Here is a 51,786-nt window from a genome sequence, read left to right on the forward strand (position 1 = left end):
CCCTTCGGGGCGGAGGTCATCCAGGGCGACGATGCCGTCGCGGGCGGCCTTCAGGTCCGCCAGCGCGTGTTCCACCCCGGCCCGCGCGAGCATCAAGGCGCTGACCCCTTCGCCGACGTTCCGCGAGAGCTGCAGGCGCAGGCGGCAGAACAGGCCGACCTGCAGCGCCACGGCGCTCAGGACGGTCATCAGCCAGAGCACCGTCACCAGTGCCACGCCGCTGCGCGTCTTCTCTGCCGTTGCTCGCATGCGTCACCCTGCCGGAACGGCGACTGTGGTCTGGAAACGGCGCGGGACCTCCACTTCGTCCGGGTCCGCGACCACGATCACGATCCGAACCGCCCGCGGGAACCGCTCCGAATCGCTCCACCCGTCCACCCACTCCACCCCGTCGAAGAAGTCCAGGTTCATCTCCGACACAAGCGGCGTCACGAGCCGCAGGACTCCGCCGGCCAGCGGGTCGTCGCCGATCGTCCCATCCTCGCGCCGGACAAGCCCCTGGGACTCGGTTGCCGGGTCGTTGTCGATGAAGTAGCCGACCTCGCAACGCCCGCCGATGCCCATGAAAAAGTCGGCCGTGCAAGGCGCCATGAAGTCGATCGTGTCGGCGTCGCGGCCCTCGTACTGCACGTCCAGTGAGGTCAGCCGCACCTTGTCGCGGTGGGCCACGGCGGACCGCACGTCGGACGTCATCTGCTGCAGCGCCGCCTGCGCCGCAGCCACCATGCGGCCGACACGCCGCGCCTTCTGCGCCGACGCCGTGCCGGCGGCCAGGGCCAGGTAGCCTCCCAACGCCAGCATGGCGAGCATGGCGGTGGCCACCAGCATCTCGACCAGCGTGAATGCGCGCCTGCCTCTCATGGCCCTACCGCCCCGCCACCAGCGTCACGAGTTCGACCGTCCGCTCCGTTCCGTGCTCCGGCCAGCTCACCTCCACGCGCAGCCTGTACAGGTCCGGCGTGTCCGTGCTCTCGACCATGCGCGTCCACCAGGCATCGGGGAACTCGAGCCCGAACTCCCCGTGCCACTGGCCGACCTCCACCTGGTCGGCCGCCAGGACCTCCTCCACGAGGCCCTGGGCAAGGAAGACCCCCTGCGTGTGGTTCAGCGACACGGCCGTCGATCGCAGGCCGGCCGCGAACACGCCGAGGACGGCGGTCACCGCGAGGCTGAATATGAGCACGGCCACGACCATCTCCACGAGCGAGAATCCCCGGGCGTGCGCCATGTCGTTCACTCCTCCTCGACGAAGACGACCTTCCCGCCCAGGGGGTGCACCGGCAGCACCTGCGTCCGCCCGTGTGCATCCGAGAGTTCCACCTCGGCATCGTCGGCGGAACCGTCGGGGCGGAACACCACCGTGCCGCCTCGGCCGTTCCGCTGAGCCTCCGGACGGCCCTCCACGTCGTAGAACACGTTCACCTCGATGCCGTCCGGAAGGCGCCGGCTCGCCAGGACGACGGTCCCGGCCGCGTCGTCTTCGCCGCGCCAGGGCAACTGCGTCATGCAGGTCTGCGCCCGGCAGGCGCAGCGCTCCGGATCGAAGAGGACGGCGACCGGGCAACGCCGCGCCACTGCGGCGGCCGCCGCGTAGTCGAGCATATCGCCCACCTCGCAGGCCGCCCGGGCGATCCCTTCCCCTTCGACGGCCGTGATCAGGCTCGGCACGATGGCCCCGGCCAGCATGCCCATGAGGGCCACGACGACGAGCAGTTCGATGAGTGTCAGCGCGTTGCGTGGGCCGGGCCGGCGCGGGCTATTCCAGTTCCACCCAGCTATGGACGTCCGCCGCATCGTCTTCGCCGCCTTCCTGGCCGTCCTTGCCGTAAGAGAGTATCTCGTAGGGCTGCCCGCTGATGACGCCCGGAGAGCAGTAGACGTACTCGTTCCCCCAGGGGTCCTTGAACAGCGGCTTGCGCAGGTACGGGCCGCGCCACACGCCCTTGTCGACGTCGGGGTCGAAGAACAGCGCCCTCAGTCCTTCCTCCGTCGTCGGATAGCGCCCGACGTCGAGGTAGAAGCGCTCCAGCGTGTCTTCGAGCACGGCGACGTCGGACTCGGCGCGGGCGCGCTGCGCCGGGGCGAGACCGCCGACGACCGACGGCAGGATGGCGGCCGCCAGGACCGCCAGCACGACGGCAACGACCATCAGCTCGATCAGCGTGAAGCCGGCGGCCGCCGAACGTCCCGAGCGCTCAAGGGCCCGCCGGACGGCGGCCGCGCCTCGCAGCCGGCCCTCTGCATCGTCTCGCATCATCATGTCGCGTCCTCCACGGTTAACGGAGCGCTGCGCTCATCTTGAAGATCGGCAGCACCAGGGCCACGATGAGGAAGGCAACAATCGCCGCCACGACCAGGATGAGGGCCGGTGCCAGCAACGAGGTCATCACCCTGGTCAGCGCGGTGGCCTCGCGGTCGTGCGTCTCGGCCACCCGCATGAGCATCTGGTCCAGCCGGCCCGTCTCCTCGCCGACGGCCACCATCTGAACGGACAGCGGCGGGAAGACGCCCGTCGACTTCATCAGGCCGGCCAGGGAGTCGCCCTCCTGCACCTGCTGTGCCACCTTCCCCACGGCCTCGGCCATGACGGCGTTCCCCACCGCCTGCCGCACAACCCGCAGCGACTCGACCATGGGGACGTCCGCATGGACCAGCACGCCCAGGAACCGCGCGAACCGGCCGATCGCCACGTGGCGCGTCAGGCGTCCGAGCACTGGGAGCCGCAGCTTCATCCCGTCCCACGCACGCCGGAACCCGGGTCGTCTGCGGATCACGCGCACCGCGAAGGCGCCGGCCGCCAGCCCGGCCAGGATTGCCCACCAGAGGCGGGCCACGAAGTCGGACAGCCAGCAGAGGATCCGCGTCGGCACGGGAAGCCGCGTCCCGATGCCCTCGAACATAACCTCGAGTCGGGGGACGACGAAGACGATCAGGACGACGGCCGAAGCCACCCCCAGCAGCAGCACCAGCGCCGGGTACGCCATGGCGGCCGTCACCTCGCCTCGGATCTCGTCCTGCCGCTCAAAGAGGTCGGCCAGCCGCGCGAGCACCTCGTCCAGCGCGCCCCCCGCCTCGCCCACCCGCACCATGCTGACCATGACGTCGGGGAACAGCTCCGGGTAGTCCGACAGGGCATCGCTGAGGCTGCGCCCGGCCTTGACCGAGTCGAGGATGGCGCACAGCACCCGCCGTGAGCGGTCGTCGTCCGCCTGCTCGATCAGGACCTCCATGCTGCGGATCAGGGGCACGCCGGACGCGCAGAGCGTCGCCAACTGGCGGCAGAGCGGCGCCAGACGCAGCACGCCGCGCCGCAGGCGGACGCCGCCCGTGACGCGGGCCTCTTTGCGGCCCTCCTCGCGCAGTTCCACCACGTGCCAGCCGCCGGCCAGAAGCCGCTCGATCGCCTCCCGCCGGCCCGGCGAGGACACCGTGCCGGAACGGCGCTCCCCGGTGCGGTTCACGGCTGTATACACATACGCCGGCATCTGGATCACCCGTTGCAGTGCGCCAACCGGCAGCGCCGTCAGACGGCCGCCGGCCCGTTCGCCGACCGCCCATTGGAGTACTCATCCGCTTGCGTGACGCGAAGCACTTCCTCGGCGGTGGTCAAGCCGCGCACGACCCTGCGGCAGCCCGCCTGGCGCATCGTCAGCATGCCCGGGCCCGCCGCCCGCCGGATCTCGGCGGCCGAGGCGTGCCGCAGCATCGCGTCGCGGAGGTCGTCGTCAATCACCAGAAGTTCCGCAATCGCCGAGCGGCCGCGAAAGCCCGTCTCCTTGCACTCGCGACAGCCCACGGCCTGGTGGAGAACCGGCTGCTCCACCTCCTGGCCCAGCTCGCGGCGCAGCCGCTCCAGCTCCTCGGACCCGGCCGCCCTGCGTTCCTTGCACGCCGGGCACAGCGTTCGCACGAGACGCTGCGCCACGATGCCGCGCAGCGCGGAGGCCGCGAGGTAGGGCTCCACACCCATGTCGAGCAGGCGGGGAATGGCCTCGCAGGCGTCGTTCGTGTGCAGCGTGCTGAAGACGAGGTGCCCGGTGAGCGCGGCGCGCACGGCGATGTCGGCCGTCTCGCCGTCGCGAATCTCGCCCACCATGATAATGTCGGGGTCCTGACGCACGATCGATCGCAGCCCGTTGGCGAAGGTCAGCCCGCGCTTGGGGCGCACGGCGATCTGGTTCACGCCCGGCAGCTCGTATTCCACCGGATCCTCGATCGTGATGAACTTCCTCTCGGGCGTGTAAATGGACGCGAGCGAGGCGTACAGCGTCGTCGTCTTCCCGGAGCCGGTGGGCCCGCAGACCAGGATGATCCCGTGCGGGTGGTTGAGCAACCGGCGGTAGGGCGTCACAGTCTCCGGCTCGAACCCCAGGTCGTCAAGTCCGAGCAGGAACGACGACTTGTCGAGCAGCCGCAGGACGATGCACTCGCCATGGATGGTCGGGATCGTGGCCACCCGCACGTCCACCTCGTGCCCCGCCACGTTCAGCTCGATGTGCCCGTCCTGCGGGACGAAACGTTCGGCGATGTTCATGTCGGCCATGATCTTCACGCGCGAGACGATGGCCGGGTGCAGGTGCTTGGGCGGCGACGGCATCTCGTGCAGAACGCCGTCGATCCGGTAACGAACCTTCAGTTCGGCCTCGAAGGGCTCCACGTGGATGTCGCTGGCGCGGTCGCGGACGGCACGGACGATCAGCAGGTTGACCAGGTTGACCACGGTCGGCTCGCTGGCCATCTCTCGGAGCTGGCCCACCTCCAGGTGGTTCTGGTCCGGGCGCTCGGCGTCGACGGCGAAGTGCTCGAGCATGCGCTCGACGGCCTGCCCGTGGAACACCTGCATCGCCGCGTCCATGTCCGCCGCCGTGCAGACGGCCCGGTCCACCGTCTTCCCGGTCAGCGTCCGGATGCAGTCGACCGTGTCGAAGTCCAGGGGGTCCTCCATGGCCAGCAGCAAACGCCCGTCGGTGACGGCCAGGGGCATGGCGCGCGCACGCTGCAGCAGGTCGGCGGGCAGTCGCTTGCCGGCCTCGGGGTCGATCTGCGTCTCGCCCAGATCGACGAACCGCACCCCGAGAGCGGCGGCAAGCGCCCGAAGGCCCTCCGCCTCGTCGCGCCACCCGTGGGCCGCCATGCAGCGTCCGAGGCTCTCGCCCGTGGCACGCCGCCGCGCCAGGACGTCGGCCAGCACCTGCCTGTCGAGCGCCCTTGCAGGGGTCTCGTTGCCCTCCGAAATGCCCTCCGACCTCATGCGCCCGATCCCTCCGCCCCCCGAAACGCGGCACTGCCCATGAAGACGTTCAGGAACCCGCGTCGGTTCCCGGAAATCGGCGAGCTTCACGAAATCTGCCCGGCTACATCATAACCGCATTGACGCCCGTAGTCCGAGAACGTGCCGCCATAGTGTGATCCGCAGGAGACGCCCCGACCATAAGCGCCGATCACGCTCCCGCATCGGGCCCTCCGGTCCGGCCCGCAGGAGTATGCGGCGGCAATGTCACCGTTTTGTTACGGACCGGGCGTCTGGGAGCATATACCCCGGGATGGCAGAGGCTATTCGGAAGGGCGCCAGAAATGGGCCTCCGTCAGGTCCAGGCGGTCCAGTTCGGCCGCGATCCGGTGCAGGCGATCGTCGTAGCCCGGGTGATGGGAGTCCGAGGCCAGGGAGAAGGTGACGCCCAGCTCCTTCATGCAGGCAAGGTACTCCAGATACTGCTCCTTGAAGCGTTCGGGGTAGGCGGGGTTGGTGAAGATGGCGCCGGCATTGATCTCGATCGCCGTTCCGTTCTCCCTGGCGGCGGCGGCCAGTTCCTCGTGCATCGACGGCGGGATCACGGAGAAATCATCGAACCACGGGAGCGTGCGGTACATGCCGTCGGCGTCCCGCCATGCGCCCTGCCACCACCAGGGATGCGCCACGATGTCGACTTCGGGATGGCGGGCCAGGTGGACGCTCTGCCGGTGGTATTCGCGGATGACGGACTCGCGGTCCAGCGGCACGCCGAGCGTCCAGTGAGCGCCGCCGATGACGTACGCGGGCCGCACTTCGGCCAGAAGCGCCTCCGGCAGGTAGACTGTGAGTTCGCCCCCCGCCGGCCCGCCCTTCTGCTGCCCCCAGATGCCGGCCGCCGCACCGAGCCGCCGCGCCTCCTCGACGTCGTACCGGCGCAGGCAGGTCGCCTCGATGCCGAACAGGAAGCCGTCCTTCTCCGGCAGTGCGTCGTACTCGGCCCGTGCAGCGCGCACGGCGGCCTCCGTGGGCGGCCCGTTCAGATGGTCGGTCACGCCCAGGCAGGTGATACCGGCCGCCCTCGCCTCGCACAGGATCCTCGCCAGCGTGGCCTCCGGATTCCCGCAGGGCGAATGCCGCGAGTGAATGTGCCAGTCCATGTCGATCTGCATCGCGCCTCCCTCCGCCTCCGCGTCGACGCCCTCCTCGCCCGCGGCAGGCCATTCCGGCCCGCTCCGCAACGGCCCCGGCGAACATACCGAGGTGGCACCGCCGGGTCAAGCGTCTACCCCCAATGGGTAGGCACGGCCCCGCCGAAATCTTGCCAATCCCGCCTGCCCACGGTATCATCCGGTCGCGCGGGGCGTCCGGACGAACGACAGCAGCCGAGACGGCATGGTCTACACCGAACACAAGGATGCAGGCGGCTTCCTGGCCGTCGCGCATGAGGCGCTGGAGGAGCAGGAGAGCGCCAACGGGCTGATGCTCGGCGTCTGCAAACGGCTGGCGGAGGCGCCCGACGCGCACGACACTCCCCCCTACCTCGCGACGGTCGAGGCGGCCGGCCGGCTCTGCGTCGCCGCCGTCATGACGCCGCCGTACAATGTGCAGGTGTTCCAGCCTGACGGCGCCGATGCGGGCGGCCTCGGGCCGGTTGCCGACGCACTGCAGCGCGGCGGGTGGTCCGTGCCGGGCGTGATCGGCACGACGAACACGGCGGAGGCGTTCGCCGCCCTCTGGGCGGGGCGGACCGGCGCCGCGCTCCGCACCACGATGCGCCAGGGCATCTACGAACTGCGGCAGGTGAGGCCCCCGCCCTGTCCGCCCGGGCGCTTCGAGCGGGCCACGGAAGAGCACTCCTCACTCGTGCGGGAATGGGCGAGCCGCTTCCATGAGGACTGCTTCCACAACGACGAGTGCGGTCGATCGCTCCGGATTGCCGAGGCGAAGCTGCAAAGTGGGGACGTCTTCCTGTGGGTCGATGGCGGCGAGGCACGGGCGATGGCCGCACGAACGCGCCCCACGGCCAACGGCCAGGCCATCAGCTTCGTCTACACCCCGCCACAGCACCGGCGGAAGGGCTACGCGAGCGCCGTCGTCGCCCGCCTGTCGCAGCTCATCCTGGACAGCGGGAAGCAGTTCTGCACGCTCTACACGGACCTCGACAACCCCACGTCGAACAGCATCTACCGCAGGATCGGCTACCGCCGGGTGGCCGAGTCGATCGAGATCGGCTTCACATAGCGCCCGTGCCACACAAAAGGACTTCTTCAGCGAGTTCAGAGGCCGGCTGCCTTCACACGTCCAGGTCCCCGACCTCGCGAATCCAACCGCGAAGCCACTCGACGGACTCCAGGCCGATGTCCGTCAGCGTGCTGGCGCAGAAGACGATGCCGTCCAGGTCGCCGCTCCGGATCCCGTCCAGATAGCGCGCGCACTGGTACTCCATCTGCCCGGCCGTCATCGGCCGGCTTTCGCCGTAGTTCCACAGGTAGCAGCCGGCCAGGCGGCGTTTGCCCGGCGTGATGCGGCAGAGCTTCGCGACGTTCTCGTCGATCTTCGGCAGGTCGGAGCCGCGCCAGGTCCAGAGCGTGATCACGTCGCAGACGTCGAGGTAGGCGCGGTAGTCCTGCGCCAGTTGCCGCTGGTAGTAGACGACCCAGAGGTCGAGCGGCCGCACCTCGTTGTCGGCCAGGCGCCGCTTGGTCTCCTTCAGTTGGTCCAGGGAGACGCGGGGCTGCGCGTTGTCGACGAAGAAGTCGTCGAAGATGCCGCCGCAGACGTTCGGGAACAGGCGCGCCTGCCGGATCACCTCCTCCAGGTCGGTCGCCCCGGCATTGTTGCGCACGGAACTGCCGTCGCCGACGATCGACCACACCACCCGGTGCAGGTCCTTGAGCTTCTCCGACTCCGCGTCGAACGGCGGCAGCGGCCTGTTGCTCATCACGACGCGGCAGCAGTTGACAAGACCGAGATCACGCGCGCTCTCAGCCGGCCCCATGCGATTGACGCCGGGGAGCTTCCATTCGTTGCCGTGATAGGCGTGGTGCGTGCCGGCGTCCTGTCCCCAGAGCCAGAGCTTCTCCCGCAGTCTCATCGATCGCCTCCCGCCGGCGGCCGGTTCCGGCGCTGCCACTCGAAGATGGACGGCACGTCCGGCCGGGGCCGCGGGGGCATGCCGTCGGCGGCCTCCAGGATCACGCTCCCCTCGACCACGGCGGCGGACGGACTGCCGGCGAAGACCGCGCCGTTGCCCCCGTAGACGGTGTTCCCGACCATCGTCAGACCGCTCGTGCGCGCGGCGTCTTCGGCGACCACCGCGGCGAAGTCGTCGGCGACCGAGAACACGTTGCCCTTGATGACGTGATCGAACTGCGCACCGCGCATGAGGATGGCGGGGCCGCGCGAGAGGATGCGGTTGTGGAAGAAGAGCCAGTTCTCGTTCATCCCGCCCAGCACGATGCCGCAGGGGCCGTAGTGCATCATGCCCGGCTCGAAGACCACGTGCTCGGTGGTGTTCCGGAAGTCGCAGTTGTAGAAGCAGTTGCGCGGGCCGTTCGGGCCGTGGCTGCTGTCCGACGGCGGCGTCGCCCAGAAGGCGTGCCCATACGAGCCGCCGCCCGTGGGCCGGCCGCGCGGCTCGAGGATCACGCAGTTCTCCCACAGGTTCTCGTGACACCAGCCGGAATGCATCTGCCCGTCGCTGTAGTAAAACGTGGAGTTGCGGAACACGCAGCCGCTGCACGCCCAGTCGAGGTTGGGGGCGTGCCGCATGTTGCGCGTGGTGACGTTCTCCATCAGGCAGTCCGAGCTGTACTGCCATCCCACGTACGCGGTGCCGGCCCCGCCCATGTCGTGCGCGTGGTTGAACTCGCAGTCGCGGATCTCCATCCACTTCACGTGGGACCCGTAGAGGGGCATGCGGCCGGTCCAGTCCACGGTCACCCGGCGGCCCCAGCAGTTGACGGCCCGCAGGAAGAGCACGGTGCAGATCTTCGGCTCGCGGCGGGCCTGCGTGATGAAAAGGTCCTCGATGCCGCAGCGCTCGATGGGGGCGGCGCTCGTCACGTACGACGCGTCCGCCAGCGGGAAGTCGATGCGCAGCGGCTGGTTGATCGTGACGGTGCGGCCCTGTACGCGCTCGATGCGCACCATGGTTCGGCGCGGATTGTGCCGGCACAGGCTCTCGATCAGCAGCTGCCAGCGGTCCGTATTGTGGGCCTCGAGGGCCAGCCACTGGCCGGGCGCCAGACCGTCGGCGTCCTGCAGTTCCAGATGCGTGTCGCCGCGCCGCCCGTCGGCCGCCAGCAGGCGCTCATCCTCTTCGCCGCCGCCGGCGAAGGTGATGACGCCGTCCGTGATGCGCCCGCCGCTCTCGTTGTAGCGGATGACGATCCTGGTCTTGTCCCGACCGGCGCCGCGGATGACGACCCCGTTCTGCCGGATCAGCACCTTGCGGTCGAGGTGGTAGGTCCCCTCGCCCAGCAGCACGGCCCCGCCGCCCGCCCGGCCGGCCGCGCTGCAGGCCGTCTGGAGCGCATCCGAGTCGTCCCGGTCGTCGTCGGCGCGGCCGCCGAAGTCCTCGATCCGGCAGAAGGCCCGCACGTCCGGAATCCCCCCCTGCACGCCCGCACCCGTCCAGTCGGGAAACCAGGTCTCGCCGTCGGGGCCGAGCACGTCAGCAGCCGTGCCGCCCTGCCTGTACTGCGGAGGCCACGGCGTCGAGGCGGCCTCCGCGCCCTGCAGGCCCGATTCCACGGCCATCAGCACGCCGCACGCGGTCAGAACGACAACCAGCATCTCCACTGTACCCATTGCACTTCCCCCGGGAGGTCTCCCGGCTCCTCGGAACAGACGTGGTCGGCTGACGACGGCAGGGCTCGCTTACGGCATGAGTTCGCAGACGACGCGGAAGCCGTGGTCGGCCACCCGGTTGGACGCACGATCGCGCCCGCGCGCGGCGGACCGAAGCGGCACAGGGTAGTCGAACCAGGAGCCACCGCGCACGACGCGGTAGGCTCCCCGGGCAGGCCCCGTCGGATCCTCGGCGGAGACCACGGATCGATAGGCCCCCGAGTCATACCAGTCCAGACACCACTCCCAGACATTCCCGTGCATGTCGTACAGCCCCCAGGCGTTGGGCAACCGGCCGCCGACGTCCTGAGATCGCCCGCCGGAGTTGCGCGAGTACCAGCCTGCAGTGTCCAGCCGCTGCGGGTCGGCCCCGAAGCTGTACGACTCGGTCGAACCCGCACGGCAGGCGTATTCCCATTCGGCTTCAGTGGGCAGGCGGTACGTGCAGTCCTCCGCCTCCGAGAGCCGCCGGCAGAACTCCACGGCGTCATGCCACGACACGCTGTCCACGGGACGGCGAGCGCCCGGGAACTGCGACGGGTTCCCGCCCATCACCGCCTCATACTGCTCCTGCGTCACCTCGAAGGCGCCGATGAGGAACGGGCGCGTGATCCTCACCTCATGCTGAGGCCGCTCGCTGCCGTCCCGGGCCGGCTCGCCGCGCGGGCTGCCCATCGCGAAGGCGCCGGCAGGCACAGCGGCAAGCTCCATCCCGATGGAGTTGCGGTAGTAGACGACGTCCACCACCGTCTCCCCGTCCGGAGTCGCCGCCGTGACGCGGCGCGCCTCCGCAGTCCATCCCGCCGGCACGTCCGACGCCGCCATGGCCGGCGGCGTCGTCTCCGGTCCACCCGGTCCCGTCTTCGCCTGTAGCTCTGCCATTGTCCTGGCATCCCGGGCTGCCGTGCTGGTGTCCGCCGCCGGACGGTCCGCGTGCGCCGTCACCCCTGCAGCCCTCTGGCGGCTCCGGCTCTGTTCGGACAGCGTCGTCCCATGGGGGGGGTCCTGCATACGCATCGTCTGCGCGTCCGCGCAACGCCCGGTCGCAGACAGGGCGCACCCGCAGATCGCGCAGGCGATGGGAAGGAAGAGCAGAGGGCGCACGATCGTATCGGCCCATTCATGTTCGGGCATCGCAAGGCCGGCTCCGTGCCGGCACAGCCCGCCGGATCGGGCGGTTCACTGACCTATTGTACGTCCCGACCCGACAACATCAACGTCCGGCGCCCCGTCGCCGCGGAGCGGGACGGCCGCCGGGAGCCCGCCCCTACAGCCCGACCAGCCGAGCGATGTCGTTCCAGGTCACGTAGACGACGAGCATCAGAAGCAGCGCCAGGCCGACGGCGTTGGAGAGCAGGAGCGCGCGTTCGCCCAGACGGCGTCCGCGCAGCTTCTCCATGAGGATGAACAGCAGGTGCCCGCCGTCCAGCACGGGGATCGGCAGGATGTTCAGGAACGCCAGCGACCCGCTGATGACGGCCGTCAGGTAGAGCAACTTGCCCAGGCCCTGCTGAGCGGCGCGGTATGAGACGACGGCAATCGACACGATGCCGCCCATCTGCTCGGTGCTGACGCTGCGGGTCGCGAACCCCCGCACCATCAGGACGATCTCCGCCAGCGTCTGCCATGTGTTCACGACGCCCTTCTGCACGGCGGCCAGGACGCCATACCGCTGCAGGACGGTCTTCGGCCTCTCGCAGAGGAAACCCGGGTGACCCACGGCAAGGGTGGGGTCCTCGACCGGCAGCATCTCGGCCGCCACGATCTGGCCGTCGCGCAGCCATCGGACCACGCGCGGGTCATCTCCCCCGCCGGCGAGCGCGCGGCCGATGTCGCTCCAGGCGCTGACCTCCTTCTTTCCGATACCCACGATCACGTCGCCGGGCCGCAGGCCGGCCTCCCAGGCCGGGCTGCCCTCCCGGACCCAGGTCATCTCGGGTCCCGTCTCGAAGAGGACGCTGCGGCGGAACCGCGCCAGCGAGACCCTGTCGGGCAGCGTCAGCGCCACGGTCACCTCGCCGCCGTCGCGTTCGACCGTCAGCGCCATCTCGCCCAGTTGCTCGCGGGCCACCAGCTCCAGGTCGATGCCGCTGCCGACGGGCACGCCGTTCAGGGCCGTGATGCGGTCGCCCGCCCGCAGGCCCGCCTGCTCGGCCTCGCCGCCGGCGGCCACCGCCTCCACGACCGCGGTCAGGCCGGAGATGCCCAGGCCCTTCTGGGGCGATGCGACCATGCGCGGCCGCACGGTGAGCGGCTGCCCTTCCCGCTCGATCAGCAGCTCGACTTCGTCGCCCGGCTCGAAATCGGCCAGCTCGGTGTCCAGCTCGAACGCCGTGGCGACCGGCCGGCCCGCGATGGCCAGCACCACGTCGCCCGGCCGCATCCCGGCCTCGACCGCCGGCCCGGCGTCCTCCTGACCGTCGACGTCCGTCAGTTTCGTCACGACGGGCTCGACCGGCGGCTCCACGCCGATCATCCGCATCCCGGCCCCGGAATGGTAGCGCGGGGCGACCGCGAAGTCCATCAAGCTGCCGTCGCGCTCGACGTGCAGGTACAACTGGTCCTTGCCGCCCAGGGCGACCCTGCGGATCAGGTCCTCGAAGGTCGGGTTCTGCATCCCGTCGACGGCCACGATGCGGTCGCCCGCCTGCAGCCCGGCCTGCCAGGCCGGCTCGCCCGGCAGCACGCGGCCGACCTCGCCGACCGTGAACGGCACGCCGATGGCGAAGGCCACGATGAACAGGCCGACGGCCAGCACCAGGTTCATCGTCACCCCGCCAAGCACGAAGAGCGCGCGCTGGCCGGGCGTCTTGGACCAGAACTCATGCGGCTCGGCCTTGCCCGGGGCGGAGTCATCGCCGCTCACCTTCACGTAGCCGCCGAGGGGGATCAGGCAGATGCGGTACTCCGTCTCGCCCACCCGGACGCCGATCAGCTTCTTCCAGAAGCCGATGGCGAACACCTCGACCCGCATCCCGACCGCTTTGGCGGCGATCAGGTGCCCGAATTCATGGACGACGATCAGCAGGCTTACGGCGATCACAGCCATAACGCCGTTCAGGGCCGATGCAAACAACTCTGTGCCTCCTCTCGAGCCCACCGGTCGGCCGCCATCACGGCCGCCAGTCCGGCCGCCGGTTCCACGGAGTGCCGGTCCATCACGTCCTCCACAACGTCGACGACGCCGGGCAGGCTGACCTCGCCGTTGAGAAACGCAGCGACGGCCACCTCGTTGGCGGCGCTCAGGACCGCCCCGCTCGTCCCGCCCTCACGCGCCACCCTGTAGCCGAGCGCCAGCGCGGGGAAGGTCGCGAAGTCCGGCTCGCAGAACTCCAAACCGCCGAGCCGCGCCAGGTCCAGCCGTTCCACCGGGCCGGCCGTGCGCTCGGGGTAGCTCAACGCATACTGGATGGGCAGGCGCATGTCCGGCGCCCCCATGTGCGCCAGCACCGACCCGTCCACCAACTCCACCAGGCAGTGCACGACCGACTGTGGATGGATGACCACCCCGATGCGGTCGGCCGGCAGCCCGAACAGCCAGCGCGCCTCGATGATCTCCAGCGCCTTGTTCATCAGCGTGGCGCTGTCCACCGTGATCTTCCGCCCCATCTGCCAGGTGGGATGCCGCAGCGCGTCTTCGGCGGTCACCCGGGTCAGCTCGGACCGCGTCATGCCGCGGAACGGCCCGCCGCTGGCGGTCAGCACGATTCGGGCCACCTCCTCCGGCGGAACGGACCGCAGGAGCTGGAAGAGCGCGCTATGCTCGCTGTCGACGGGCAGGATCGCCCCGCCGCCCTCCCGCGCCAACGCCATCAGCGCGGGGCCGAACATGACCATGGCCTCCTTGTTCGCCAGCGCCAGCGTCTTGCCCGCCTCCAGGGCCGCCACGGCCGCCGGCAGGCCCACCCCACCGCTCACGGCGCTCAGCACCACGTCGGCCCCGCCCCAGCCGGCCAGCCGTCGCAGCCCCTCGGCGCCCCACAACACCTCGGTGCCGCAGCCGTCCAGCGCGTCCCTCAGGCGAAGGGCGTCCTCGCGGTCCGCCACCGAGACGGCCTCGACGCCGAACTCCCGCGCCTGCGCCGCCAGGTCGCGCCAGCGCGAACCGCCGGAGAGCCCGACGACGCGCACGCGGCCGCCCATGCTGCGCACCACCGAGAGCGCCTGGGAGCCCACCGAGCCGGTGCTGCCCAGAACGACCACGTTCCTGGCCGCAGCCGCCCCCGTCATGGCCGCCCCTCCGCGCGCGCCGCGCGCAGGCGCTCCAGCTCCTCCAGCAGGGCACGCGCCAGCTCGCCGGCCGGCGCCTTCCGCACCCGGCGCCCGTCCCGAAACACGTAGCCGAAGTCCCTGCCGCCGGCCACGCCCACGTCGGCCTCCGCCGCCTCGCCCGGTCCGTTGACCACGCAGCCCATCACCGCGATGCGCAGCCCGCCCGGCAGCCCGCGCACGGCGTCGCTGATCTCGTCCACCAGCGCCGGCAGGTCGATCTCGCAGCGCGCGCAGGTCGGGCAGGAGATAACCTCCGGCCCCTCCGGCCGGCGCAGCTCCAGGGCCTCCAGGATGGCGATGCCCGTCCGTACCTCCTCGTGCGGAGGGCCGGTCATCGACACGCGGATGGTGTCGCCGATGCCTTCGGCCAGGAGCGTCCCAATCCCGACAGCGCTTTTGACGGTGCTCGTGCGCGGCGGCCCGGCCGCCGTGACCCCCACGTGCAGGGGGTAATCGCAGCAGCCGGCCGCGCGCCGGTAGGCGGCGACCGTCGTGGGCACGTCGCTCGCCTTCAGGCTCAGCACGATGTTGGCGAGCCCCTCCGCCTCGGCCGCGCGGCAGTAATCGAGCACCGTCTCGACCATCAGCCCCGCCATGTCGTCGGCGGGTGCCCCGGGGTCGACCTCCAGGCCCCGGCGCGGCCGGATGGACCCCGAGTTGACGCCGATGCGCACCTTCGCCCCGGCCCGCGCGGCCGCCCGGTAGAACGCCCGTAGGCCCTCCTGATCGCGCATGTTGCCCGGGTTGATGCGCACGCCGTGCGCACCGGCCTCCAGCGCGGCCAGGGCCAGGTGGTGGTCGAAGTGGATGTCCGCAACCACCGGCAGCGGCGAGGCTTGCGTGATGCGCCGGAGGCCGTCGACGGCCCGCCGGTTGGGCACCGCGCACCGGATGATCTCGCAGCCGAGCGCGGCCAGTTCCTCGATCTGCCCCAGCGTGAGGTCGGCCCGCTCTGTCGGCGTCGTCGTCATCGACTGCACGCTGACCGGCGCCCCGGCGCCGATCAGCACACCACCGCACTTCGCAGGGCGTGTCGGACGGCGTCCGGCACTCGTGACTCGCAGCTCGATCACTCGGCGATACCCTCGGGGATGGGAAGACGGACCGACCACCGACCTGCGGCCGCGCACACGCCACCTGCGTCGATTATACGCCGTCTCACCGCCGAAATCAAAACCGCCCGCCGTGCCGCCCCGGCCTCCGGCGCCGCACGTTCGCATGAGCCGGCGGGCTCGAAGGGCTCCACCAAACCCCTGCAGCGGCTCTCAGTCGCTATCATACACAATCACCCCTGCCGCGTCAACCTCCCCCCCCCCTGCACGCGCACGGCGCGCGGGCGAGACGCCCGGCGCTACGCACTGAGGGCGCCCGGGGGCCATCCCTTCAAGTGCCGGCCTTCGCTTGACATTGCCATCCATGCGCACATCTTGAATGCACACCCTGCACACATTAGAATCGAACACATGAGCCCGGCCCGCAACAGCACGGCGCACCCCGGCGAGGTGCCGGCCGTCAAGCAGCAGGTGGTGGCGCTCGGCAACATGGCCGAGTCGCTGCTGGCTGCCACGCTGGTGGCGCTCCTGGACGGGGACGCCTCCGCCGTGGACAGACTGCGGGAGGAGGACTACCGGACGCACGAGCAGTGGATCGAGGTCGACAAGCTCTGCACGAAACTCCTCATGGCCGGGCCGCAGGACGGCGGGCAGGTGCGCTTCCTGTCGGCGGCCGTGAAGATCGCCGGGACCTTCAAGCGCATCGGCGACCAGGCCCTGCGGATCGCCGACGCCGTGCGCTCCGGCGACCCCGCCCGCATGAGCGCCGCCCGGGCGGCCTCCTCGGTGCCGCGCCTGGCGGAACTCGCCCAGGGCCTGCTGGGCGGCTGCATCGCGGCGCTGGTGGAGGGCGACCCCGACCGCGCAACGGAACTGCACGGGACGTTCCGATCGCTGTCCGCCCTGCATTCCCGGGCCGTGCACTCGCTCATGGACGGCGTGGGCAGCGGGCAGGTCGAGGCGGCGGCCGGCGCCGGACTGGCCGCCATCGCGCTGCGCCTCGAACACATCGGCCGGGAGTCCCTGGAGGGCGCCACACAGGTGCGGCACTTCTACCTGCGCAACCACGTCGCCGAGGGTTGTTGACGGCGCCGCTGGAGGCGCACGCCCCGTCGTGCCCGTCCAACGCGCCCCGGGGATGCCCACTCGGGCACAGGCGCTATCCGCCCAGCTCGCGCCTCGCAAACTCCACGGCCCGGCGGAAGACGCGCAGGCCCTCCCCTACCTCCTTGAGCCCCTCGCGCGGCCAGCGCGGGTCCTGCAACGGCAGGCAGTGGCGTTCCGGGTGCGGCATCATCCCGACGATGCGCCCCGTCGGATCGCAGATGCCGGCGATGTCGTCCATCGACCCGTTGGGGTTCCAGGGATAGCCGCCGGCCGCGCCCTGCGCATCGGTGTAGCGGCAGACGATCTGCCCGTTGCGCCGCAGTTCGTCCAGCACCTCGGGGCGTTCGACGACGAACTTCCCCTCGGCGTGGGCCACCGGCAGGTAGAGGCGCTCGCCCGCCTCGAAGAGCGCACACCGGCTCTCGGGCGCCGTCAGGTAGGTCCACCGGTCTTCGAACGTGTGGGAATCGTTGGACGTCAGCGTCGCCTGCCGCCGCCACCGCTCCAGCCCGGGCAGCAGGCCGGTCTTGACGAGCACCTGGAAGCCGTTGCAGACCCCGAGTACGAGCTTGCCGGCCTTCAGGAACCGCTCCAGCGGCTCGCGCAGACCGGCCAGCAGCTCGTTCGCCAGCACCTGCCCGGCGCCCAGGTCGTCGCCGTAGCTGAACCCGCCGGGGATGGTCAGGACGTGATGCCGATCCAGCTCGGACGGATCGGCCCGCAGGGCGTTGACGTGCAGGGAGGTCGTGCGGGCGCCGGCCAGTTGAAACGCGAACTCCGTCTCCCGGTCGCAGTTGGTCCCGGCCGTTCGCAGAATGAGCACGTTGACGGGCATCGGATGGGCCTCGGTTGGGGTCTGGCGGCACCGCGCCGCACGTCACGGCGACGGACGCCATTCTAATGCGCCCGGGGCCGTTTGCCAACCGCCGCCGGTCACGGCCCGCCGACGGGCCCCACCTCCCCGTCGCCGTCCGCATCCACCCAGAAGGGGTTGGTCACCGCGACGCCCGGCGGCCCATCGGCCGTCATGCAGTAGAGGGCCGGCAGGGGCCGGGAGCCGCAGACGCGCACGACGAACCAGGAGTCCCGCGGGGCGTCGAGTTCCAGCAACCGGTCGGCCCGCAGGGCGGCCCCCTCGGGCGCCTCCAGCGTCAGGGTCTCCACCACGTCGCCGTTGCGGTAGATGAGCACCGAGCCGGCATCCATCCAGGGCGGGGCGTAGACGCGGAGGGCCAGCCGAACCGGCCGTCCGCCGCCGTCCACGACGCTGCCGATGGGCCGTTCGTTCATCATGGCTTCGATGAAGGGGCCGTTGCTCACCACGGCGTTGGGCGCGGACTTCAGTGCCCGCAGTGCCCCGGCCAGATCGCCGGCGGTGGGCTCGCCGTCGCCCGCCGGGCAGTGCAGGAACGTGCGCGCCGTCCCGCACGACGCCCCGCCCAGGTCGCGTGCGCCCGATCCGCCGGTCAGCGCCACACGACGGCCGGCGTTCAGCAGCGCGAACCAGTGGGACAGCGTTCCCTCCACACGGGCGGGGCCGCAGTCGGTCCGGAGTTCCACCGCGTCGAACGGCGCCCCGAACACCTCCGGCACACGGCGCTGCCTGAGCGGATCGTAGCCGCTCAGCGCGAAGCAGCCCGCCTCCGCATCGAGCGGATCGTCCACCTGGATCACGGCGTCGGGAAGCGCCCGGCGCAGCCGCCGCACGACCTCCACGGCGTCCGCCACCGCCGCGATGCCGTGCAGGTCGGCCGGAAGGGGCGTGCCCGGCTCGATCGGGTAGGCGCTGAAGGCCCCCACACCGTCGATGGCGACCCGCAGCCCGCGGATCAGGCGGCCGTCCCCCGCAGGGGCGCCCGGGAGAGGGACGGCCGGCCACACGGGGTCCGAGACGACGCCGGCCGCCAGGTCCTCGCCCGCGTTGGCCGCGGCGCGTTCCTCCGCCCGCAGGGGGCTGTCCGGACTGGCGTCGGTGTGCTGGCGGCAGTCGACGCTCACGTAGTCGCCCGGGTCCACGGCGCGGTCGACCGTCAGGGCCACGGGCACCGTCTCCCCGCACGCTGCCTGCACCCGCTGTGCGCCGCATCGGAACAACGGCCCCCGCGACGACACCACCATGGCGGTCGCCGGGGCGTCGGGGCCGACCGGCAGAAGCGGCAGGACGACCGCCCCGGCGCAGAACCCGACCGCCGGCGTCCAGGCGCCCACCGGGAACGGCGGGAGCCGCAGCAGCGGGGCCTCCGGGTCCGAAGGCGGATAGGCGGCCGTGCGCACGGCGGCCGGGAAGGCGAAGCCGTCCTCCAGCACCCGGGTCTGCACCGACACGGCGGCCGGCGGGGCCATGCAGATCGACTGCACGTGGGTGGTGCCGGCCGCGACGGTGACCGCCACGTGGCCCTCGGGGGGCCGTCCCGGCCCCCAGAACGCCACGTCGTAGCGTCCGGCCGGCAGGTCCAGCCCGGCCCGCCCGGCGGAGTCCGCCAGCAGGATCACGGGCGAGCCCCCCCCGGCGGGGGTCACCAGCGCCTCTCCGTCGGCGACCGGCCGGCCGCTGTCGCGATCGGCGATCTGCACCACGAAGCGCGCCCGCGCCGATTCGGCAAACGGATGGGCGGCCTGCCAGATCTGTTCGGCCCCGCCGACGGCAGCCGTCAGGAGGCGCTCGCACGTGCGCACCTCGCCGGGCGCGACGTCCAGGCGGGCGTAGCGCAGCTCGGACCGGCCCGCGCGGTGAACGCCCTCGATGGGCAACGCGCCCTCCACGTGGAGCCCCCAGCAGAAGTCGTCGATCAGCCAGGCCATCCAGCGGGAGGAACTCGACCGACCGGCCGGCATCAGCCCGGCGTCGGGCAGGAACCGCAGCGTCCGCCCGTGGTAGAGCGCATCGCCGACCGAGAGCGAACCGATCATCCTCTGGCCGGTGTTCCGGACCCTCGTGACGATCCTCAGGGCCGGGCTGTCGGGCTCCAGCACGTAGGAGGTCGAGACGGCCAGGGCCTCCCACCCCGGCACGCGGCCCTCGGCGACCACCACGGCGGCCGCGTGCAGGTCGCCGGGCTCCTCGATGTGCACCGCCTCGTAGACGGGCCGGCGCGCTGCGCCCTCGCCGATGAGGGCAACGAGCAGCCGCATCCGGTCCTCGCCGCCCTGCACGGCGGCGTCGATGACGTTCCCGGCGATCCGCCGCAGGCCGTCCCGGTCGTCGGCCGCGATCACGAAGCGCGCCAATGCGTTCTGCAGCACGAAGTCGCCCGGGCGCCCCTCGGCCCCGGGCCCGGCCGGCAGCGGCGACCAGTCCCCCGCGCGAAACGCCCGGCTCGTGCCGGCCATCTCCAGGAGGGGAGGATACCGCGTGGCCGCGTCGACCAGGCCGGGGTCGTCCAGGTACGCGCACCCCGCGCAGACGGCAACCACGGTGCAGACGAGCAGCAGCCTCCGCGACATGGCGCCCTCCTCGGCCCCCCCCGCAGCGGGTCCGGCGTTTCCCCCGACGCCCTGAGGATAGCGGCCTGGACGCCGACAGTCAAGCCGGCAGTCCCTGCCGGTCCGCGCCGGTCCGTGTGTCCGTGCCGGTCCGTGTGTCCGTGCCGGTCCGTGTGTCCGTGCCGGTCCGTGTGTCCGTGCCGGTCCGTGTGTCCGTGTCAGTCCGTGTGTCCGTGTCAGTCCGTGTCAGTCCGTGTGTCCGTGTTGCACCTCCGGGGCCGCTCTGGTAAGGTGGCAGCCGTACCCTTCTCGATCCAGGAGACCCGACATGACACTCGCCGACGTGCTGGCCGGCGTCAAGAGGACCATCAAACGAGATGACATCCGGGGCGTGTATGGGCACACGCTCGACGCGGACTTCGCCTATGCGCTGGGCCTGGCGGTGGCGGAGACCCTGGCGGCGTCCACAGCCGTGAAGCCGGTCAACGTGGTCATCGGCCACGACATGCGCCTGAGCGGCCCTGTGCTGGCCGCCTCCCTGGGGACCGGCCTCGAGGACGGCGGCTGCCGCCCCATCCACATGGGCCGCGCCGGCACGGAGTTGGTCGGCTTCCTGCCGGCCCGGTACGGCGACCTCATCGACGGCGGCGTCATGGTGACCGCCTCTCACAATCCCAAGGAGTACAACGGCTTCAAGCTCTACGGGCGCAGCGGCCTGACGCTGGCGCTGGCGGCGGCGACTCCGCCTCCCGCCCCCGCCGACCCGATCTCGCGCCTCGCCGCCGGCATCCGCAAGCGGCGCGTTCCGGACCGGCTGCGGTGGGACGAGTTCGCGCCGGACTACGTGCGCACCGTCCTGGAGCGGGCGGGCTGCGACCTGAACGCCGCCGGCACGCGTGCGCCGCTGCGCGTCGCCGTGGAGGCGGGCAACGGCATGGGCGGTCCCATCATGCAGGAGGTGGCCGCGGTGGCCCCGCAGTTCGAATGGACGTTCTCGAACGAGGTGCCCGACGGCAGCTTCCCCATCATCGTGCCCAACCCGCTCCAGGAGCGCTATCAGAGGATGCTCAGCGACCTGGTCGTCCGCACCGGCAGCGACGTGGGCTTCTGCCTCGACGGGGACGCCGACCGCCTGGCCGTCTGCGACGAACGCGGCCGGCCCCTGCCGCCGCCGATGGTCACGACGCTGATCGGCCGCCGGCTGCGCCGCCACCTCGGGGAGGAGGCGCGCATCGCGTTCAACCTGGCCACCAGTTGGGTCGTGCCGGACACGCTGGGCGACCGCCGCAACGTGCTCGGCGACTCCGGCACGCTGATGACGCCCGTCGGCTACGGCAAGATCAAACCGATCATGCACGCCGACCCGCGCATCGCGTTCGGCGCCGAGCACAGCGCGCATTACGTGTTCCGCGACTTCTGGTGCTCCGACAGCGGAATGATGGCCTGCGTGCTCATGCTCGAGACCGTCACCGACCTGCGCGCGGAAGGCACGCCGCTGTCGGCCGCGCTGGAGGGGTTCCGGAGCCGCTACCATGAGTCGGGCGAGATCAACTTCCAGCTCCCGGCGGACCGCCCCGGCGACGAGGTGATCGCACAGGCGGTGCGGCGGTTCCGCGACCGCGTGCGGCGGCTCTACGTGGTTGTGGACGACCGCGTACGCATGGTGGACGCCTACCCGCCCGACGGCGTAGAGCTGAGCGTCTCGGACGTCCGCGCCGAGGCGGACGACTGGTGGTTCTGCCTGCGTAAGAGCGGGACCGAAGCCGGCGCGGGCGACATCCTGAGGCTCTACGTGGAGGCCGACGGCGAGCCCGCCCTCATGGAGCAGATGCGCGACGCGCTGATCGAGCTGATCGGGCCGGAACTGCGCATGGCGTAGCGTCCGGCGCAGGGGCCGGCGTCCCGCATCCCGGAGAGACCCCATGGCCCTCAGACACCTGCCGGGGATCCTGAAACGCCTTCTCGGCGGGCCCGACGCCCCGCCCGACCCGCGGGCCGCGCTCGGACGTCGCGGGGAGCAGGCCGCCGCGCGCCTGCTCCGGCGCACGGGCTATCGCATCCTGGAGCGCAACTTCCGCACGCCTCGCGGCGAGATCGACCTGGTCGCCTTCCGCCGCGGCACGCTCGTGTTCGTCGAGGTCCGCTCGCAGACGCAGCCGGCCCCGTTCGACCCGATCTACACGATCACGCCGCAGAAGCAGGCACGCGTCGTGCGCGCGGCGCACGCCTACCTGGCCGGGCACGCAGGGCGGCACCCGGACACCGCCCTGCGGTTCGACGTCGTGACGGTCCTGTTCGCGCCGGACGGCGCCCGGCAGGAGATACGCCACGTCGAGGGCGCCTTCGAGGCCCGCATCCCCCGGCGCAGGTCCTCGTAGACGCAGGCCCGCTCGCAGCGGATGGCGCGCTGCAGCCCGTCGTCCCGGCCCTGCGCTCGCGGTCCGCAACGGGCTGCGGTGCGGTTTCGCTTGACGGACGAGTCTGCCGGCGTACGCTACATGGCACGCGCGCACACTGCCGCGCAACGCATTCGCAGGAGGCCCGGCAACGGCCGGAAGGGATCGGGAGGACAGCGACGATGGGATTTCGTTTCTTTCGCCGGGTGAAGATCGCCCCGGGTGTGCGGCTGAACATCGGCAAGACGGGCGTCACGCCCTCGTTCGGAGTGCGCGGCGCGCGTGTCACGCTGGGCCGCAAGGGCGCCCGGGCGACCGTGGGCCTGCCGGGCACGGGCCTGTCGTACACCCGGGTCTTCGGGACGAAACGCGCTCAGCGGTCCCGGCAGGCCCCCAAGGCGTCGCCGGCGCCGCAGCCGGAGAACAAACTCGACCTGAACTTCTTCCAGCGGCTGACCACGCCCAGGTCGGAGCGGGCGTTCGTCGACGGCTGCAAGGCGTATGTCGCCGGCGACGTCGACAAGGCCTCGGCGGAACTGCGCAGTGCGACGCACCTGGCCGACGCCTCGTTCCTGGCCGGTTTCCTGGCGATGCAGGCGGACCGCCTGGAGGAGGCCGCTGAGCACCTGCAGCGGGCGGAGACGCAGCACGCCTCGCTCGGCCGCCACTTCGAGAAGTACGGCCTGCAGATGGAGCTGGCGCTGTCGATCACCGAGTTCCTGGTCGCACACGTCCGGCCGTGCAGGCGCGGCGTCCTGCTGGGCCTCGCCGAGGTCTACCAGGCGCAGGACCGGGTGGAGGACGCCCTGGCCTGCCTCCAGCGGCTCCGGCGGGAGGCGCCGGAGGACGTCGTGGTCAGGGCATCGGTGGTCGAACTCATGCTGGAGGGCGCGCCCGGCGACAAGCGGCGGGCCCGGCAGGTCCTGGAGATCGCCGGCACCGTGGACAACGAGTCGTCCGCCCACGCCGCGCTGATGCTCTACAAGGCCCAGGCCCTGCGCACGCTGGGTCTGCACGCGGCCGCACGCGACCAGCTCACGGCCGCCGGCCGCAGGAGGAAGGACCGGGACGACGAGCTGCTGCGCGCCATCCGCTACGAGCGGGCGTGCGTCTACGAGGACCTGGGCCAGGCGGCCCAGGCCCGCCGGGAGTTCGAGAAGCTCTACGCCGAGGATCCGTCTCTGGAGGACGTCGCCGAACGCCTCGGCCTCTGACGCCCCCCCCACACACGGGTAGCCCCGCGCGTCCTCGCCCGTCGTGTCGTCCTGAGCGCCACTCAGGCGGCGCGAAGGACCTCGCCGCTGCCGGTGTGGCACAGCCGCTCTCGCCTGTGCATTCTTGCCTGCACGCAGGCCGTTCAGCCTCGGACCAACAGCCGAGGGCGGCCTGTCCACGCTCCCTCAGCGGGCTGAAAGGAGGCGGGAGCAGGCTCCGGGAGGATCCGCCCTGTGTCGGCTGCCTTCGTGAACTACCATGAAGCAGTGAGGGATCAAGCTACGGGGAGGTCAAAACGATGCGATGCTCCGGGGCCTGGCAGTACGTGCCGCAGGATGCCCTGTCGATCCTGACCATCCGACGGCAGGACGGTCTGCGGCTGGACCTGGAGGTGCGCGGGATCGCTCCCGAGGACCTGGTGGCGCCGCTTCAGACCCTACGCGATGCGTTCCTCTTCGTTCTGTGAGAGGTCCGGTCCCAGCATCGGCAGCCCCGGCTTGCGCACGCGCACGTGCAGGAAGTAGGCCACGACCTGCGCGTCCTGCACGGCGGGGCACCGCTCGACGACCTCGTCGCTCGGACGCGGCTCCTCCACGCGCTCCGGAACGAAGCCGGCGTCGATCAGCATGTTGAGCCACTGGCTCAGCGTTCGATGAAACACCGGCGTTTCGAAGTCCGGGATCCCCTTCTTCTCCTCGGCAGGCGCGGCCTGGAAGAGCCACCGGCTCACGCTACCCTCCAGGTTTCGAAAGTAGTCCCCCACCTCGATCGCGTAGGTCCTTCCGGCCTCGTCCCTCAGGTTGCGTCGGTGCGGCGTGTCGAAACACGGGTGCGTGATCGAGAACTGGAGGAAGCCGCCGGGCTTCAGGACCCGGAACGCCTCGGCCAGCGCCTTGTCCGTCTCGGGGACGTCCATCAGGCTGACGGTGGCGGCGGCGAAGTCGAACGCCTCGGCCGGGAACGGCAGTTCAAGGGCACTGGCCAGATGGTAGTCGATGCCCAGCGGCTCGGCTTCCTCCGCCTCCCGAGCATGCTGAATGAACCTCTCGGCGATGTCGATCGCGGTCATGCGGGCGCCGCGCTTCGCCATCAGGCGCGTGTTGTGGCCCTCGCCGCATCCGATGTCCAGGCCCACCAGGCCCGTGACGTCCGGCAACATCGCCATGAACGCCGGGGTGTTGAACTGGTCCCGGTAGACGTCCCAGCCGGCGCGCGCCAGGCGGGTCCAGCCGTCCGCGTTGCGGTTCCAGTATCGCCCGACCTCCCGATCGTCCATCGCCCTCTCCCGTTCACTCGGTCAGGAGGGGGCGGTCCTGCTCGTCGGCGATGCGCGCGATGAAGCCCCACGTGCCCTTCAGGTTCACGCACTTGACGACCAGCTTGTTCCAGCCCTTGCGCAGGCAGATGCCGTCGATCTGGTCGTCGTCCTGGATGATGGACCGGCTGCGTTCCGCCCAGGTGTGGATGAGCTGCCCGTTCAGCCAGACCTTCAGGTAGTCGTCCCCGCCCATGTAGAGGGTGTAGCCGGCCAGGTCCAGGTCGCTGTAGACGTGCGCAATCGCGTAGCCGACGGCGTAATCGGCGCGGCCGTAGACGGAGACCAGGTCGATGGTCTGGGGGAAGCGGCAGCCGGCCGGCGGCATGAACGGGCGCCACGTCAGCCCGAAGGCATCGGTGCCCGGCTCGCCCGCCACGAGGTCCGCCTCGCCACCCTCCACGAACCCGGCGTCGTCGATCACCGCCTGATGCTCCTCTCCCGCGTACTGCTCCCGCTCGAACGGCATGGGAGCCAGCAGCATCCACGTGCGCAGGTAGACGTCCGGGGGAAGCAGGTACGGAGGCTCCTGCAGGGGCTTGCCCAGGCGGTTCGGCGCCAGGATCTGGTCCTCGACGGCGGGCCCGGGCGTCATCTGCACCCGCGAGACGTGGACGCCGCGCTTGCCGGCGCCGCGGACGGCCGGCTCCAGGCCGCTCGCCTCCGGCCGCGAGTAGACGGAGCCGACCTCGTCGATCAACTGCAGGAAGCGGCGCCGGTTCTGTTCGCTCACGGGCGACCAGGCCGTCATCACCATGCCCCGGCATCCGGTCTGCAGGGCCAGGCGCTTCCACTGGTCCACGTCCTCGGCGCGCCGGCCCGGCGCAATCCAGGTCTCCAGGCCCTTCGCACGCAGATCGCGGACGCGCTGCGCGGCGCGCGGCTTCAGCGGCGTGTAGTCCCACACCACGTGCGTGATGTCGCCGGGGCACTCGTCCTCGGCGGCCAGGGTCTTCTCGACGCAGGCGAACATGCCGGCCGACAGATGCACGGTGTCGTTCCACATCACGGTCTGCAGGCCGCGCTCGGCCAGGCCCGCGTGCAGGGCGTTGACCGCCGCCACGTACTGCTCCGGCGTGCGGAGGAAGTCCTCGTCCATGCCGATGAAGAAGCGTTTCTCAGGCTGCAGGGCCTCGCGGACCTCGTCGATGAGTTCGAAGGCCCTGGCCCGGTAGGTCGCGTCGTCCGGCGGCTCATGGTGCGGGCGGAACCAGTAGTTGTGGTCGTGCCGCGGCGCCGCACTCTTGGAGAAGTTGAGCTTCGGCACCACCTCCATGCCGGCATCGCGCGCGGCGCCGGCCAGCGTCTGCACCGCGCTCATCGGCACCGAGTAATGGCGCTTCAGCTCGGGGAAGCCGCCGTAGGCGACCCCGTCCGCAAGGTCGATGATCAGCATGTTGAAGCCCGCTTCGCCGAGCGCCTTCACCACTTCGAGCCCGACCTTCAGGTCGAAGGGCCGCTCCTGCTCCTTCCGGTCGAACCACGCGGGGTCGTAGTGCGTGATGTGAATCAGATAGGCGCGAACGTCGATGCTCCTGCGATCAGCCATCGTCCTCTCCTCTTGAGCCGCGTGGCGGCCGCCCGGCCGGCCGCCCAACTCCGGGCGCGCAACAGGCCGCCGCGGCCCCCAACATACCATGGACGCGGCGCCTTCGCCACGTCGCAATGACATCGCCGCCGCAAATACCGCGTCCCGTGGCGCCGGGCGGGCACGGACGAGCCATGCCTGGAGGCGGGCGCGCGTGTTGACGGGCGCGGGGGCCGGCGGTAGACTGGCCCCATCATGATGGTGAAAGTGAAGATCTGCGGCATCACCAGCGCCACCGATGCGCTCATGGCCGCTGCGGCCGGAGCGGACGCGATCGGCTTCAACTTCTTCCCCGGCGGTCCCCGCTACATCGCCCCGCGCGACGTGGTGCCCATCCGCATGTCGCTGCCCCCGTTCCTGACGACCGTCGGCGTGTTCGTGGATGCGGAGGTCGACGCCGTGCGCCGGACCATGGAGGAGTGCGGGCTGGACTACGCCCAGCTCCACGGGCACGAGACCCCCGGCAAGGTCGGGCGTCTGCAGGACCTGCGCCTCATCAAAGCCATCCACCTGCGGAGCGAGGACGACCTGAGAATGCTGGAGAAGTACCCGGTCGCCGCCTACCTGCTGGACGCGTTCGTCCAGGGCGTGCCCGGGGGGACGGGCCGCGTCGTCGACTGGGACCTGGCCCGCACGGCCGCCAGCCGCGCCAAGGTGGTCCTGGCCGGCGGCCTGACGCCGGCCAACGTGGCGCTGGCGGTGGAGGCGGCCCGGCCGTTCGCCGTCGACGTGGCCAGCGGCGTCGAGGAGGCGCCCGGCGTGAAGTCCCGCCGGCTGGTGTCCGAGTTCATCCTCGCTGCCAAGAGCGTGGTGCTGTGAGCCCCGTCCCTGCCGACCGGATCGCCCGCGTTCGACAGACGCTCCGTCTGGCCGCCTGCGTCCTGCTGTCGGCCGCAGCGCTGGGCGCCGCGCCGGACGACGGCCTGTTGGCAGCGGCCGAACGCCTTCAGTCCCTGGCACCCGGGATCGCCGCCCAGACCGACCGGCTCGTGCGCGAGTGCCCCGACCTCTACGCCCTGGCCATGCTGAAGATCGAGAAGGCCCGGATCGCCATGTCCCGCCCCGGGCCATCCGCCGCCGCCCATCGCGAAGCGCACGGCTACCTGGCCGAGGCGCTGGCGCTCTGGGAGCCGCTGCTGGCCGGGGAACGCCCCGAGCTGCCCCCGCACGGCCTGGTCGAACGCGCCTACTTCGCCGAGAACGACCTCTCGGCTCAGCCCTACGTCGTGTTCGCCCCCGAGGGCTACGACGGCAGCGAGCCATACGGGCTGTTCGTCTTCCTTCACGGCTACTCGCCCGGCCTGGACAAGGCCAACTGGGTGGACCTGATGTACTCCCCGGCCAAGGAGACGCTGGCGCGCGAGACGCGCTGCCTGGTGATGCTGCCCTTCGCGCGCGGCAACACGGACTTCCAGGGGGCCGGCGAGGACGACGTGCTGCGGGCCATCGGCGAGGTCAAGCGCAACTACAACGTCGACGAAGACCGCGTGTTCCTCAGCGGCATCTCCATGGGCGGCATGGGAGTCTGGACGATCGGCGCGCACAATCCGCACCTGTTCGCCGCGCTGATCCCCATCGCGAGCCGCGGGGACTTCTACATGTGGAAGGGCATCGAGCGCGGCAGCCTGCCCGCCTGGAAGGCCAGGCTGGCCGACGGCGAGTTCGGCGCGGAACTGCTGCCCAACTTCACGCACCTGCCCTGCGTGATCGTGCACGGCACCGACGACTGGGTGATGCCCATGCGGCAGTCCGAGCGCATGCACGCGCTGCTGGAGGCCGCCGGCGTGCAGTCCACGCTGGTGAAGGTCGAAGGGGCCACGCACTACACCTGGGCCGACCTGCTGTTGGCCCCCGAGGTGATCGAATGCCTCAAGGGCGCCCGCCGCCGCGCCGACCCGCGCAGGGTCGCCTTTCGCACCTTCACCCTCAAGCATGCACGCGCCTACTGGGCCGAGGTGACGGCCATCGAGGACTGGAGCCGCCCCGCCGAAGTGGAGTGCGAGCTGGACGCCGCCGGCCAGGCGCTGAACGTCCGCACCGGCAACGTGGCCGGCCTGCGCCTGCAGCCGCCGGCGCCTCAGCGCGCCGCCCACGGACGCATGGACGTGACCTGGAACGGGCAGAAGGTCCAGCCGCGCCTCGCACAGGACGGCCGCATCGAACTCGGCGCCCCGACCGGTGGGGAGCAGAAGCGCCCGGGACTGTGCGGCCCGATCCGCGAGGCCTACGCCGCGCCGTTCCGGATCGTCCTGCCCGCCGACCCGGAGGCGCCCGCGCACGCGGCGGCGCTGCAGACGGCCCGGGACTGGCTGTACTTCGCGCAGGACCCGCCGCCGCTTGTCCCTGCCGGCGCGGTCACCGACGAGATGATGGGTGAGTGCAACCTGGTCCTGTTCGGTCCGCCGGAGGAGAACGAACTGGTGGCCCGCATCGCCCCCCACCTGCCGATCGGGCTGGGCGAGGGGCGCTACCTGATCGACGGCCGCTCCTACGACGCAGCGCACTACGGGCTGTGCGTCGTCCACCCGAACCCCCTGGCCCCGGAGCGCCTGGTGGTCATCCACGTCGGCCCGGCGTGGGGCAGCGGGCTGGCACCCAACCACAAGTACGACATGCTGCCGGACTTCGTGGTCTTCACGCCCGAGACGGACCGCGACGGCACGGACTCCAACCGCGCCGTCTGCGCCGGCTTCTTCGACCAGCACTGGCGGGTCAGCGCGTCCTCCACCTGGCACGCCCCGGAGCCGTAGCCCCCCGGCTCAGTGCGCCACGCCCTGGAAACGCGACTCGCGGATGACGGTCACCACGATCTCGCCCGGGTACTGCAGCTCGTCCTCGATCTCGTGGGCGATGTCCTGCGAGAGGCGCGCGGCCGACTGGTCGGTGACCTTCTTGGCGTCGACCAGGATCCGCACCTCGCGCCCCGCCTGGATGGCGAACGCGCGCTGCACGCCGCCGTGCTGGGTCGCCAGGTTCTCCAGCCGCTCCAGCCGCTTGATGTAGCGTTCCAGGGTCTCGCGCCGCGCCCCCGGCCGGCTGGCACTGATGGCGTCGGCGGCCATCACCAGGCCCGCGTAGAGCGACTGCGGCGCCTCCTCCTCGTGGTGGGCGGCGATGGCGTTGACGACGACGTTCGACTCCTTGCGGCGCTTGGCCTCCTCGGCGCCCAGGGCGGCGTGCGAGCCTTCGTGGTGCTGGTCCATGGCCTTGCCGATGTCGTGCAGCAGGCCGCACCGGCGGGCAAGGGTCACGTCCAGGCTCAGTTCGGCCGCCATCAGCCCGGCCAGCTCGCAAACCTGCCGGGAATGGTCCAGCACGTTCTGGCCGAAGCTGGTGCGGAACCGCAGCCGGCCCAGCAGACGCTTGAGGGGCTCGGCGATGTTCGCCACGTCCAGTTCGTAGCAGACCTCCTCGCCGGTCTCGTTGATGATCCGCTCCACGTCCGCCTGGGCCTGGGTCACCACCTCCTCGATGCGCCCCGGATGGATGCGACCGTCGGCCACCAGCCGCTGCATGGCCAGACGCGCGGCCTCGCGCCGGACGCTGTCGAAGCTGCTCAGGACGACCACGCCCGGGGTATCGTCCACGATCACGTCCACGCCGACCGCCTTCTCGAAGGAGCGGATGTTCCGCCCCTCGCGGCCGATGATGCGCCCCTTGATGTCGTCGCTGGGCAGTTCGACGGTGCAGACGGTGGCCTCGCCGGTCGTCTCCGCCGCGCAACGCTCGATCGCCTCGACGACGACGCGCTGCGCCTCGGCCTTGGCCTTGCGCTGGGCTCGCCCGATCAGGTCGTTGACCATGTCGGTGGCTTCGCTCTCCACCTCCTTCTGGAGGCTCTCGAGCAGGATGCGCTTGGCCTCCTCGGCCGACAGGCGGCTGATCCGGTGCAACTCCTCCCGCATCTGCTCTTCCTGGCGGCGGAGCTTCTCCTCCAGCTCGGTCAGCTCGCGGCGCTTCTCGGCCACGTTCTTCTCGCCCGTCTCCAGGAACTTCTCCTTCTTGCCCAGGAGCAGTTCCTTCTCGTCAAGCCCGTCCTCGCGCTTGTCCAGGCGCCGTTCGGTCTGGCGCAGCTCGTTGCGGGTCTGTCGGACCTCGCCCTCGAACTCCTCGCGGCGCTGCACGATCTCCTGGCGCGCCTCCAGCTCCATCTCGTGCCGGATCCGCTCGGCGTCCGCGTGGGCGTCCTCCAGGATCCGCGCACGCACCTGCAAGGCGCCCTTCTCGGCCAGCTTGCTCACGAAGTGACAGATCAGGTAGCCGGCGACGGCTGCCCCCGCAAGACCCGCAATCATGGCCTGAATTTGGATTTCCGCAAACACTGCTCCCTCCGGCTCCCGTTCGGGAGGCCCCAGATCCGATCCGACCGGAGGGACGCCGCCGGCAGACACGCGGAGGAAAACATGCTGCGACAACGGTACCGGACGGCACCCTCACCGCAGCGCGGAAAGAACCGGAAGAGACCGACCCAACAGGCAGGCGCACGCACCCACACCGGGCGCACACGCTGCCCGTCGCAACGCTGCAATCCTCTCGCCTGAACCCAACTGCCCCACAACCGCAGGGTGGGGAAGCACCGCACACGCCAACCGCCTGTGCTCGACACGGCCTGACGCCACGTCGTGCAAGCCAGCCACGGTGCCCTCCCGCGATGACCCGGCGCGAACAGTCCACATCATCCAGGGAACGCAAGCCGCCTGACCTACGGCGGCGAAATTGCAGCAAGAGTCGGTAAGGCCCTCCGGTCCCACGACCCGTCGCCTTCCTGCCGACGGACGGCCTGACGGCTCCGCCCGCCTGCCGACTCCACGCCCATCCGAAGCAGACCAGACCTGCTCTATGCTATCGCTGCAGCCGGCGTCCCGCCTCTCCAGACGGCGGGGCCCCGAAACCGCGCCGCCGACTGAGCCAAAGCTCGCGAGACGCCCGAGCAGCGGACCATTCTGTTCCGTTCCGTCCCTGGCTCAGCCGGTCCCGGCGTACAGCGGGAACCCGCCTGAACAGCGATTATCGTGCATGGCCGGCGGCATGTCAAGACGGCAGGAGCGCTCCTTGCGCGGCAACGCCTCAGAAGGGCGGCAGAGGCCCGCCGGAGCCCCTGGCGGGGAAAAAGAAAAAGCCGCCCGTCGGGGCGGCGCGGGCGGCGCGGGCGGCGTGGGGGCCGGCGATCGACGCCGCCGGCCCCCGGGCCGGTACATGAAAATGCCCGGCGACGACCTACTTTCTCGGTCCACAAGGGGCCAATATCATCGGCGCGGGAGGCTTAACGACCGTGTTCGGGATGGGAACGGGTGTGGCCCTTCCGCTATGATCACCGGGCAATGCGAAGTCGTGAACAGGATTGGTCAGTGGCTCGTCACACGAACGTCGAGAAAGGCACTGCCGAATATGTGTCTGCCGTTCGGCAGATTAGTACCGGTCAGCTGAGTGCCTTTATGTATACGCACTTACACCTCCGGCCTATCAACCTCGTAGTCTTCAAGGTGCCTTATTCCCTCAAGGGGACCGGATGGTTCATCTTGGAGACAGCTTCCCGCTTAGAAGCTTTCAGCGGTTATCCTTTACGAACATAGCTACCCAGCGATGCCCTTAGCAGGACAACTGGCGCACCAGAGGTTCGCTCACCCCAATCCTCTCGTACTAGGGGCAACACTCCTCAACCATCCAACGCCCACGGCAGATAGGGACCGACCTGGCTCACGCCGGTCTAAACCCAGCTCGCGTACCGCTTTAATCCGTGAACTCCGGAACCCTTGGGACCTTCTACAGCCCCAGGATGCGATGGGCCGACATCGAGGTGCCAAACCTCCCCGTCGCTATGTTCGCTTGGGAGAGATCAGCCTGTTATCCCCGGGGTACCTTTTATCCGTTGAGCAACGGCCCTTCCACACAGAACCGCTGGATCACTAAGCCCTGCTTTCGCATCTGCTTGACGCGTAGGTCTCGCAGTTAAGCTCTCTTATGCCCTTACACTCGACGTGCGATTGCCGACCGCACTGAGAGAACCTTTGGGCTCCTCCGTTACTCTTTGGCAGGAGACCGCCCCAGCCAAACTGCCCACAAAGCAGTGTCCTCCGCCCGGCTTCACGGGTCGGAGTTAGGATTCTAACAAAACAAGGGTGGTATTCCACTGGTGGCTCCGCCCCTCCTGGCGAAGGGACTTCACAGCCTCCCACCTATTCTACACATGCCCTGCCAAAACCCACTGCCATGCTGCAGTAAAGGTCCCGGGGTCTTCCCGTCTTGCCGCGGGAACGTGGCGTCTGCACCACGACCACAATTTCGCCGAGTCCGTCGTTGAGACAGTGCCCAAGTCGTTACGCGATTCATGCACGTCGCCAGTTAGGCGACAAGGAATTTCGCTACCTTAGGACTCTCATAGTTAGAGCCGCCATTCACCATAGCTTTGGTCGAGAGCTTCTCCCGCCGAAGCGGAATAACCCCCTTCCTTGACTTTATGGCATCGAGCACGCGTCAGTCTGTATACGTAGGCTTGCGCCTTGGCACAGACCTGTGTTTTTAGTAAACAGTCGCCCGGGCCTCTTCGCTGCGGCCCCCCGAGCGGCACTTCTAAGAAGATGCCGGCTCGGGAGGCGGTCCATATCCCTAAGTTACGGACCGTTTTTGCCGAGTTCCTTAACGACGGTTCTCTCGAGCGCCTGAGGATACTCTCCTCACCCACCAGTGTTGGTTATCGGTACGGGCGCAAGTAGCCCCTGCCTGGCGCTTTTCTCGGCGATCTGCTCGGCCACATTCGGGCAAAGCCCGTCTGACCATGTCTGATTGATCGTGCAGCTCTGCAAGACCGCGTCGACCAGGCAGCTGTCGCGACTACCAGCGGTGCAGGAATATTAACCTGCTGTCCATCGGCTACGCCTTTCGACCTCGCCTTAGGTCCCGACTAACCCTGGGAGGAATTCCCTTGCCCAGGAAACCTTGGGTTTGCGGCGAGGGAGCTTCTCACTCCCTTTCACGCTACTCATGCCGGCATTCTCACCTGTATGCGGTCCAGCGCTCCTTGCGGTACACCTTCAACCCTGCATACAGCGCTCTCCTACCGCCCTGCGTGCACCCGTGGGCACACACAAGACCCGTAGCGTCGGCAGTACGCTTGAGTCCCGTTGATTTTCGGCGCAGAGAAGCTCGACCAGTAAGGAGTTACCCACTTTTCAAATGATGGCTCCTTCTAAGCCAACATCCTGGCTGTCTTCGCTTCCCCACTTCCTTGGATACACTTAGCGTACTTCAGGGGCCTTAGCTGACGGTCTGGGCTGTTTCCCTCTTGACCACGAGGCTTATCCCCCGTAGTCTGACTCCCCTGCTCTAAGACGACGGTATTCGGAGTTTGATTCGAGTGGGTAGCCTGGTGGGCCCCCGAATCGATTCAGTGCTCTACCCCCGCCGTCGAACACAGGAGGCTAGCCCTAAAGCTATTTCGGAGAGAACGAGATATCCCCGGGTTTGATTAGCCTTTTACTCCTATCCACAGCTCATCGCCCAATTTTGCATCATTGGTGCGTTCGGACCTCCACGACCTGTTACGGTCGCTTCATCCTGGCCATGGATAGATCACCCGACTTCGCGTCTAGGCCGTGCTACCTGGTCGCGCTATTCACACTCGGTTTCCCTGCGGCTCCGTGCCTGAGGCACTTAACCTGCGCAACACAGCCTAACTCGCCGGCTCATTCTCCAAAAGGCACGCCGTCACACGGGAGTGCGGCATTCGCCGCCTCCACAGTGCTCCGACTGCTTGTAGGTGCAGGGTTTCAGTACTTTTCACTTCCCTCGACGGGATGCTTTTCATCAACGTGCTCGCGCCGCTTCTTTGCTATCGGTCGCCAACGAGTACTTAGCCTTGGGAGGTGGTCCTCCCCGCTTCACGCCGGGTTCCACGTGTCCGACGCTACTCGGGTACCATCTGGCCGCACGGTGGCTTTTTCCGTTACAGGGCTTTCACCTTCTCTGGCCGGGCTTTCCAGTCCCGTTCGCGTAAAGCTGCCGTCCGGCTTTGTCGATGGCCCCACAACCCCCCCCGCGCCCGAAAGCACGGAGGGTTTGGGCTGATCCCCGTTCGCTCGCCGCTACTGAGGGAGTCGCTGTTGCTTTCTCTTCCTGGGGTTACTGAGATGTTTCACTTCGCCCCGTTCGCCTCCCGGCCCTATAACCCACCCGAAGGCGGGCCTTCAGACAGGGATGATGCCGCTTCCACGGCATCGGGTTGCCCCATTGGGAAATCCCGGGATCTAAGCCTGTTCGGCGGCTCCTCCGGGCTTATCGCAGCCTACCACGTCCTTCATCGCCTGTTGGCGCCAAGACATCCACCCTACACCCTTGTTAGCATGACACTCGACAGTGCCGTTCTCGGCGTTCGTGGTGACATCCACCACTGACGCCAATCCTATTCACTTTTCAAAGAGCGCAGCAGCCCGACGATCCGACGGGCCGCTCCATTCGTGTCTCTCGAAGGCGACTGCGCCGCGCACCGGAGCCCCTCGGCCCCGCACTCGACATTGCTGGTGGAGATGACCGGGATCGAACCGGCAACCTCCGGCTTGCAAAGCCGGCGCTCTCCCAGTTGAGCTACATCCCCGCGCGCGCACCGCACGTCCTCCAATGCGGTGCCTCTGGGTCGCCCTGGTGGGCCTAAGTGGACTTGAACCACTGACCTCGCCCTTATCAGGGGCGCGCTCTGGCCAACTGAGCTATAGGCCCGCATGTATAGAGAGGGAGACGGAGTCGGCGGGCGAAGCCGCCGGAAAGCCTGGTGAGTTCGACGCCGCAAGCCCAAAGGCGTTCGGGCCGAGACGATGTCTTCTGTAAGGCCTTTCCCCGTTGCCCGGACGCAGGAACGCGTCCTTTGATGGGGCAGCGGGCGGACAGTGATGTCCTTAGAAAGGAGGTGATCCAGCCGCAGGTTCTCCTACGGCTACCTTGTTACGACTTAATCCCAGTTGCCGGTTTCACGGTGGGCGCGACCCCCCCACCCGAAGGCAGGTTAGGTCCACGACTTCGCGTGCCCCCAGCTCCCATGATTTGACGGGCGGTGTGTACAACCCTCGGGCACATATTCACCGCGGCGTGGCTGATCCGCGATTACTAGCGATTCCTACATTCACGGGGGCGAATTGCAGCCCCCGATCCGTACTGGGACCGGTTTTTAGAGCTTCGCTTCACCTTGCGGCTTCGCTTCCCTTTGTACCGGCCATTGTAGCATGCGTCCAGCCCAGGACATAAGGGCCATGAGGACTTGACGTCATCCCCGCCTTCCTCCGGTTTGACGCCGGCGGTCTCCATAGAGTCCTCGGCATGACCCGTTAGCAACTATGGACAGGGGTTTCGCTCGTTATAGGACTTAACCCAACATCTCACGACACGAGCTGACGACAGCCATGCAGCACCTGTGCAAGCTCCCAGGAAACCTGGGTCCTCGCCCTTTCGGGTCCGTACCACTTGCATGTCAAGCCCTGGTAAGGTTCCTCGCGTTGCCTCGAATTAAGGCGCGTGCTCCACCGCTTGTGCGAGGGCCCGTCAATTACTTTGAGTTTTAGCCTTGCGGCCGTACTACCCAGGCGGGGCACTTAACGCGTTAGCTCCGGCAGTGAAGTTGCCCCCACTACCAAGTGCCCATCGTTTACGGCCAGGACTACCGGGGTATCTAATCCCGTTTGCTCCCCTGGCTTTCGCACCTCAGCGTCAGCAACGGCCCAGAGAATCGCTTTCGCCACCGGCGTTCCTCCTGATATCTACGCATATCACCGCTCCACCAGGAGTTCCACTCTCCCCTACCGTGCTCCAGTCTGGCAGTTTTGGACGTCCCCGCCCGGTTGAGCCGGACGATTCCACACCCAACTTGCCCGACCGCCTACGCGCGCTTTACGCCCAGTAATTCCGAACAACGCTCGCCATGTCCGTGTTACCGCGGCTGCTGGCACGGACTTAGCCATGGCTTCCTTTGGGGCCTTCGTCAACCGCATGCCTTTCAGCACACGGACTTCTTAACCCCTGACAGGAGTTTACAACCCGAAGGCATTCTTCCTCCACGCAGCGTCGCTGCATCAGGCTTGCGCCCATTGTGCAATATTCCTCACTGCAGCGCCCCGTAGGGCTCTGGGCAGTGTCTCAGTCCCAGTGTGGCCGGCCACGCTCTCACGCCGGCTACCCGTCGTCGCCTTGGTGGGCCGTTACCCCGCCAACAAGCTGATAGGACGCGGGCACCTCTCCGGGCAACCGAAGGGACAAGTCCCAACGGCCTTTGAACACAACGGCTACCTGCTTACGAGTAAGAAGGTGCCATCGCATCGTCATGCGGTATTAGCGGCGCTTTCGCCGAAGGGTCCGCTCAAGGCGGACCGCCGTTATCCCACTCCCGGAGGTAGCTGACCCACGCGTTACTCACCCTTCCGCCGCTTTACTCCCCCGCCGAAGCGGAGTTTCTCGCTCGACTTGCATGTGTAAGGCACGCTGCCAGCGTTCGTTCTGAGCCAGTATCATACCCTTCGAGAGGTTTCTACTCCTTACCTCGTGCGTGCTCGCAAGCGATCACGCATAGGGTTCGTCCCGACTCTCCCGTCCGTTCGGTCTTACAACATCGAGCCGCAGGCTTCAGGCGGCTTCGCTTGCCGCCTCCGTCTCCGGTCTGTCAAAGAGCATACGTCTCGAATCTACTTCTGTATTCTACCGCCTCGCCCGCCGTCCGTCAAGCGCGCTCGACGTCTTTCAACACGGAGTCCGCCGCGTCGAAGGAGTCGAGGGACGCCCCGCGCACGAGACGCCCGCGCCCGAAACGCCTCGGGCAAGGACCTGAAGGCACCGACGTGACATCCGTTCGGCGTCTTCATGCTGCTCAGTATATGCGCGCCGCCCGGCCGTGTCAAGCGCCCGCAAAGAAAACTCCCGTTTTCTCCCGAACACCCCCCCGGCGCGCCGAGTCCGGCCCCGCACAGCACCCGGATCCGGGCGCCGCCGGGCCGTCTCGCCGTCCGGGCCGGCCGTTCCGACTGCTTGTCAATGAACGGCATTGTATCCGGTCCCCCCCCCTTGCGCCAGTGAATCGGAGGAATCCCGCGGCACGCCGCGCCAACGACGCCCCGCCCCGCCCCTTCGCTGGGCAGGCACGGCCGTTTCGCCCGCCCTGGCGGGCACGCGCCCGGCCGTGCAGGTTCCCGCCGGACGGCGCGGCCCTGCGTGCACGCGTCGCCCCCTTTGATGGCGCCGGGCCGAATATCAGGGATTCCCTCATCGTATCTACCGTGATTCCCGTCTTGTGGCGCCACGGGCGTCCCGTTACCTTATGCACGCTGCCCGGATGAAGGCCGGGCCGACCGTGAGAACGGCTGGGCGACTGAACAAACCAGCCCGGTGCCCCACTAACTGGGCAAGCTCGCAGGATGCGCCGGAGATGCGCGGGCGGAGGCATCTTCTCACGGGGGCGCGTGGCGCGGAACGTCATTTGCGTTGCTGCGTCGTGCCACCACGGAGGGAAGTGGACAATGAAGAGAACGAAGAGGGACAACGTGAGCAAGAAAGCGATTGAGCGGAGCCTCCAGGACCTCGAGAAGCGTCTGAAGGACGAACTCCACCAACACCTGGGCAAGCTCCGGAACGTCTCCGGCGGCCAACCGTCGGAGCTTCTGGACATCGTGGCCGAGGGGGAGCTGGACTTCATGTCGGCCCGCTCGGCCGAGGCCGGCTCGACCACCATCGCGGAGGTCCGGCTGGCCTTGGAGAAGCTCCGTCAGGGCACATACGGCGTCTGCGACGACTGCGGACGGCAGATCGCGCCCCGGCGCCTCAAGGCCAGGCCGTTCGCCACGCTCTGCCTGTCCTGCAAGGAACAGCAGGAGCGCATGGGATACAGCTCTCACGCGACCGCGGTGCCCGTGCGCACGGGCGCCGTCGCCGTAAGCCTCACGGGCGAGGACCTGCACGAGAGCGAGGAAGGCGGCTCGGACCTGCTGCGCGACATCGAGGACCTCGAGGTCAACGAGATGTTCTGACCGCAGCAACGCTCACCCCGGGGGCGCACGTCCGTGCGCCCCCGTTTTTTCTTTCGGGGCACCCGCCGCCTGCCAGAACGGCCCGTCACCTGCCGTTCTGGCCGCCCTCCCGTCCGGCAGCGCGACATGCCTGCGGGAGAGGACGCCGGCCGAACGTAACCCATTGCGCGCCAGAGTAACCGCCCGGGTTACGCCCGGCACCCGCAATCCCGCACGGCCCGCAGAAAGCAGGCGGCCGGGCGGAACCACTCGGTCCCGCCCGGCCGCTGATCGGCGATGGTGACCCCACGGGGAATCGAACCCCGGTTGTCGGATCGAAAATCCGGTGTCCTCTCCGCTGGACGATGGGGCCATGGGATACGGCGCGACCGCGCCGCATGAGGGCATTATACCATCCCGCCCGCCCGGTTCAAACGCAAAGCCCCCCCGCCGGGCACCCCTGCCGAGGGCAGGCGGCGCGCGGCACACCCGTGAGCAGCCCGCTCACCTCCACTTCCAGCAACTGCCGGCTCCCGTCCTGCAGAAGGCCCACCCGACGGCCCACCTCCACGCGCACCCGGCGCTCCGCCGTGCCGAAGCGCTCTGCGCGAGCGAGCACCAGGTCCACCACGCGGCGGCGGGCCATCCGTTCGGCCTCGTCCAGCCGCCCGAATTCGTGCCGTCCTTCGGACTCGTGCACCACGTAGGTGCCCTCCGGACCGGGACGTACGCGCACGGTCTCGCGCACGATGACCCGGCTGACGGCCGCCCCGACGGCGCCGGCCACCTCGGCATGCTCCGGGACACGCGGCGTCGTGCCCAGGCGCCGGCACGCGCCGGGCAGGAAGGCCCCCACCGGCGCCCCGATGCCGATCACGGGCCGGCGCTGCTCCCAGCGGAGCCGGAACGCTTCGCTCCCCCCCGATTCGCCGAGCCCGCCCAGGACCGCCTCGGCCGCCTCGATCGCCCCGGCCTCGTGCCCGGCGTCGCTCAGTTCGCACCGCACGACGGCCAGCGCGAGCCGGCGTTCGGCCTCCCGGCGGATCCGTTCGGCCGCCTCCACCGCCGACACGCCCATGAGCGCCCCGAAGGCCTCCAGTCCCCGCCGCGCGCACTCCTCGTCATACGCCCGGTAGACGCCCAGGACGTGCAGCGCGTCGGTGGGCGTCACACCCGCGCGGCGCACCAGGCCCGCGCGCTCCAGGCGGGCCGTCCGGAGGAGTTCCGGCGCCGTGAGCGCGCAGGCGGCGGCCAGATCCTCCCGACTGCGCGGGCGCTCGGCCAGGCGCGCAACGATCGCCTCCTCCTGCGCGTCCAGCCGATGCCCCTGCGCCGAACCGGCCAGGACGTAGAACTCGGGCAGGCCCGTCCGGCCGGCGGCATCAAGCGCGCCGGACCCGGCCAGCAACTCGGCGGCCACCTGCGGCCACTGCGCGCCCAGGCTGCACAGCGGCACGACGCGCTCGGGCCCCAGCCGCACGCGCCCGCCCGCGGCGGGCCGCACGGCGCTGTCGCCGCCCAGCCCCGCCGTCCGGATGTCGGCGGCGGCCACGCTCGTGCGCTGCCCGCCGACGCGCGCTCCCTCGGCGCTCAGGCGCAGGATGCCGTCGGACAGCGCGGCGACGTCGGTCGTGGTGCCGCCCATGTCGAGCACCAGCGCGTCGGTGCTCCCGGTCAGGAAGCGCGCCCCGGCGGCGCTGGCCGCCGGCCCGCTCAGCACCGTTTCGATGGCGCGCTCGCGGGCGGCATCGGCGCCCATCACGCCACCGTCTCCGCGCACGACGAACAGCGGCCCGCCGATCCCCGCCTCCCTCAGCACGGCGCGGGCGGACGCGATCAGGCCGTCGATCACCGGCAGCAGGCGGGCGTTCAGGACGGCCGTACGGGCGCGCGCCGCGAAGTCCAGGCGGTCCGACAGCTCATGGCCGCACACGACGGGCAGGGGGAAGCGCGCGCGCAGGAGGCGTTTGACCTGCTGCTCGTGCAGGGGGTTGCGCACGGCCGCGTAGCCGCTGACGGCGAACGCCGCCGCGCCCCGCTCCACAAGTTCCTCGGCCGCACCGAGCACCTCGGCCTCGTCCACGGCCTGCTCGGGCTCGCCGTGGATGTTCATCCGGGCCCCCAGGCAGCGCACCAGTGGTGCGCGCACCATCTGTGGGTGCACGCGCTCGGCGTGCCCCTCGTGGTACGGCATCAGCAGCAGACCCACGGGCCACCCGCGCTCCTCGACGATGGCGTTCGTGGCCAGCGTGGTGGAGAGGCAGGTGTAGCCGACGCGCCGGCGGTGGCCGGGGTCCAGGGCCGCCAGCGCGTTGCGTATGCCGATCGTGGGGTCATCGTGCGTCGTGGGCGCCTTCGCCGTGCCGAGGATGCGGCCGGTGGCGAACTCCATGAGCGCGACGTCCGTGAACGTGCCGCCGGCGTCGATCCCGAGCCCGACCTCCGCCTCCGGCTCCCCGGCCGGCGCATCGCCCTCCCAGAACGTGCCCGTCGCGGCCGCCGGCCCGGCCGGGTCGGCCGGCCCGGCCGGGTCGGACGCGCCCGCCTCCCGTGCAAGCGGCACGGCCGCCAGGACGCGCTCGTCGTTCGTGGCGACGGTCAGGCTCCCCGGCGGGGCGACGAGGAAGCGTTCCTCGTCCCATTCGCCCCCCGCAAGGGCCTCCAGGAGCGCCAGACTGCCCTCCAGGCGCTCGTAATCCCAGCCGGCCGCGCTCGCCACGGCGCGCGTCGCCTGCTCCTGCTCGTCGGTCACGAATCCGTGGTCGATCAGCGCCGCCCGCCGGTAGTTGCGCCGCCAACTCTCCAGGAACTCGACGATGTACCGTGCGTTGTCCTCCCCGTGCCGCTCCCTGAACTCCGCGAAGTGCGGGTGCCGCGTCGGGTCAAACCGCCGCGCGGCCGCCATGCGCACGTGGTCCGGGTGGGCCTTGTAGCGGTGCCAGCCGGTGGTGAAGTAGAACGTGCCCGGATGCCGCGTGAACTGCTCGGCGTATGCGCGCGCGCTCCCAAGGAAGAGCGAGATGCAGTCGTGCACGCGGGGGATGACCAGCGGCACCCCGCGCGCGATCAGCCCGGCCGTCCCGCGCCCACAGAGCCCGTAGCCCAGGCAGACGGCATCGCAGCCGCCGCGCGCGGCGCGGTCGATCGCCTCCTGCGCCTGCAGCCGCAGCCGGTCGGGCGCCGCGTGCAGCCCCGCGTCGAGCAGGACCAGCTTGATGTCGTGGGGCGAACGTGCGGCGACGGCGTGCAGTTCGTCCTCGAGGACGCCGCACGCGATGACCTGCAACCGGAGGGGTTTCATCATTGTGGAAATGCATTCACGAAGAGTGGAAGAGCATCTGCAGAGGTCCATAATATGCCCGATTCCCGCGCTCGACAAGGCGAGACGCAAGATGGGAGAATCTCGTGGAACTTCCGTTGTCCAAACGACGTCGAATGCCGTAGATTGACCATCAGCCGTTGCGCGCCGCTGCGCGCATCCGCCGGGGAACACTCGCATGAGGAGTCGCCGATGCGTCGCCGGATACCGCCGAAGGGGATCGCCGTCGCCGGACTGCTCGCCGTCGTCGCCCTGACCTGCCTGCACGCCGCCCCGGCCGCGCCGCCGTCCATGGCCGACGCCGACCGGCTGTTCGAGCAGAAGAACTACGCGGAGGCGGCCGACGCCTACGGCGCACTCGTGGCGGCCGGGGGCGCCGACTGGCATCTGGCCGCCGAGCGGGTCATCATGAGCCGGCTGCGGCTGCAGTCGTACGACGAAGCGATCACAGCCGCCGAGGACTACGTGGTGCGCACGGCGGGCATGCGCCTGGAGCCGCACGCTGAGCGCCTGGCCGGCCACCTCTACATGCTCCTCCCCCACTGGGGCACGCGCGCGGGCGGGGAGTTCTACCGCGGCGAGCACCGCCAGGGCACCTTCCTCCAGAGCCATCAGCACGACAAGCGCCTCGCCGTCGCGCACATGGAACGGGCGCGCGATCTGTATGCGCAGCATGACGACGGGACCGACCCGGCCTGGCGCGAGGAGCGGATCGAGTGCCTCTTCGATCTGGTCAGCCTGCTCTCGCAGTTCTCGATCTACGACGACCAGCCGCAGTACTGGCATCGCTGGTGGGGCGAACGCGACGGCTTCCTGGCCGTGACGGCCGGGGAAGACGATTTCGATGAGGGCTACAGTTACGGGGACATGCACCGGAAGCGCCCGATCGGGCTCCGGATCGGGCCGGACGGCGAGCCGGTCTTCCCTTCCCTGCCCAAGGACTACACCGACCAGACGCCGGCCGACCAGAAGATGCTCTACCTCCTGGACGAGGTGCGCAGGCTCGACCGGACGGAGGAGCGCAAGCACACGGCGCTGAGCTACTACCGGCAGGCCATGCTGGCCCGGAAGCGGTTCGGCATGGACCGTCTCAGGAGTTACGCCAGCCCTTACTACTCCGCCACCGGTTCGGCGCGCAGCTCCGGCCAGCCGCTCAACTCCGGCCAGCCGCTTCAGGAGGAACTGGATTCGTTCAATCCGTGGGAACTGGAGGACGGCGAGGCCCTGGTGCTGGCCGGCGGGCGCATCTGCAAGGTCGAGCTGCCGCCCGCGTTCGACGTGTTGGGACTGCTGCGCACGGTGGCGGGCGACTACGCCGCCGGTGGCGTCGCCCCCGAGGCGCGCTACGCGATCGGGCTCTACTGCCAGAGCCGCCAGCAGTACACGCAGGCGCTGGCCGAGTACGAGGCGCTGCGCGAGGCGTTCCCGGAGAGTCCGTGGGCCGGTCACGCGGCCGATCAGGCCGCGGAGATCCGGTCGCCGCAGGTGCAGTTGAGCGACAACGGAGTCCAGGCGCCCGGCCGGCCGGCCGAGCTGCAGATCAGCTACCGCAACCTGGACCGCATTCACTTCATCGCGCGCCGCTTCGACCTGCCGGCGATGCTCCGGGAGATCCGCGAGGAGGCCCGCAAGGAGACGGACGATGCTCAGCGCCACGTGTGGCTGCACTGGCAGTGGTCCCACTACCTCGTGCGTGAGCGCGGGACCGACTGGGCCAGCGGCCTGGTGGCCAGGCACCTCGGCCCGGAGGTGGCCCGATGGGCCGACACCGTGCCGAACGACGGCACGCACCGCTACGCGCAGGCGACGCTTCGGTCGCCTCTGACGGAACGCGGCGCCTATGTCGTGTACGCCTTCACCGAGGAGCCGTCGACCGCCGCGGGCGCCGGGCGCTCCACCGAGGCCCTCGGGCGGGGACAGAGCCGCGCCGTCGTCGTGCTGAACGACCTGGCCCTCGTTGAGAAGAAGACGGACAAGGGCACACTCTGCTACGCGGCCGACGCCGTCACCGGCGCACCGGTCGCGGGTGCGGCGATGAACGCACTGGAGACCTGGACCACCTACGATCCGAAGACGCGCAGGCAGACGTGGCATACGGCGACCACGGATCTGACAACCGACGAGCACGGCATGGCCGTGCTGCCGCGCCAGCCCGGCCGGGGCGGCGAGGTGTACTGGCTGGCCACGACCCCGGGCGATCGCTTCGCGTGGTCCGGCATGAGATTCTCGCGCAGCGGCATCGGTTCGATCATGCGCGAGGGGATGTTCGTCTACCTCGTCACCGATCGGCCTGTCTACCGCCCGGGGCAGACGGTGCGCTTCAAGGTCTGGGTCCGAGACGTGCGGAACGGCGTTCCTGAGAACATGCCGCAGACCGCCCTTCGCGTCGCACTGTACGACCCGCGCGGCGACGAGGTCCTTGCAGTCGACAAGCGCACCGACGACTTCGGCGGACTGGACGGCGAGTTCACTCTGGACGCGGAGGCGACGCTGGGCGTCTACACCCTGAATGTCCCCGACACGCGGCTCTACGGGGGGCCGCACTTCCGCGTCGAAGAGTACAAGAAGCCGGAATTCGAGGTGACCGTCGAGCCGAGCGAGACGCACACAAAGCTCGGGGAGCCCCTTCAGGCGGTCGTCAAGGCCAGTTACTACTTCGGTGCGCCCGTGACCGACGCCACTGTCAGCTACCGGGTGTTCCGCGAGGAGTACCGTCACAGCTACTACTTCCCCGGCCGCTGGGACTGGCTCTACGGACCGGGCTACGGCCAGGCGTGGTACGCGCACGACTGGTTCCCCTGGTGGGGCGCCCTGCGCTCCTGCTGGAGCCCGCCGTCCTGGTGGTGGGGATACTCCCACTATCAGCCGGTCCGCGAACTGGTCAAGGAGGGCGAATCGCCGATCGCCGAGGACGGGCGGCTCGTCATCGACATCGACACGGCACCCGCGCTGCGCGACCACCCGGACCGCGACCACCGCTACGTCGTCCAGGCGGACGTGCGCGACGCCAGCCGGCGCGTCATCAGCGGCGAAGGCGACGTGAAGGTCACCCGCCAGGCCTACTACGCCATGATCCAGTCCGACCGCGGCTACTACCGGCCCGGTGAGGAGATGGTGATCCGCGTGCGCTGCCTGACGCCGGACGACCGGCCCGTGCAGGCCGAGGGCCTGCTGACCGTCTCCCGCGTCGTCTTCGGAGGCCCCGACAACGGCCACATCGCGGAGGAGGAGCTGGACCGCTGGACGGCCTCCACCGACGGACAGGGCGAGCTGAGCTTCCGCCTTCGCCACGAGCGGAGCGACCAGCTCAAGATCGCCTTCGCGGCACCCGACGAGTGGGGCGGCACGGTGACCGGCTACGGCCTGGTGTGGGTCTGCGGCCGCGACTTCGACGGCCGCCTCTACCGCTTCAACGACCTGGAACTCATCACGGACAAGCGCACCTACGAGCCGGGCGACGTCTGCCGCCTGATGATCAACACCCGCCGGCCGGACAGCTACGTGCTGTTCGCCGACGCCGTCGACAAAGGCTCCCTGCTCAGCTACCGCCTGCTGCACCTGCCGGCCGGCCACACCGTCGTCGACGTGCCGATCAAGGAAGCCCACCGCCCCAACACCTTCGTTGAGGCGTGCCTGGTGAGCGACCTGCGCGTGCACCAGCAGGCGGAGCGTATCTGCGTGCCGCCGCAGGATGCGGTTCTGAACATCGAGGTCCACACCGACAAACCCCGCTACGCCCCCGGCGAGGACGCGCGGGTTCGCGTGCGCGCGGTCGGCCCCGACGGCGAGCCGGCGGACGTCCAGATGGTCCTGAGCGCCTTCGACCGCTCGGTGCTCGCCATCCAGCCGGAATACGCGCCCGTCATCAGCACGTTCTTCCACGGACAGGTGCGCAGCCACACGTCTCTGATGAGGACGAACCTTCTGGAACGGTTCGGGGCCTGGGGTTACGTGCTCCGTCCGTTCGAGAGTCTGAACCCCCTGCCGCCCGCCTGGCAGGGCACATGGAGCCCGCAGGTCGAGGGCTGGGCCTGGCTGACCGACGCCGAGTTCCGGAATCTGGCCGGCGGCGGGGGTATCGCCTATTCCCGGGCCATGTTGGGAGGCGGTGGCGGCATGCCCAAGGCGCTGGCGGCGGAGGCGGCGGACATGGCCGAGGGTGCGCCCATGGCCGCGGCCCCCGCGCCCGGCGCGGCGGACGGGGGCGCGGCGGAGGACGCGGCGTTCGTCGCCCCCCAGGTGCGCGAGGCCTTCGCCGACACGGCCTTCTGGACCCCCTCCCTCCTGACCGGCCCGGATGGTGAAGCCGAGGTCACGTTCGCGATGCCTGAGAACCTTACGACCTGGAAGGTCAACGCCTGGGCCGTGGGACGGGATCCCCGCGTCGGCCAGGCGTCCACGGAGGCCGTGACGACCAAGGACCTGATCGTACGGCTGCAGGCGCCGCGCTTCTTCCTGGAGTACGACGAGGTCGTCCTGAGCGCAAACGTCCACAACTACCTCGATTCCGCCAAGACGGCCCGTGTCAGCCTGGAGGTGCCGCCCGAGCACCTGGCGCTGATGGACGGCAGCCCGGCCACCGTGGACGTCGAGGTGGCGGCCGCCGGCGAGCGCCGCGTCGACTGGCGCGTGCGCGTCGTTGCGGAGGGCACGGCGGCCGTCACAGTCAAGGCGCTCACGGACGAGGAGTCCGACGCCATGCGCATGACCTTCCCGGTGCTTGTGCACGGCATGACGAAGCAGGAGTCCTGGTGCGGCTCGATGCGGCCGGCCGAGGACGCCGCCGAGCACGTGATCGAGTTCACGGTGCCCGAGCAGCGCCGCCCCGAGCTGACCCGGCTCGAAGTCCAGTTCGCACCCAGCCTCGTCGGCGCCATGCTGGACGCCCTCCCCTACTGCCTCGATTACCCCTACGGCTGCACCGAGCAGACGGTCAGCCGCTTCCTTCCGGCCGTGCTCACCCTCAAGACCCTCCAGAACATGGGCATCCGCCTGGAGGACGTCCGCGGGATCCGCGGCCGCATGGCCGAGGTGCGCCGGATCGAGGAAGGGGAGAACATCCGCATCTATGCCGACAGCCCCATCTTCGACTCTGAGGAACTGCAGCGCCTGATCGCCGCCGGCCTCAAGCGCATCGCCGAGATGCAGCACGCCGACGGCGGCTGGGGCTGGTGGACGCAGGGCGAATCCAGCCCGTACCTCACGAGCTACGTCCTCCAGGCGCTCGTCGGCGCGCAGGAGTGCGACGTCGCCGTCGACCAGAACATGATCGACCGCGGCATGGAGTTCCTGCGCCAGTGGGAGATCGACCAAATGCAGCGCACGGACTGGACGGCCGGCGAGGTGCATGCGTTCGCAGCCTACGTCCTGTCCCTGAAGGGGCTGAAGGCCCAGGACGAGAAGGCGGGCGACTGCGTCGAGCGCCTCTTCGAGGGCCGCGACCGGCTGAACCTGTACGGCAAGGCCCTGCTGAGCCTGACGCTCGCAAACCTGAACGACACCGAGCGGGCCCGCCTCGTCCTGCGCAACATCCTGCAGTACGTGGAGCAGAACGAGGGGACGCAGATCGCGTGGTTCCGCACGCCTACCCAGGGCTGGTGGTACTGGTGGAACTCGGACATCGAGACCAACGCCTGGTGCCTGCGCGCGCTCGTGCGGCTGGAGCCGGAGAGCGAGATCGCGCCGCGGCTGGTGAAATGGCTCCTGGAGAACCGCCGCAACGGCTACTACTGGCGCTCGACGCGCGACACGGCGCTCTGCGTGGGGGCCATGAGCGACTTCGTTGCGGCCACGGGCGAAGGCCGCCCCGACTGCACGGTGGCCCTGAGCCTGGACCAGGGCGCGGTCGTCAAGAGCGTGAAGATCGACCGGGACAACTTCTTCACCTACGACAACTCGTTCGTGGTGGAGGGCCACGCGTTGGCCGGCGGCCCCCACACCCTGCGGGTCAGCAAGGACGGCCCCGGGGCGCTCTACTACTCCGTGCGCCTGAGCTACTTCACGAAGGAGGAGCACATCACGGCCTCGGGCCTGGAACTGAAGATCGACCGCACCCACTACCTCCTGCGCCGCATGCCGTACGAGGTCGAGGTGGAGGGCGCCGAGGGCCAGCAGCTCTCCGAGCGACGCCTGCGCTACGAGCGCGTGCCGCTCCGAAACGGCGACCGCATCGAGAGCGGCGACCTGGTGCAGGTCGAACTCCGGGTGACCGCGGACAACGACTACACCTACCTCATGTTCGAGGACATGAAGCCGGCCGGCTGCGAACCCGTGGAACTGCGCAGCGGCGGACAGCGCCAGGAGGGTTTCCACACCTACATGGAGCTGCGGGACGAGAAGGTGGCGTTCTTCGCCGAGACGATCGGCCGCGGCGAACACCTGCTGCGCTACCGGCTGCGCGCGGAGATCCCGGGCGTCTTCCACGCCCTGCCGGCCGTCGTGCAGGGGATGTACGCACCCGAACTGCGCGGAAACAGCGACGAGGCCGTCCTCCGCGTCGAGGACCGGTGAGGCGCGCCGGGCGCGACGCCGCCGGGCCAGCCTGTCATGCTGCGGCGCCGCTCGGACGCCGAAGCATCTCGCCGTCACTGGCCGTGCCCCGCCTCGGACGTCGAGGTTCTTCGCCCGCCCTGCGGCGGGCTCAGAGTGACAATGGGAGGCCGTCGGAGGGGCACGCGCCGTCGTGCCCGCCCGTGTGCCCCAAGCTGGGTGGTCCGCCCGTGCCAGCGCCCGGCGGCGCTCATCGGCCCGCGTCGTCCGCACCCGGGGCGTGCAGCATGCGCCACAGGATGTGGGCCTCGGCCTCGGCGGCGGTAACCGGTTCGCCGCCCTCCACCAGGGGCTCCAGCAGCAGCCGGGCCCGCGCCTGGCCCATCGGCCCCTGCCCCGCGTGCCAGCGGGCCACGGCAGCGGTCCGGACGGCCGCGTAGTATCGGCGCAGGAACCGGGCGGTCGCGTCCTGGGGGTTGACTGCCAGCGCCCGGTCGAACAGCGCCATCGCCCGCGCGAAGGCGTCGTCGAAGTCCTGCAGATACTCCATCATCAGCCCCTCCGCCACGGCCTGGGTCAGCACCGTCGTGCCCTCCACCCACCGTTCGAGCGACTCGCGGGTGGCCGCCTCGCGCCCCGCCGGCACACTGTACAGGAGGTCCCAGGGCGAACGCCGCATCCCCGCGAGCAGGAACAGCGCCCGCACGTGCGAGTTCATGGGGTAGGAGCGGCTGCAGTGGAACTCCACAATCGGGATGTCGTCGGTGTTCAGGGGCCCCTGGCCGACCGCGCGGCGCAGGTCGTCGCCTTCGCCGCAGAAGGCACTCAGGAAGTCGCAGGCGTCCACGACGCCGTTGGCCGCCAGGCGCTCCTTGACGGCGGGCCGGTCGAGGCGGCGCTCCAGCTCGGCGAAGTCGATGCGCAGGGGGCCTTCGGTGCCGATCAGGATGCAGAAGTCGGCGGTGTACTTGAACCAGACGCTCGCGTGCGGGAACTCGACCAGGAAGGACCGGATCAGCATCCGGAAGTCCTCCTCCGGCATGCTGTGGAGCGGCAGCCACTGGCAGATGATGCCGCCCGGCGCCAGGATGCGCTTGCACTGGCGGTAGAAGTCCACGCCGTAGAACCCGGCGTTCCCGGCGTTGAGCCCCGGGTGGATGATGCCGGCCTGCACGACGTCGTAGCGCTCACGCGTGCCCAGCACGTAGTTGCGCCCGTCGTCGATGCGCAGGTGCACGCGGGGGTCCGAGAGCACGTCGCCGTTGTACTTCTTGAACCAACCGCTCACGCGCCGCACGCCCGGGCTCAGTTCCACCACGTCGACCTCGACCCCGTGGGCGACGGCGGCCTGCGACGTGAAGCCGATGCCGAACCCGATCAGCAGCGCACGCTGCGGGGCCGGATGCAGCAGCAGCGGCACGTGGGCGATCATCTCGTGGCTGGGCCGGTCGTGCCGCGTGGTGCGCGCGACGCCCGTCTCGTTCACATACAGATCGAGCGCGAACCCGGCGGTCTCCAGCACGCTGACGGTCGACTCGACGTCCTCGTGATAGTCGAGCACGCGCACCATGTCGCGGTTGCGCGTCGCCCCCGTGGCGTGGATCAGCTCCAGGCGCGGCATCAGCAGCAGCGCCGGGGCGGCCACGACCAGGGCGGCGGAGAGGAGGAACGCCGGCCGCCGCCGCGCGACGCGCTGCCCCGCCGGCCGCGCCGCCAGCATCCAGGCACCCAGCGCCAGGTTGACGACGGCCGTGACGATGATGGAGCGCTGGATACCGAGAACGGGAATCATGATGAAGCCGCCGACGAAGGCGCCGAAGATCGACCCCACCGTGTCCAGGCAGCCGATCACACCCATGCGGCGGCCCAGCCGCTTCAGTGCGGGCACGTAGATGCGCGAGACCACCGGCATCGTGGCGCCCATCAGGGTGGTCGGGATCAGGATGACGACCATCGAGATGACGAACTGCCCGCCCGCCACCGCGCCCCATCCGTACAGGCGCAGGGCGCCCTCCATCGTGCCGTAGAACCGCATGAGCCATGGCAGCAGGGGGATCGTCACGAGCGCCGACAGGCCGATGCCGACCTCGATGGCCGCCAGCAGGCGGTAGGGGTCCGTGCGGTCCACCAGGCCGCGCACCAGGAACGCCCCCAGTGAGAGGCCCACAAGGAAGGTCGCCGTGATGGTCGTGATGGCGTAGGTGTTGGTGGCCACGAAGAAGATGAGCAGGCGCGTCCACGCCATCTGGTAGGCCAGGGAGGTGAAGCCCTCGATGCCGAAGACCCACAGCGCCACCTTCACCGCGCGCGGCACGCCGCCCGGCGCCGAATCGGCGGCGGCCGGCGCCGCATCGGCCGCCGCCGGCGCCGCATCGGACGCCGCCGGCTCGGGGCCGCCCATGAGCCGGTCCAGCAGCATGGCCCCGGCCCCGACGGACACGTTCAGCGCGGCGGCCAGGAGGAGCGTATGCGCCTGGCCCAGGAACTCCAGGAACACGTAGCCCGCCAGGACGCAGCCGACGACCGCCCCGAGGTTGTTGACCGAGTAGAGCCCCGCCACCTCGCCGCCCAGCCGCCGGCGGTGCCGGACGTAGGCCCGGGCCAGCACCGGCAGGGTGCCGCCCATCAGGGCGGTCGGGATGAGCAGCATGGCGAAGGACAGGGCGAACCGCACGAGGCTCATCACGTAGTGGTTGGCCCCGAAGGCGCCGTAGAACGCCACGTACAGGGGCGTGGCGGCGTCGGCCAGCAGCGGGAAGCACGCGCCGAAGACGCCGATGCCCACCTCCAGCAGCGCGAAGAGCCGCAGGGGGCGGTCCCATCGGTCGGCCAGGCGCCCGATATAGAGGCTGCCGAGGGCCAGCCCCGCCATGAAGGCCGTCACCACGGCGCTGTTGGCGTAGATGGTGACGCCGAAGACGAGGGCGAGCTGCCGCGCCCAGACGATCTGGTAGATCAGCGCAGCCGCACCGGAGAGGAAGAACAGGAGGAGAAGGGCCAGCGGGGCGGCACGACGCCAGGGGCCCCCCGTCGGAACGTCAGGCACACTCATCACCGGCGACTCCGTCGGTAGTGCCCGGCCCTCGGCCGGGGAAACGCGGTGCAGAGCCGGCATTCTATGCGCACGTCTCCGGAGGTGCAAGTACGCCGTGCGCCGCCCTCCCCCCAATGGGCAGCGCGGGCGTCGCCGCCCGGCGCCGGGAGCGGGCACGACGGAGCGTGCCCCTCCACGGCGGGGTCGCGTCCGTGCAAGTGGAGGGCCGCGCTCCGTCGCGGCCGGGGATGGCAGGCGCCCGGTGATTGCAGGAGCGGGCACGACGGAGCGTGCCCCTCCAACGGCGTGGCCGCGTGCGTGCCGGTGGAGGGCCGCGCTCCGTCGCGGCCGGGGATGGCAGGCGGCCGGTGATTGCAGGAACGGGCACGACGGAGCGTGCCCCTCCAACGGCGTGGCCGCGTGCGTACCAATGGAGGGCCGCGCTCCGTCGCGGCCGGGGATGACAGGCGGCCGGTGATTGCAGGAGCGGGCACGACGGAGCGTGCCCCTCCAACGG

31 protein-coding genes, 3 tRNA genes and 3 rRNA genes are annotated in these 51,786 nt (G+C 69.9%); 10 read left to right on the forward strand and 27 right to left on the reverse strand.

The features are described from left to right. The 8 genes from GXY85_08090 to GXY85_08125 form a co-directional block, all read right to left on the reverse strand. The coding region (locus tag GXY85_08090) for a hypothetical protein (protein NLW50787.1) at nucleotides 1–249 on the reverse strand (249 nt) is incomplete at its 3' end. A gap of 3 nt (nucleotides 250–252) precedes the next feature. After that, on the reverse strand, nucleotides 253–861 hold the full coding sequence (locus tag GXY85_08095) for a prepilin-type N-terminal cleavage/methylation domain-containing protein (GenBank protein NLW50788.1): 609 nt from the start codon (nucleotides 859–861) through the stop codon (nucleotides 253–255). Nucleotides 862–865: 4 nt separating this feature from the next. Then, entirely contained in the window at nucleotides 866–1,228 is a 363-nt protein-coding gene (locus GXY85_08100) for a prepilin-type N-terminal cleavage/methylation domain-containing protein (GenBank protein NLW50789.1), read from the reverse strand. Between the two features lie 5 nt (nucleotides 1,229–1,233). Then, a complete protein-coding gene (locus tag GXY85_08105) occupies nucleotides 1,234–1,794 on the reverse strand; it encodes a prepilin-type N-terminal cleavage/methylation domain-containing protein (GenBank protein ID NLW50790.1) in 561 nt (186 codons plus the stop codon). Then, a complete protein-coding gene (gspG, locus tag GXY85_08110) occupies nucleotides 1,757–2,254 on the reverse strand; it encodes a type II secretion system major pseudopilin GspG (protein ID NLW50791.1) in 498 nt (165 codons plus the stop codon). Before gspG ends, GXY85_08105 begins: the two co-directional genes overlap by 38 nt. A gap of 22 nt (nucleotides 2,255–2,276) precedes the next feature. After that, the gene (locus GXY85_08115; GenBank protein NLW50792.1) at nucleotides 2,277–3,485 is read right to left on the reverse strand and encodes a type II secretion system F family protein; all 1,209 of its coding nucleotides are present in this window, start codon (nucleotides 3,483–3,485) and stop codon (nucleotides 2,277–2,279) included. Nucleotides 3,486–3,523: 38 nt separating this feature from the next. After that, nucleotides 3,524–5,251 carry a type II/IV secretion system protein gene (locus GXY85_08120; GenBank protein ID NLW50793.1) on the reverse strand — a complete coding sequence of 576 codons (1,728 nt, stop codon included), beginning with the start codon at nucleotides 5,249–5,251 and terminating at the stop codon, nucleotides 3,524–3,526. 302 nt (nucleotides 5,252–5,553) lie between these two features. Next, nucleotides 5,554–6,402 carry a hypothetical protein gene (locus GXY85_08125; GenBank protein NLW50794.1) on the reverse strand — a complete coding sequence of 283 codons (849 nt, stop codon included), beginning with the start codon at nucleotides 6,400–6,402 and terminating at the stop codon, nucleotides 5,554–5,556. 223 nt (nucleotides 6,403–6,625) lie between these two features. Between GXY85_08125 and GXY85_08130 the strand changes: the two genes are divergently transcribed. Then, nucleotides 6,626–7,474, forward strand: coding sequence for a GNAT family N-acetyltransferase (locus GXY85_08130; protein ID NLW50795.1), 849 nt, complete (start codon nucleotides 6,626–6,628; stop codon nucleotides 7,472–7,474). A 52-nt stretch (nucleotides 7,475–7,526) separates the two neighbouring features. Here GXY85_08130 and GXY85_08135 read toward each other — a convergent pair whose 3' ends face one another. From GXY85_08135 to ispG, 6 genes are all read right to left on the reverse strand, one after another. Next, nucleotides 7,527–8,327, reverse strand: a complete 801-nt coding sequence (locus GXY85_08135; protein NLW50796.1) for a hypothetical protein — start codon at nucleotides 8,325–8,327, stop codon at nucleotides 7,527–7,529. Further along, nucleotides 8,324–10,045 (reverse strand): hypothetical protein, encoded by a 1,722-nt coding sequence (locus GXY85_08140; GenBank protein NLW50797.1) that lies wholly within the window; start codon nucleotides 10,043–10,045, stop codon nucleotides 8,324–8,326. Before GXY85_08140 ends, GXY85_08135 begins: the two co-directional genes overlap by 4 nt. A 69-nt stretch (nucleotides 10,046–10,114) precedes the next feature. Continuing rightward, the gene (locus GXY85_08145; GenBank protein NLW50798.1) at nucleotides 10,115–10,966 is read right to left on the reverse strand and encodes a formylglycine-generating enzyme family protein; all 852 of its coding nucleotides are present in this window, start codon (nucleotides 10,964–10,966) and stop codon (nucleotides 10,115–10,117) included. Nucleotides 10,967–11,351: 385 nt separating this feature from the next. Then, on the reverse strand, nucleotides 11,352–13,160 hold the full coding sequence (locus tag GXY85_08150) for a PDZ domain-containing protein (GenBank protein NLW50799.1): 1,809 nt from the start codon (nucleotides 13,158–13,160) through the stop codon (nucleotides 11,352–11,354). Continuing rightward, nucleotides 13,142–14,314: a 1-deoxy-D-xylulose-5-phosphate reductoisomerase gene (locus GXY85_08155; protein ID NLW50800.1), complete on the reverse strand. Its 1,173-nt coding sequence runs from the start codon at nucleotides 14,312–14,314 to the stop codon at nucleotides 13,142–13,144. Before GXY85_08155 ends, GXY85_08150 begins: the two co-directional genes overlap by 19 nt. Then, complete coding sequence (gene ispG / locus GXY85_08160) at nucleotides 14,311–15,576, reverse strand: flavodoxin-dependent (E)-4-hydroxy-3-methylbut-2-enyl-diphosphate synthase (GenBank protein ID NLW50801.1); 1,266 nt, start codon at nucleotides 15,574–15,576, stop codon at nucleotides 14,311–14,313. Before ispG ends, GXY85_08155 begins: the two co-directional genes overlap by 4 nt. Nucleotides 15,577–15,819: 243 nt before the next feature. On the opposite strand from ispG, the gene GXY85_08165 reads away from it, so the two are divergent. Next, entirely contained in the window at nucleotides 15,820–16,494 is a 675-nt protein-coding gene (locus tag GXY85_08165; GenBank protein ID NLW50802.1) for a PhoU domain-containing protein, read from the forward strand. 73 nt (nucleotides 16,495–16,567) lie between these two features. On the opposite strand, the gene purQ is transcribed toward GXY85_08165, so the two are convergent. Next, nucleotides 16,568–17,350 (reverse strand): phosphoribosylformylglycinamidine synthase I, encoded by a 783-nt coding sequence (gene purQ / locus GXY85_08170; GenBank protein NLW50803.1) that lies wholly within the window; start codon nucleotides 17,348–17,350, stop codon nucleotides 16,568–16,570. Nucleotides 17,351–17,448: 98 nt separating this feature from the next. Continuing rightward, entirely contained in the window at nucleotides 17,449–19,959 is a 2,511-nt protein-coding gene (locus GXY85_08175; GenBank protein ID NLW50804.1) for a hypothetical protein, read from the reverse strand. Nucleotides 19,960–20,266: 307 nt separating this feature from the next. Here GXY85_08175 and GXY85_08180 point away from each other — a divergent pair, with 307 nt between their 5' ends. From GXY85_08180 to GXY85_08195, 4 genes are all read left to right on the forward strand, one after another. Next, nucleotides 20,267–21,817, forward strand: coding sequence for a hypothetical protein (locus GXY85_08180; GenBank protein ID NLW50805.1), 1,551 nt, complete (start codon nucleotides 20,267–20,269; stop codon nucleotides 21,815–21,817). A gap of 43 nt (nucleotides 21,818–21,860) precedes the next feature. Then, on the forward strand, nucleotides 21,861–22,316 hold the full coding sequence (locus tag GXY85_08185; protein ID NLW50806.1) for a YraN family protein: 456 nt from the start codon (nucleotides 21,861–21,863) through the stop codon (nucleotides 22,314–22,316). 200 nt (nucleotides 22,317–22,516) lie between these two features. Continuing rightward, nucleotides 22,517–23,548 (forward strand): DUF4236 domain-containing protein, encoded by a 1,032-nt coding sequence (locus tag GXY85_08190; GenBank protein NLW50807.1) that lies wholly within the window; start codon nucleotides 22,517–22,519, stop codon nucleotides 23,546–23,548. A gap of 299 nt (nucleotides 23,549–23,847) precedes the next feature. Beyond that, the gene (locus GXY85_08195; protein ID NLW50808.1) at nucleotides 23,848–24,015 is read left to right on the forward strand and encodes a hypothetical protein; all 168 of its coding nucleotides are present in this window, start codon (nucleotides 23,848–23,850) and stop codon (nucleotides 24,013–24,015) included. Here the strand turns inward: GXY85_08195 and GXY85_08200 are convergent. Then, nucleotides 23,986–24,825: a methyltransferase domain-containing protein gene (locus tag GXY85_08200; GenBank protein ID NLW50809.1), complete on the reverse strand. Its 840-nt coding sequence runs from the start codon at nucleotides 24,823–24,825 to the stop codon at nucleotides 23,986–23,988. The two genes, GXY85_08195 and GXY85_08200, sit on opposite strands and share 30 nt — an antisense overlap. Before the next feature lie 13 nt (nucleotides 24,826–24,838). Further along, entirely contained in the window at nucleotides 24,839–26,413 is a 1,575-nt protein-coding gene (locus GXY85_08205; GenBank protein NLW50810.1) for a hypothetical protein, read from the reverse strand. Between the two features lie 237 nt (nucleotides 26,414–26,650). Here GXY85_08205 and GXY85_08210 point away from each other — a divergent pair, with 237 nt between their 5' ends. Next, nucleotides 26,651–27,271, forward strand: a complete 621-nt coding sequence (locus GXY85_08210) for a phosphoribosylanthranilate isomerase (protein ID NLW50811.1) — start codon at nucleotides 26,651–26,653, stop codon at nucleotides 27,269–27,271. Then, the gene (locus GXY85_08215) at nucleotides 27,268–29,202 is read left to right on the forward strand and encodes a prolyl oligopeptidase family serine peptidase (protein NLW50812.1); all 1,935 of its coding nucleotides are present in this window, start codon (nucleotides 27,268–27,270) and stop codon (nucleotides 29,200–29,202) included. The genes GXY85_08210 and GXY85_08215 overlap by 4 nt, the downstream gene beginning before the upstream one ends. A 9-nt stretch (nucleotides 29,203–29,211) precedes the next feature. On the opposite strand, the gene rny is transcribed toward GXY85_08215, so the two are convergent. From rny to GXY85_08245, 6 genes are all read right to left on the reverse strand, one after another. Continuing rightward, a complete protein-coding gene (gene rny, locus GXY85_08220; GenBank protein NLW50813.1) occupies nucleotides 29,212–30,747 on the reverse strand; it encodes a ribonuclease Y in 1,536 nt (511 codons plus the stop codon). Nucleotides 30,748–31,656: 909 nt separating this feature from the next. Continuing rightward, nucleotides 31,657–31,771 (reverse strand): 5S ribosomal RNA (gene rrf / locus GXY85_08225). A 77-nt stretch (nucleotides 31,772–31,848) separates the two neighbouring features. Further along, nucleotides 31,849–34,796, reverse strand: a 23S ribosomal RNA gene (locus GXY85_08230). Nucleotides 34,797–34,966: 170 nt separating this feature from the next. After that, nucleotides 34,967–35,042 (reverse strand) — tRNA-Ala (locus GXY85_08235). Between the two features lie 45 nt (nucleotides 35,043–35,087). Next, nucleotides 35,088–35,164: transfer RNA gene (locus tag GXY85_08240), tRNA-Ile, on the reverse strand. A gap of 173 nt (nucleotides 35,165–35,337) precedes the next feature. Continuing rightward, nucleotides 35,338–36,951 (reverse strand): 16S ribosomal RNA (locus GXY85_08245). Together the 16S, 23S and 5S rRNA genes with 2 tRNA genes alongside form the textbook arrangement of a ribosomal RNA operon. A gap of 990 nt (nucleotides 36,952–37,941) precedes the next feature. On the opposite strand from GXY85_08245, the gene GXY85_08250 reads away from it, so the two are divergent. Then, entirely contained in the window at nucleotides 37,942–38,448 is a 507-nt protein-coding gene (locus GXY85_08250) for a TraR/DksA family transcriptional regulator (GenBank protein NLW50814.1), read from the forward strand. A 277-nt stretch (nucleotides 38,449–38,725) separates the two neighbouring features. Here GXY85_08250 and GXY85_08255 read toward each other — a convergent pair. Both GXY85_08255 and GXY85_08260 read right to left on the reverse strand, forming a co-directional pair. Further along, nucleotides 38,726–38,800, reverse strand: a tRNA-Glu gene (locus GXY85_08255). A gap of 57 nt (nucleotides 38,801–38,857) precedes the next feature. Then, complete coding sequence (locus tag GXY85_08260; GenBank protein NLW50815.1) at nucleotides 38,858–41,731, reverse strand: DUF1638 domain-containing protein; 2,874 nt, start codon at nucleotides 41,729–41,731, stop codon at nucleotides 38,858–38,860. 207 nt (nucleotides 41,732–41,938) lie between these two features. Between GXY85_08260 and GXY85_08265 the strand changes: the two genes are divergently transcribed. Next, nucleotides 41,939–48,256 carry a hypothetical protein gene (locus GXY85_08265; GenBank protein ID NLW50816.1) on the forward strand — a complete coding sequence of 2,106 codons (6,318 nt, stop codon included), beginning with the start codon at nucleotides 41,939–41,941 and terminating at the stop codon, nucleotides 48,254–48,256. 229 nt (nucleotides 48,257–48,485) lie between these two features. Here the strand turns inward: GXY85_08265 and GXY85_08270 are convergent, their stop codons facing one another. Next, nucleotides 48,486–51,287, reverse strand: a complete 2,802-nt coding sequence (locus GXY85_08270; GenBank protein ID NLW50817.1) for a fused MFS/spermidine synthase — start codon at nucleotides 51,285–51,287, stop codon at nucleotides 48,486–48,488. Nucleotides 51,288–51,786 lie beyond the last annotated feature (499 nt).

The organism is Candidatus Brocadiaceae bacterium (assembly GCA_012728835.1).
GTDB lineage: Bacteria > Planctomycetota > Brocadiia > SM23-32 > SM23-32 > JAAYEJ01.

Bases quoted from the DNA above. Each gene is read 5' to 3' on its own strand.
- GXY85_08175 (NLW50804.1), bottom strand. From the start codon at position 19,959: ATGTCGCGGAGGCTGCTGCTCGTCTGCACCGTGGTTGCCGTCTGCGCG.
- gspG (NLW50791.1), bottom strand. From the start codon at position 2,254: ATGCGAGACGATGCAGAGGGCCGGCTGCGAGGCGCGGCCGCCGTCCGG.
- GXY85_08200 (NLW50809.1), bottom strand. From the start codon at position 24,825: ATGGACGATCGGGAGGTCGGGCGATACTGGAACCGCAACGCGGACGGC.
- GXY85_08185 (NLW50806.1), top strand. From the start codon at position 21,861: ATGGCCCTCAGACACCTGCCGGGGATCCTGAAACGCCTTCTCGGCGGG.
- GXY85_08250 (NLW50814.1), top strand. From the start codon at position 37,942: ATGAAGAGAACGAAGAGGGACAACGTGAGCAAGAAAGCGATTGAGCGG.
- GXY85_08130 (NLW50795.1), top strand. From the start codon at position 6,626: ATGGTCTACACCGAACACAAGGATGCAGGCGGCTTCCTGGCCGTCGCG.
- GXY85_08135 (NLW50796.1), bottom strand. From the start codon at position 8,327: ATGAGACTGCGGGAGAAGCTCTGGCTCTGGGGACAGGACGCCGGCACG.
- GXY85_08140 (NLW50797.1), bottom strand. From the start codon at position 10,045: ATGGGTACAGTGGAGATGCTGGTTGTCGTTCTGACCGCGTGCGGCGTG.
- GXY85_08195 (NLW50808.1), top strand. From the start codon at position 23,848: ATGCGATGCTCCGGGGCCTGGCAGTACGTGCCGCAGGATGCCCTGTCG.
- GXY85_08100 (NLW50789.1), bottom strand. From the start codon at position 1,228: ATGGCGCACGCCCGGGGATTCTCGCTCGTGGAGATGGTCGTGGCCGTG.
- GXY85_08165 (NLW50802.1), top strand. From the start codon at position 15,820: ATGAGCCCGGCCCGCAACAGCACGGCGCACCCCGGCGAGGTGCCGGCC.
- GXY85_08210 (NLW50811.1), top strand. From the start codon at position 26,651: ATGGTGAAAGTGAAGATCTGCGGCATCACCAGCGCCACCGATGCGCTC.
- rny (NLW50813.1), bottom strand. From the start codon at position 30,747: ATGATTGCGGGTCTTGCGGGGGCAGCCGTCGCCGGCTACCTGATCTGT.
- GXY85_08145 (NLW50798.1), bottom strand. From the start codon at position 10,966: ATGGCAGAGCTACAGGCGAAGACGGGACCGGGTGGACCGGAGACGACG.
- GXY85_08260 (NLW50815.1), bottom strand. From the start codon at position 41,731: ATGATGAAACCCCTCCGGTTGCAGGTCATCGCGTGCGGCGTCCTCGAG.
- GXY85_08180 (NLW50805.1), top strand. From the start codon at position 20,267: ATGACACTCGCCGACGTGCTGGCCGGCGTCAAGAGGACCATCAAACGA.
- GXY85_08115 (NLW50792.1), bottom strand. From the start codon at position 3,485: ATGCCGGCGTATGTGTATACAGCCGTGAACCGCACCGGGGAGCGCCGT.
- GXY85_08270 (NLW50817.1), bottom strand. From the start codon at position 51,287: ATGAGTGTGCCTGACGTTCCGACGGGGGGCCCCTGGCGTCGTGCCGCC.
- GXY85_08190 (NLW50807.1), top strand. From the start codon at position 22,517: ATGGGATTTCGTTTCTTTCGCCGGGTGAAGATCGCCCCGGGTGTGCGG.
- ispG (NLW50801.1), bottom strand. From the start codon at position 15,576: ATGCGAACGTGCGGCGCCGGAGGCCGGGGCGGCACGGCGGGCGGTTTT.
- GXY85_08205 (NLW50810.1), bottom strand. From the start codon at position 26,413: ATGGCTGATCGCAGGAGCATCGACGTTCGCGCCTATCTGATTCACATC.
- GXY85_08155 (NLW50800.1), bottom strand. From the start codon at position 14,314: ATGACGGGGGCGGCTGCGGCCAGGAACGTGGTCGTTCTGGGCAGCACC.
- GXY85_08265 (NLW50816.1), top strand. From the start codon at position 41,939: ATGCGTCGCCGGATACCGCCGAAGGGGATCGCCGTCGCCGGACTGCTC.
- purQ (NLW50803.1), bottom strand. From the start codon at position 17,350: ATGCCCGTCAACGTGCTCATTCTGCGAACGGCCGGGACCAACTGCGAC.
- GXY85_08105 (NLW50790.1), bottom strand. From the start codon at position 1,794: ATGCGGCGGACGTCCATAGCTGGGTGGAACTGGAATAGCCCGCGCCGG.
- GXY85_08095 (NLW50788.1), bottom strand. From the start codon at position 861: ATGAGAGGCAGGCGCGCATTCACGCTGGTCGAGATGCTGGTGGCCACC.
- GXY85_08120 (NLW50793.1), bottom strand. From the start codon at position 5,251: ATGAGGTCGGAGGGCATTTCGGAGGGCAACGAGACCCCTGCAAGGGCG.
- GXY85_08125 (NLW50794.1), bottom strand. From the start codon at position 6,402: ATGCAGATCGACATGGACTGGCACATTCACTCGCGGCATTCGCCCTGC.